Origin of the sequence: Isoptericola sp. BMS4 (assembly GCF_011634835.1) — a bacterium.
Taxonomy (GTDB): Bacteria; Actinomycetota; Actinomycetes; order Actinomycetales; family Cellulomonadaceae; genus Isoptericola.
This window is the reverse complement of sequence record NZ_SIRP01000001.1, coordinates 170118-227788: the sequence shown is the minus strand read 5'-3', so window position 1 is coordinate 227788 and position 57671 is coordinate 170118. Positions and strand designations below refer to the sequence as shown.

Below are 57671 nucleotides of genomic sequence, written 5' to 3'. Positions count from 1 at the left end.
GGTGTGCGCCGCGTCGTCGTCGCCCTTCACGTGGTCGCGGGCCGGGTCGACGGCGGGGGAGAGCGCCATGGGCAGGTCGGCGCTGTCCTCGCCGAAGCGCACCCGTGCCACGGTGAACACCACCCAGCCCACCAGCGACGCGATCACCATGGCCAGCAGCACCCCGACCGTCGCGGCCTGGGCGACGGCCGGGTCGTCGAAGGCGAGGTCCACGACGAGCAGCGACACCGTGAACCCGATCCCGGAAAGCGCGGCGCCGCCCAGGACGCTGCCCGGTCCCACGCCGTCGGGCAGGGTGCCGAGCCGGGCGCGCACCGCCGCCCACGTGCCGAGCCCGATGCCGACGAGCTTGCCCACCACCAGGCCGGCGACGACGCCCCACGTCACGACCGACCCGAGCGCGTCCCCCAGCGCGCCGCCCCGCAGGTCGACGCCGGCGTTGGCGAGCGCGAACACCGGCACGACGACGAGCGACACCGGGCCGCGCAGCGCCTCGTGCAGGCGGTGGTTCACCGAGATGGACCGGGCGAGGCCCGCGCTCGCGTTGCGGGCGACGCTGGCGCTCGGCGACTGCCAGTAGTCCCGGAACAGGCTCTTCGCCTGCAGCACGTCGGCGCGCTCGGTCGCCAGGGCCGGCACGAGCAGCCCGGCCAGCATCCCCGCGATCGACGGGTGCACGCCCGCCTGCACCGTCGCGCCCCACAGCACCACGACCACGACGACGTACGGGGCGCTGCGCCACTCGCGCATCCGGCCCAGCAGCCACAGCACACCGAGGCACGCGACCGCCAGCAGCAGCGCTCCGAGGCGCACGTCCTCGGAGTAGACGACGCCGATGATCCCCACGGCGAGGAAGTCGTCGACGACGGACAGGGTGAGCAGCAGCACGCGCAGCTGGCTCGACATCGCCGGCCCGACGAGCGCGAGCACGCCCAGCAGGAACGCCGTGTCGGTGCCGACGACGACGCCCCAGCCGCCCGGCGCCGCGTGGCCGGCGACCGCGAGGAACACGAGGGCGGGCACGAGCACCCCCGTCGTCCCGGCGACGAGCGGCACGAGTCGCTGGCTGCGCTGCCGCAGCGACCCGATCGCGAGCTCCTGTCGCACCTCGAGCCCGACGACGAAGAAGAACAGCACCATGAGGCCGTCGTTGACCCAGTGGTGCAGGTCCATGTCGAAGCGGAGGTCGCCGACGTCCACGTGGATCGGCAGCTCCCACAGGTGCTCGTACGCGCCGGAGAAGGGCGAGTTGGCCCAGACCAGGGCCGCCACCGTGACGCCGAGCAGCAGCAGAGCCGCGCCGGACTCGGTGCGCAGCCGTTCGCGCAGGGACACCACCGACATCAGGCCCTCCCGTCCTCGCCGCCGGACAGAGCCTATGACGCGCACGCCTCCGGGCGGCCCGCCTACGACGCGGCCCCGGGCATCTCCCGCCCGGGGATGAGCACCGCCTCGGGGAAGCAGTACCCCCAGTGCTCGCCGGGTTCGATCGAGCGCATGACGGGGTGGGCGCTCGTGCGGAAGTGCGCGGTCGCGTGCCTCGCCGGCGACGAGTCGCAGCACCCCACGTGCCCGCAGCCCAGGCACGCGCGCAGGTGCACCCACGTGCCTCCGGTCGCGACGCACTCCGGGCACTCACCGGTGGTCTCGGGCGCGACGGGAGAGATCCCGTCCAGGTGCGTGCAGCTCGTCATCCGGCGCTCCTCGGTCGTCGCTCGTCGGGCCCGACCAGCGTGGCCCCTCGGCGCGGGCAGGGCAACAGTCCGAGGGCAGCTCCCCGCGCGGAGGCGCCGCGACCTACGCTGGCCGCATGGCCGACCGCCCTGTGATCCTGCTCGTGGCCGACGCGCACGCACAGCGCGTGGAGGACGAGTTCCGCGCCCGCTACGACCGCGACTATCAGGTCGAGCTCGTCCGCTCGGGAGCCGCCGCGCTCGACCGGCTGCGCGACCTGGTGCGCGCGAGCAGCCTCGTGGCCATGGTCGCCGCGGAGAACCGGCTGCCCGACGGCGGCGCGATCGAGCTGCTGCACCAGGTGCCCGCCGTCTCCGCGACGGCCCGACGGGTCGCCCTGCTGCCGACGGAGGAGTACGCGGGGGCGCTGGACGAGATGCGCGCCGCCGCGCTGCGCCGCGACATGGACACCTTCGTCGGCATCCCGCGCGGCGCCCGCGACGAGGAGTTCCACGTCGCCCTCGTGGAGCTGCTGTCCGAGTGGGGGTGGTCGGTGGCCCGCCCGACCGTCACGGCGACCGACGTCGTCGCGCACCCCGGGGACCGCACCGCCGCCGCCGTGCACGACCTCCTCGAGCGGCTCGGCGTGCCCCACCGCACCCTCGCGCCCGGCGACGACGCCGCACGCGACGTCCTGGAGTCCGCCGGGGCCGGCGCCGGGCTCCCGGTGGTCCGGTCGTACGACGGGCGCATCCTCACCTCCGCCACGGCCGCGGCCGTGGCGGAGGCGATGTACGGGGGCCACGACGGCATCCCGCCGGGGGAGATCGCCGACGTGGCCGTCGTGGGCGCCGGCCCGGCCGGTCTCGCCGCCGCCGTGTACGCGGCGTCCGAGGGTCTGTCGACGGTCGTGCTGGAGCGGGACGCCATCGGCGGCCAGGCGGGGTCGAGCTCGATGATCCGCAACTACCTCGGCTTCCCGCGCGGGATCTCGGGGATGCGGCTCGCGCAGCGCTCCCGCGTCCAGGCCGGGCGTTTCGGGGCACGCTTCTACACGGGCCGCCCCGCCGTGCGGGTCGAGCCCGGTCCGGCCGGCGAGCCCGAGCACCACCACGTGCACGTCGACGGCGCGCAGCTGTGCGCCCGGACCGTCGTCCTGGCCACCGGCGTCGCCTACCGACGCCTGGGCGTGCCCGGCGTCGACGACCTGGTCGGGGCGGGCGTCTACTACGGCGCGGCCAGCTCGATGGCGCGGGAGATGGCCGACCGGACCGTCTACGTGGTCGGGGGCGGCAACTCCGCCGGCCAGGCCGCGATCCACCTCGCGAAGTTCGCCGGGACGGTGACGATCCTCGTCCGGCGCGGCGGGCTGTCCGAGACCATGTCCGACTACCTGGTGCGCGAGATCGAGGCGACGCCGACCATCGCCGTCCGGCCCCGCGCCGCCGTCGTCGACGGGGGCGGCGACGGCCACCTGCAGCACCTGGTGATCGAGGACCTGGACACCGGGGAACGGTCGTGGGCGCTCGCGGACGGGCTGTTCTGCCTCATCGGGGCGCGGCCCGACTGCGGCTGGCTGCCCGACGGTCTTGCCCGTGACGACCACGGGTTCGTGCTCACGGGGCGCGACGTGCCGACCGGGTCGTGGGTCGACGGGCGCCCGCCCGCCAGCCTGGAAACGACGCTGCGTGGCGTCTTCGCGGTCGGCGACGTGCGGGCCGGGTCGATGAAGCGCGTCGCGTCGGCGAGCGGCGAGGGCGCGTCCGTCCTGCCGCTGGTGCACGCCCACCTCGCGTGGCTGCGGGAGCAGGAGTACGGCAGCACGGACTGACCCGCGGCGTGTGGACGGCGACGCCGTCGTCGCGCGCGCCCGCGGGATCGCGGGTGGAATGGCGACATGGCATCTGCGCAGGACGTCGTCGCCGCACCGCGGCCCTGGGCGCTTGCGCCCGAGGAGGTGCTCGCCGCCCAGGGCGTCGGCCGGGACGGGCTGGACGGCGCCGAGGCGGCGGCGCGCCTCGGGCGGTTCGGTCCGAACCGGCTCGCTCCGCCGGAGCGCGACCCGCTGTGGAAGCGGGTCGCCGTGCACTTCGACGACGTGCTGATCTACATCCTGCTCGTCTCCGCGGTGCTCAAGGCGATCCTCGGCGACTGGGTCGACTTCACCGTCATCCTCGCGGTCGCGGTGATCAACGCGGCGATCGGGTTCGTCCAGGAGGGACGCGCGGAGAGCGCGCTCGACGCGATCCGCACCATGCTGTCCCCGCACGCGGAGGTCCGGCGCGACGGCGCGTGGACGCAGGTCGACGCCGAGGACGTGGTCCCCGGGGACGTCGTCCGCGTGCGCTCGGGGGACCGGGTCCCGGCGGACGTGCGGCTGCTGCGGGCCACCAACCTGCGCGTCGAGGAGTCGGCGCTCACCGGGGAGTCGGTCGCGGCGAGCAAGCGGGTCGACGCCGTCGACGCCGAGTCCGGCGTCGGGGACCGCACGAGCATGCTGTTCTCCAGCACCCTCGTCGCGGCGGGGCAGGGGGTCGGCGTCGTCACCGCGACGGGCGAGGCCACCGAGATCGGCCGCATCCAGACGATGATCTCCCAGGTCGGGGACCTCGAGACCCCTCTGACCCGCCAGCTCGACCGTTTCGGCAAGGGGCTGGCCGTGCTCATCCTGGGCATGGCCGTGGTGATGGTCCTCGTGGGGCGTCTGGTGCACGACTTCGACGTGCCCGAGCTGGTCTCGGCGTCGATCGGGTTCGCCGTCGCGGCCGTGCCGGAGGGGCTGCCGGCCCTGGTGACGATCACGCTCGCCCTCGGCGTGCAGCAGATGGCGCGGCGCCGCGCGATCACGCGCAGGCTGCCCGCCGTCGAGACGCTCGGGTCGGTGACGACCATCTGCTCGGACAAGACCGGCACGCTGACCAAGAACGAGATGACCGCCCGGTCGGTGCGCACCGCGGCCGGCGAGTTCGACGTGGACGGCGCCGGGTACGCGCCCGACGGCGGGGTGACCGCCGACGGGCGCGCCGCCGAGCTCGACGGCCACCCGGACCTCGCCGCCGTCGCGACCGTGATGATGCTCTGCAACGACGCCCGCGTGGTGCCGGCCGACGACGCCGCCGAGGGCTGGCGGCTGGTGGGCGAGCCGACCGAGGGAGCGCTGCGCACCCTCGGGATGAAGGCGGGCGTCGACCACCGCGGCTGGGAACGCATCGACCTCGTCCCGTTCGAGTCGGAGAACAAGTTCATGGCCACGCTCGACCGCGGCCCGGACGGCGAGGTCCAGGTGCACGTCAAGGGCGCCCCCGACCGCGTCCTGGACCGCTGCACCACCCAGACCGCCGCGGACGGCGGCCCCGAGCCGCTGGACCGCGCCTTCTGGGAGGGGCGCATCGACGCGCTGGGCGGGCAGGGCCTGCGCGTGCTGGCCGCCGCCCGCCGCCGCGCCGACCCTGGCGCCACGACGCTCGACGTGGCGGACCTGGACGGCCCGGACGGCCTGGAGCTGTGCGGCCTGGTCGGCATCGTCGACCCGCCGCGGCCCGAGGCGATCGACGCGATCGCGCGCTGCCGGGCCGCCGGCATCCGGGTCACGATGATCACCGGCGACCACGCCGGCACCGCCGTCGCGATCGGCCGCGAGATGGGGATCGTCGACGGCGCGCCGGACGACGACGCCCCGGCGGTGCTCACGGGGCCCGAGCTGGAGCGGATGACCACCGAGCAGCTGCGCGCCGTCGTGCGCGACGTGGGCGTGTACGCCCGCACCAGCCCGGAGCACAAGATCCGCATCGTCTCCGCGCTGCAGGCGCACGGCGAGGTCGTCGCGATGACGGGCGACGGCGTCAACGACGCCCCGGCGCTCACGCAGGCCGACGTCGGCGTGGCGATGGGCATCAAGGGCACGGAGGCCACCAAGGAGGCTGCCGAGGTGGTGCTCGCCGACGACAACTTCGCCACGATCGAGGGGGCGGTGGAGGAGGGGCGGCGGATCTACGACAACATCCGCAAGTCCGTGCTCTTCCTGCTGCCGACCAACGGCGCCCAGTCGCTCGTCATCCTCGTGGCCGTGCTGTTCGGCCTGACGCTGCCGCTCGCCCCCGTGCAGGTGCTGTGGATCAACATGATCACGGCCGTCACCCTGTCGCTCGGGCTCGCGTACGAGAAGGCGGAGGCCGACGTCATGGACCGGCCGCCGCGCGATCCCGGGGCGTCGATCCTGGACGCCGTCTTCGCCCGCCGGGTCCTCGTCGTCTCCCTGCTCATCGGCGGCGCCACGATGTTCGCCTTCTACGCCGAGCGGGCGCAGGGAGCACCGCTCGACGAGGCGCAGACGACGGCGGTGACGATGCTGGCCCTGGGTCAGCTCGCCTACCTGTTCAGCTGCCGGTTCCTGGACTCGTCGAGCCTCACCCTCGACGTGCTGCGCGGCAACCGCGTCGTCTGGGTCAGCGCGGCGGCCCTGGTCGCCCTGCAGTGCGTGTTCGTCTACGCGCCGTTCATGCACGCCTGGTTCGACTCGGCGCCGATCGGGCTCGTCGAGTGGGGCAAGACGCTCGGGCTGGCCGTCCTCGTCTTCCTCCTCGTCGAGGTCGTGAAGTGGCTGGGTGCGCGCCGCCGCACGCCTGGTGCCGGCGCGTCGCGAGTCGTGAGGGCCGCCGAACGGGCGTAGGTTCACGGCACCACACCCGGAGCATCGACCAGGGAGGCCGGACCATGACCATCAGCGGCATCTTCACCGCGATCATCATCGGCGCCGTCATCGGGGCGCTGGGCCGCCTCGTGCTGCGCGGCCGGCAGAACATCTCGATCATCGCGACGATCCTCGTGGGCATCGTCGCCGCGCTCATCGGAACCTGGGTCGCGAGCCTGATCGGCGTGAGCGACACCGGCGGCATCGACTGGATCGAGCTCGCGCTGCAGGTCGCGCTGGCCGCCGTCGGGGTCTCGATCGTCGCGGGGGCGTCGGGACGCAAGCCCGCGGCCTGACGCCGCCCGCCCGGGGCTTCGCCGCGCGCCGGCCCGCGCACCGTGCCAGCATCGTGGTGGTGGCCGCCCCCGCAGGCGGCCACCACCACCGACCCGGGCCGGCCGACGAGAGGTTCGCGCCCATGACCACCACGCCCGCGGCACCGGCTGCCACCCACGGCGTCCACTCCGAGGTCGGCCGCCTGCGCAAGGTGCTGGTGTGCGCGCCCGGCCTCGCGCACGAGCGTCTCACCCCCACGAACTCCGACGAGCTGCTCTTCGACGACGTCATGTGGGTGGAGGCCGCGCAGCGCGACCACGCCGACTTCGTCGACCAGCTGAGTGCCCGCGGGGTGGAGGTCGTCGAGCTGCACGACTTGCTCGCGGAGACGATGGCGGACCTGCGGGCGCGCGCGTGGCTGCTGGACCGCAAGGTCGTCCCGAACCGGGTGGGGCTGGGGCTCGTCGAGCCCGCACGGGCCTACCTCGACGGCCTGGCGCCGGCGGAGCTGACCCGCTACCTGCTCGGCGGGCTGTCCACCGCCGACCTGCCGGACGACTACCGCACGGGCTACGTCTCCCTGGCCCACGAGTCGCCGGACGCCCGCGAGTACCTCCTCCCGCCGCTGCCCAACACCCTCTACACGCGGGACACCACGTGCTGGATCTACGGCGGGCTCACGCTCAACCCGCTGTACTGGCCGGCGCGCAAGGAGGAGACCCTGCTGATGAAGGCGGTCTACGCCTTCCATCCCGGCTACCGTGACGCGACGGTGTGGTGGGGGGACCCTGAGGTCGACTGGGCCCAGGCCTCCCTGGAGGGCGGCGACGTCATGCCCGTCGGCGACGGTGTCGTGCTCGTGGGGATGAGCGAGCGCACGTCGCGGCAGGCGATCAGCCAGCTCGCCAAGGCGCTGTTCGACGCCGGCGCGGCGCGCCAGGTGGTGGTCGCCGGCATGCCGCGACTCCGTGCCGCCATGCACCTGGACACCGTGTTCACCTTCGCCGACCGCGACCTGGTGACCGTGCACCCACGGATCGTCGACGGCATCCGCCCCTACGTGCTGTACCCGAGCGACCGCTCGCCCGGCGTCGAGGTGGTCGACGCCCGGGGCAAGCCCTTCGTCGACGTGGTCGCGGAGGCGATGGGCCTGCCGCGGCTGCGGGTCGTCGAGACCGCCGGCGACGTGTACGCCTCCGAGCGGCAGCAGTGGGACTCCGGCAACAACGCCGTCGCCGTCGAGCCGGGTGTCGTGTTCACCTACGACCGCAACACCCAGACGAACGCGGCGCTGCGGAACGCCGGGGTCCAGGTCGTCGAGATCGTCGGGGCGGAGCTCGGGCGAGGGCGTGGCGGAGGGCGCTGCATGACGTGCCCGATCGTGCGCGACCCCCTCGACTGAGCGCCCGGCGCTCGCGTGCAGCGACGGCGTGCGGACCGCGTGGTCGTCGGGTGAACGTCGGCGTGGCGGGAATAGACGAGCCCTCTGAGCAGGTTCGACTGTTCGCCGGGTCTCGACCTCCGGCCGCTCGCGCGGCCGAGGAGAGCGGCCCGTGCGCCCCTCCGACCCGACCGAAGGACCGATCACGCCTATCGCCCGCACCCCCGAGCCCACCACGACGCACGACCGCGAGGAGACTCCCTTGGCCATCGCGAGCCCCCGTGACCTCAGCCCGCTGGCTGCCGCGCCCACCGTCCACCTCGTGCTCTCGGGTGCGGAACGGGCAGCGAAGAGCTGGGTGGTGCAGCTCGGCACGGACCTGTACGTGCGGACGGTTCCCGGCGCGGTCTCGGCGTGGTCGGGAGGAGGTCCGGCGCACCTGCGGCTCGACGGCGCGGAGCACCCCGTCGTGCTGTCCGAGGTGGCGCCCGAGGTGCACGGCCCGCTCGACGACGCGTACCGCGCGAAGTACGGCCGGTGCGCGCCCGAGAAGGTCGACGCCGTGACGTCCGACGCCGTCGTCGCGTCGACGTTCCGCGTGCGGCCCCGGCGGCTGCCGTGGTGGACGAGGGTCGCCGCCCGCGCGCAGTCCGCTCGCCGCGGCCGCGAGGCGCTCCCGCGGGTGTCGCACGCGGGGCGCCGGGACGTCGCCTGCCCGACCTGCTGACCTGATCCGTCGTCCCGCCGGGCACCGTGCGGGAATCGGATGGCGCCCTGCCCCGGTCCCCGGGCAGGATGCGGTGCCATGACGATCCGCTACCCCCGTGCCCTGCGCCCCGGCGACACCGTCGGCGTCACGGCGCCGTCGCTCGGCGTGAACACCCGGCTGCGGGCGCGCCTGGACCACGCCGCCGACGTCGTCCGCGCGAAGGGCTACGACGTCCGCGTCGGGGCGACCACGACGGGGGAGGGGATCGTCAGCGCTCCCGCCGACGTCCGCGCCGCCGAGCTCGCCGGGATGCTCACCGACCCGGCCGTGCGCGCCGTCGTCCCGCCGTGGGGCGGCTCGCTCGCCACCGACCTGCTCGGCCGCCTCGACTGGGACGCGCTGGCCGCCGACCCGACGTGGCTCGTCGGCTACTCCGACATGTCGACCGTGCTGCTGCCGCTCACGCTGCGCACCGGTGTCGCGACCCTCCACGGGCAGAACCTCATGGACACCCCGTACGACGTGCCCGAGGGGCTCCTGGGCTGGTGGGAGGTCGCCGCCGCCGAGCCGGGCGCGACGCTCGCGCAGCGCAGCCCGCGCCGGTACCGCTCCGGCGGCTGGGACGACTACGAGACGCACCCCGAGGCCTCCACCTGGACGCTGGACGCCGCCGGGTCCTGGCTGCGGCTGGACGACGGCGCGGACCCCGGCGAGCCCGTGGAGGTCGCCGGGCGGCTGATCGGCGGGTGCGTGGAGAAGGTCGCGCTGCTCGCCGGCACACCGTTCGGGGACGTGCCGGCCTTCGCGGCCGAGCACGCCCCCGAAGGGCTGGTCGTCTACCTCGACGTCGCCGGGTGGGACGCGGACGACGTCGGTTCCGCCCTGTGGGCGATGCGGCACGCGGGCTGGTTCGACGCCGCGAACGCGGTGCTCGTCAGCCGCACCCACAGCGCCGCCGTCGGCGAGTTCACCGCGCACGACGCCGTCCGCGACGCGCTCGGCGATCTCGGCGTCCCCGTGCTCGGCGACGTCGAGTGCGGGCACGTGCCGCCCTACCTCGCACTGGTCAACGGCGCGCTCGCCCGCGTGCGGCACGACGCGGAGGGTTCGGTGATCACCCAGACGCTGGCCTGAGCGCCGCGTCCCGGACGTCCCGCACCGCCGCCGAGCGCTCGAGGAAGCCGCTGTCACCGGCCAGCAGCCCGCGGGCCGCGGAGACCAGGGCGTCGAGGGCGGTCCAGGCGAGCGCGCCGCCGACGGAGAGCCGTGCGGCACCCGCGTCGGCGAGCTCTGCCGGTGTCGGGCCGCCGGCGACGAGCAGCACGTTGACCGGGCGGTCCAGCTCCCGGCAGACGGTCGCCACGTCGGCCACCGTGCGCAGCCCCGGCGCGAACAGGACGTCCGCCCCGGCCTCCTGGTAGGCCTGCAGCCGGGCGATCGTGTCGGCGAGGTCGTCGTGGCCGTGCAGGTGGTTCTCGCAGCGGGCGGTGAGGACGAGGTCCCCGGACGTCTCGGCCGCGGCGGCGACGCGCTCGACGGCGAGGCCCAGGTCGTAGATCGGTCTCGCGGCGTCGCCGGTGAAGTCCTCGACCGAGCAGCCCGCGAGGCCGGCGTCGCGGACGGCGGCGACCGTGCGCGCGACGTCGTCGGGAGCGTCCGCGAACCCGTTCTCCAGGTCGGCGCTCACGGGCACGCCGACCGCGACGGCCATGGCGGCGGCGTGGTCGAGCGCCTCGTCGCGGGTGACGGCGCCGTCCGGGCGGCCAAGGGTCGCCGCGAACCCGCTGCTCGTCGTCGCGACGGCCGCGAACCCGAGGGTCTCCAGGACCCGGGCCGAGCCGAGGTCCCACGCGTTCGGCAGCAGCAGGGGGTCGCCCGGGCGGTGCAGGGCGAGGAAGTCGGGCGCCGGGGACGTGGGTTCCGTGGACATGCCCGCGACGATAGCGACGAGCCCCGACACCGCCGCCCGGGACGGGTCGGCCGGGCCGATGGCGGCCGCGGACCCCGAGACCCCGGGGCCGCCGTGCCAGGATGGCGCCCGGAGACCCACGCGACGAAGGAGACACGATGCAGCGCGCAGCCCGGCCCGCCCCCTCGGTGGAGGTCCCGTGAGCCGGGAGCGCTTCCCCCGCTGGGTGTACGAGCGGGGGAGCGAGCCCGACCCCCGGTTCTCGCTCGCGAACGAGCGCACGATCCTCGCGTGGATCCGGACGTCGCTCGGGCTCATCGCCGGAGGGACGGCGCTCGAGGCGCTCGACCTGCCGATGGAGCCGGGCCTGCGCCTGGCGTCGGCGATCGTCCTGCTCGTCGCCGGCGCGGTCGTCCCCGTGGTCGCGGCGGTCGAGTGGGCCCGCACCGAGCGCGCGATGCGGGAGGACGGGCCGCTGCCGGGCGCGATCACCGGGGTCGTGCTCGTGGTGACCGTCTCCGTGGTCGGCGTCCTCGTGCTGCTCGCGCTGCTCCTGCGATGAGGCCGCGCCGATGAGCCCGCCGCACAAGCCCGTCGTCGGGCCGGAGCGCGACCCGGGCCTGCAGCCCGAGCGCACGGCGTTGGCATGGCGCCGCACCCTGCTGTCCTTCACCGCGGCGTGCCTGATCGCGATCCAGGTGCTGCCCACCGTCGAGGGGTCGCGCGCCCTCGTGTACGCGGCCGCCGTCGCGCTGGTGCTCACCCCGCCGCTGTGGTGGTTCGCGCGCCACCACGCGCGGCACACGCACCACCACCTGAACCACGACCGCCCCCGGCTGCGGCACGGCCGTCGCATCGCCGTCATCTGCGCCGGCACGAGCCTGCTGGGGCTCGCCGGCCTGGTCCTGATCCTGATCTTCTGACGTCGCCCCCCGATGCCGAGCATGTGGTTCCTCGCGGTGTGCGGCGCCCTACCGCGAGGAACCACATGCTCGGCGGGGGTCAGGGGGTGACGATGGCGAAGTTCTTGTCACCGGGGTCGAGGACGGCGGTGAGCCGGCCGAGGGCCGAGGCATCACCGGTGACCTGGATGCCCGCGGCGGTGAGCGCGGCGGGATCTCCCGCGGCGAGGGCGGGCAGCGACGCGCGCGTGGCCGTGATCGTCGCGTCGGCGTCGCCCTGCTGCGGGGCGGCGCTGTAGGAGAGCACGCCGTTGGCGAGCCACACCCGGTAGCGCTGGTCGGTGTCGGAGACCACGACGTCGATGGCCAGTCGCTCGTCCCACGCCTTCGGGCCGTTCACCTGGATGGCGACGGCGTCGAACAGCATCTCGGGGGAGAGGTTCGCGATGACGTCCGGCGCGTTCGTCTCCGTCGGGGTGCCGAACTGCCCGTCACGCAGCTCGGTGGCGCCCGAGAGGTAGAAGTCGCGCCAGGTGCCGTTCTCGGAGCCGTAGCCGAGCTGTTCGTACGTGTCGGCCAGGAGCTCCCGCGCGGCGGCGTGGTCGGGCTCAGCGAAGACGGCGTGGTTCGCGGCCTCCGCGGCCCAGCGGAAGTCGCCGGCGTCGAACGCCTCGCGAGCGTTCGCGACCAGGGCGTCGACGCCACCCGCCAGCTTGGCGTAGCGCTTCGCCCGCTCCACCGGGGTGTGCTCCCACAGGTGCGCGGGGTTGCCGTCGAACCAGCCGAGATAGCGCTGGTAGATCGCCTTGACGTTGTGGCTGATCGACCCGTAGTAGCCGCGCGCGTTCCACGCGTTCTCCAGCGCCGGCGGGAGCTGGATCTCCTCGGCGATCTCGGGACCCGTGAGGCCCTTGTTCAGCAGGCGCAGGGTCTGGTCGTGCAGGTAGGCGTAGATGTCGCGCTGGTTCTGCAGGTACGCGACCACGCGCTCCTTGCCCCACGTGGGCCAGTGGTGCGACGCGAAGACGACCTCGATGTCGCCCCCGAAGAGGTCGATCGTCTCGGTGAGGTAGTGCGCCCACGCGTGCGGGTCGCGGACGACGGCGCCGCGCAGCGTCAGCAGGTTGTGCAGCGTGTGCGTGGCGTCCTCCGCCGCGCACAGCGCGTGGAAGTCGGGCAGGTGGATGAGCATCTCGGACGGCGCTTCCGTGCCGGGCGCCATCTGGAAGACCATCCGCACACCGTCGACGACCTCCTCGTGCCCGGTCGTCGAGATCGTGTCCGTCGGCGGGATGAACGAGACGACGCCGGTCGAGATGGTCTGGCCGAGACCGGCGCCCACCTGCCCCTGCGGGCCGCGGGCGAGCGCCGCGCCGTACATGTAGGCCGCGCGGCGGTTCATCGCGACGCCCGCGTAGACGTTCTCCGACACGGCGTGCTCGACGAAGCCCTCCGGCGCGAACACCTTCACGCGCCCGGAGTCCACGTCCTCGGCGGAGACGAAGCCCTTCGTGCCGCCGAAGTGGTCGGCGTGCGAGTGGGTGTAGACGATCGCCTTGACGGGGCGGTCGCCCCGGTGCTCGCGGTACAGGGCGAGGGCGGCGGCGCCGGTCTCGTTGGACAGGAGCGTGTCGATGACGACCACGCCCTCGTCGCCCTCGACGAACGTCGTGTTCGACAGGTCCATGCCGCGCACCTGGTAGATGCCGGGAACCACCTCGAAGAGGCCCTGGATCGCGCTGAGCTGCGACTGCCGCCACAGGCTCGGGTTCACCGTGTCCGGGGCATCACCGTCGAGGAAGGCGTACGTGTCGTTGTCCCAGACGACCTCCCCGGCGTCGTTCGTGACGGCGTTCGGGGTGCGGCGGGCGACGAGTCCGCGGGTGGCGTCGTCGAAGTCCTGGGTGTCGGAGAAGGGCAGGCTCTCGCGCAGCGCCTGCTGCTGGGCGGTGATGGTCGGGGTGACCGGCTTCGGTGTCGACATAGCGCCACGATGGCACCGCTCCCGCGCAGGCGCGCGGCGAGCGAGGAAGCCCTCTCCGGTCGGCGCGGCGCTGCCCGTCGCGCCGTCGAAACCACGGCGCGGTTCGGCGTCAGAGGCTGTTCGCAGCGCGGACCTTCGCGATGAACGCCGGCATGTGCTGTGTGGCGGTGACCCAGAACGTGTCCTCGTCCATCGTCGCGTATCCCACGTGCGCCGCGATGTTCCGGGTGTGGGCGATGCCGCGCCGCTCCACCTCCGTCGCCGATTCCAGCAGAGGCGCGAAGGTCTTCTCGTCCTCGAACAGGGCGGCCAGCCGGAGGACTGCCACCGTGGCACGGTCGAAGGACTCCGATCCCTCGGCGAAGGAGTCCCGCCCGCGCATCTCGACGTGCTGCAGCCGTCGCTCGATCTTGTCGAGTTCCGCGGCGAGCTGCTCGCGGGCGGAGGGTCGGGCGGGTCCCGTCGCCCCGTCGCTGCGAGGCCGGGGCGTGAACGGGCCCGGACGTGCGGGTCGCCGCCCCGTGGAGTCGCCGGTCACAGCGGGACGGCCTCGTCGTGGATACGGTCCGGTATACCCGGCCGGTCCACCACCACGTCGACGTCGAAGCCCAGCAGCTCCTCGGCGTACGACCGGAACGCGCCGACCGCGAACGGCTCCTGCTCGTCGGTCAGGTCGACGAGCAGGTCGACGTCGGACGTGTGGTGGTCCGTACCGCGAGCCACCGATCCGAACACCCGGATGTTGACGACGCCCAGCCGAGCACCGAGGGCGATGAGCTCGTCCCGGAAGAGCGCCACCGGCAGCGAAGGACGGTAGTCGACGGCCGCGAGGATGTCGTCGAGGGTCCGCTGAGACACGGATCGGGTTCCGGACTCGATCGCCGCGACGTTCGGCTGGCGGATCCCGACGGCCTTGGCCAGAGCGCGTTGGGTCAGGCCGGCGTCCTTTCGTGCGGCCTTGAGGATTCGTGGAGCGTGCTCCGTGCGCGTGGTCACGAGGCTGATGATATCAGCGTTGATATCCGTGTCGCGTGATCGATCCGCCTCACGTTCGTGCGCCCGCGGACTCCCCGGCCGACGCACCGTCCCGCTTGCCCAGCTCCGCCGCGACGAGCAGCAGGACGGCGGTGAGCAGCAGCGACGCGACCATGACCGTCACGAGCACCTCGGGGGTGTCCACGAAGCTGGTGCCGGCGATGAGCAGCGCGGCGGACAGGTTGCGCTGCGCGGTGCCGAGCGACGTCACCGCGCGCTGGGCGCGCCCCGACCCGCCGAGCAACCAGCCCACGGCGAGCAGCACGACGGTGAGCAGCACGGTGGCCAGCAGGACGCCCGTGCCGACCTGGTCCCAGATCGCCGGGAGGCCCACCAGCACGGCGGCGCCGATGCCCAGCGCGAGCGCCGTCGTCGACACGCGGTTGAGGATCGGGGCGAGGCTCGCCGACCCGGGGTAGCGGGCCCGCACGGCCAGCGCGACGGCGAGCGGCAGCAGCATGAGCAGCAGCAGCGGGCGGGCGATGTCCCACGCGCTCACGGTGACGCCGTCGACCAGCAGCGGCAGCACGAGCGGCACGTAGGCGACGGTGACGACCATGAGCAGCACCATGAGGCCCACCGCGTAGGCGACCTCGCCGTGCGCGAGCTGCGCCAGCTTCGGCAGGAACGGCGCGCCGGCGGCGACGCCGAGCAGCAGCAGCCCCAGCGTCTGCGCGTCGCTCAGCCCGAACAGGGCGGCGATCCCCCAGGCCGCGGCGGGCGCGACGACGAAGCTGTGGACCAGGCCGAGCAGCACGAGCCGCACGTCCCTCAGCGGGGCGAGGACCTGCCCGACGGTCAGCGACAGACCGAGGCCGACCATCGAGGTGAGCACGAAGGTGAGGATCGCGACCTGCGCGATCCCGGTGAGGACGTCGGTCATGGCGTCTCCTGGCCGCGGGGGCCGGGATCGTCGTCAGGGGGGTCAGGGGGGTCAGGGGGTCGCGACGGCGACGGGCGGGACGCGGACCGCGCGGTGCGGCGCCGTTCGGCAAGGTCGTACGCCCGGCGCACGGACGCGACGACGCCGTCGGCGTCCCCGATCACCGAGTCGGCCAGGCGGCCGCTGACGCCGCCGGTCTCGAAGCGGCGCCGCAGGTCGTCCGGCACCCCGCAGACCACCACCTCCACCCCGTGGTCGTGCCACCGGTCCAGCAGGCGGTCGAGCGACTTGAGGAACGTCGTCGACGGGATGCCGGCCGTGCCGCGCAGCGAGATCACCAGCCCGGCGTCGTGGGTGCGGGCGGTGTGCGGCCACTCCTCCTCGAGCCGGTTGACCTCCGCGAAGAACCCCGTTCCCACGTAGTGCAGCACGGTGGTGCGCCCGCTCGGCAGGTCGGCAGGAGCGTCGGCGACGCGCAGGTCGCCGTCGTCGGTGGGCACGAGCTCGACGAGGCGGCCGCGCCGCGCCGCCTGCACCGCGAAGAGCACGATCGACAGGCCCGCGCCGAGGAAGATCGCCTGCTGCAGCGGGAGCTGGGTCGTCGCCGCGAACGTCACGACCATCGCCGCGGCGGACAGCCACGACGTGCGCACCACCAGCACGATGTCCGACCAGCGCCCGACGACGAGCTCGCCGCCGATCACGAGCAGCAGGCCCCCGATCACCGGCATGGGGATGGCGCCGGCCAGCGGGCCCAGGGCGAGCACGAGGACGATCAGCCACGCGCCCGCGAAGATGCCCGCCCAGCGGGTCTGCGCGCCGCCGCTCGTCGCGACGCCCGTGCGCGAGAGGGACCCGCCGGTGGGCAGGGCGCCGAAGAACCCGCCGGCGACGTTCGCGAGGCCCTGGGCGGTGAAGTCCTTCGACACGTTCGTCCGGGAGCCGTCGGGGTTCGGCACCGCCGCGCCGATGCCGGCCGCCTGCGCCAGCGCGATGAGCGCGATCGCCAGGCCGCCCGAGGTGAGCTCGGGCAGCGCGCCGACGTCGGGCAGCGTGACCGGCGGCAGGGAGCGCGGGATGGCGGCGATGTCGCTCACCCGCTCGACGTCGACGCCGAAGGCCGCGACGATCGCGGTGACGACGACGAGGGCGGTGAGCGTCGCCGTCTTGCGCAGGCGCGGCACGACGCTCAGCGCCGCCCAGGCGGCGACCGTGGCACCGGCGACGGCCACGGTGGGGGCGTCCCAGGCGCCGACGTGCGCCACCGCCTCGACGAGCTTGCCGACGGTGTTGCCCGACTCCGGCTCGTACCCGGTCGCGTCCTTCACGACGCCCGCGACGATCTGCACGGCGATGCCCGCCGTGAACCCCGTCATGACCGCCGTCGAGACGAACGACATCACCGAGCCGAGCCGCAGGACGCCGAGCAGCACCATCCACAGGCCCACCATCACGGTGAGCGCCGCGACCGAGCCCAGGTCGCCAGGGTCCAGGCCGGCGTCCGTGAGGACGCTCTTCGCGGACAGCGCGATGGCGCTGGTGAGCGTCGTGACCATGAGGACCGTGCGGGAGAAGAACGACCCGATGATCGTCGGCACCGCACCCGACCACAGGCCCAGCGGGGCCGCGAAGCCGCCGACGGTCGCGTACGCCATGCCCTCCGGGATGGAGAAGAGGCCGGTGACGAAGCCCGAGACGACGTCACGCGGCGTCGGTCGCGGCAGGCGCCGGTGGGGTGCGGGCTCCTCGTCGCCCGACCGGGCGTCGGCCGTCGTCACGTCGCTCACTCGTGCGGTCCCTTCGTCGTCGCGGCCGGGCACCACGCACACTGCCGCACCGGGAGTCGCCCCGCGACCGGTCCGTCCGACTCGTGACGATCGCCGCCTCGGCGCGCCAAGTACGGAGATGTCTGGCACGTTCGGAGGGGATGTCCGCGCGCGACGGGGCGCGCAGATCGTCGCACTGACGTGGGGGAGGGGCACTGATGGTGGAAGGTCGCAGGTCAGCGCGCCGGGGCACCCGAGGGGGCGGCCGGCACCGCGGGCCGGGACGCTTCCGGCGGGCGTGGTCGGTGCTGGGCGCGGCCGCGCTCGCGCTGCCGATGGTCATGGTGCCGGCGACGACGGCCTCGGCGGCCGACTGGCAGATCCAGAAGGCGGAGATCAGCTCCGGCCCCTACCAGCCGGGTCAGAACGTGCAGTGGGTCGTCACGGTCTCCTGCTCGGACCCGAACGCCGACCCGTGCGCGCCCGTGACGATGACGGACCCCCTCCCCGACGAGCTCGAGCTCGTCAGCGCCGTGATCCAGAGCACCGGCGCCGGGACGCAGAACCCCGCCGTGGACGCGAACACGGACACCGACACCGTCACGTTCACCGCGGACAACCTGAACAACGGGCAGCAGGCGCAGGTCCTCATCACCGCCCAGGTGCCCGAGGACGCCCCGTACAGCGACGACGGCACCACCTACACCAACACCGCGACCGTCGTCTCGGACAACGCCGCCGAGGCGTCGACGTCGGACGACATCGACATCGTCGTCCCGCTGGTCCTCGACTCGCAGACGACCAAGACCATCGACCCCGAGGGTGCGATCGCGAGCCCGGGCACGCCCGCGACGATGACGATCGGCAGCACCAACACGTCCAACGACCCCGTGGACACCATGGTGATCACCGAGCCCACCGAGGGCACGGACCCGAACCCGTTCACCTATCTCGGCTTCACGGGCTGGGGCGACGTGTCGTGGCCGGCCGGCGCCACCCAGGCGGACGTGACGTTCACCTGCGCGGACGGCTCGACGCCGACGATCACCTCGACCGACGCCGACACGCTGCCCGGGCCGCCAGGCGGCTGCGAGGTCGAGGGCTTCACGGTCGAGTTCAGCGGCGCCATCGAGAGCGGCGCGTCGGCCTCGATCCCCGTCGAGGTCGAGCAGACCGACGCGGTCACGGAGCTCACCGAGGTGACCACGGTGGCCAACGAGACCTCGTCGTACGTCACTCACGCGGACGCCGACCCGTCCGACCCGACCACGGCCGACGACACCTACGTCATCACGCCGCCGAACAACGCGGTGACGGCCAGCAAGTCGTTCGACCCGGACATGGTGAGCGCGGGATCCCCGACGACGGTCACCATCGGTGCCACCAACGACGGCGACCCGACCACCAGCCTGTCGATCACGGAGCCGTCGCCGGGCACGGACAGCCCGTTCGAGGGCGACGACCCCTTGACGTTCACCGGCTGGGGCACCGCCGGCGACCCCGGCGTGGTCCAGTGGCCGGCGGGCGCCGATGCCGCGAGCGTCACGTACACCTGCGCGGACGGCTCGACGCCCGAGGTCGCCGCCGAGGCGCCGGACACCCTGCCCGACCCGCCGGGCGGGTGCGACGTCGTCGGGTTCACCGTCACGTTCACCGGCGACATCGCCACCGGTGCCGAGGCGTCGCTGCCGTTCCAGGCGGGCACCGACCCCGACCAGGACGAGGACGACGTCCTGCACCCGAACGAGATCACGGCGGACATCCCGAACGCGTCGGGTACCGCGGAGGACACGCTCGAGACGCTCACCGACCGGCTCGCGACGGACACCACCAAGTCGATCTCGCCGTCGGAGATCCCGGCGCTCCCGGGCCAGACCGTCGTCGTCGGCCTCCCGACGGAGCTGCTGCCGTTCGGCGAGGAGGGGTCCACCACCAACGCGGACCAGCTCGTGGTCCAGGACCCGACGGACCCGAGCGACCCGGGGGCGTTCTGGGACAGCTTCACCGCCTCGTCGGTGCGGTCCACCGAGGTGCCGGCGGGCACCGCGCTGACGATCAACTACTGGGACGGCTCGGAGTGGGTGGAGGCTCCCGACTGCGGCAGCCCAGTCCAGGGCGCGGCGACGGTCAACTGCTCGCTGCCGGACGGCGCCGAGGGGGTCCAGTTCGTCTACGACGACACGTCGGGCAGCGGGATCCCGCCGGGCACGAGCGTGTCCCCGAACTTCGTCGCCGCGTACACCGGCCCGGAGGACGCCGACGACCCGATCGAGAACTGCGGCGCGTCGAGCGCGTCGAGCGGGTCGGTCGCCCCGACCGACCCGGCCGAGGGGTGCGCCACCGTCGACCCGTTCCCCGTGCCGACGAACCCGGGCGACCTCAACTTCATCGCCAAGGAGTTCCTCGCGCCCGACGGCCAGTCCGGCACCCCGTACACCGTGCGTGCCCGCACGCAGGACGAGATCACCGCGCAGATCACCTGGTCCACCAATGGTTTCGAGAACGTGGACCCGATGGTGATCAGCGACGTCGCGGACCCCGTCGCCGCCGACGACCCGGCGATCGCGGACTCGTACTACGACGCGTTCGACCTCGTCGAGGTCGCGGTCGACGACCCGCTGCTGCAGTACGACCAGATCGAGAGCGTCGAGCTGTACATCGACGGCGCCTGGGTCGAGGCCTCGGGCGATCCCTGCCCTTGCGACGGGGCGTTCCCCGGGTACACGCTGACGGCCGACGAGCAGGAGGGCGCGACGTCGGTGCGCCTGACCTACACCGAGTCGCCGTCGCGCGCCGAGTTCCCGGCCGATCCGACCGAGCCCGCCGCGGGCGAGGGCGTGGCCCGGTCCACGCAGTCGGCCGGACGGCACGTCGACCTGACGTTCCGGCTCCGCGACGACCGCCGCAGCGGCGGCCCGGCGCTCGGCCGCGAGCAGGGCGAGATGTACAACACGGGCGACCCCGGCCTGGTGAACGACACCGCCCGCGGCACGGCCACGTTCACCCCGCCGGACGGCAGCGAGCCGGTCATCCGCACCGACACCGCCGACGACGACGTGCTCATCATCGACGAGCCCATCAACGTCGGGATCACGAAGGAGTGGACCGGGGGACCGCTGTCGGTGCCGCCGGAGGGGACGCCGGACTCCGCGTACCCGTCGACGCACGCCGTCATCACTGCCACCAACAACTCCGTGGCCCGCGTGGACCAGCTGCGGATCACCGAGCCGTCGTCACCGGGCGACATCGACCCGGTGCTGGACCCGGGGACGTCGCCGTTCGACGTGTTCGACGTGACCCACATCGACATCACGCCGCCCGAGGGTGCGACCGGGACGGTCGTGATCGTCCACGAGGCGGACGGGAACCTCTTCCCCACGAGCGAGGCGGGGGTCGAGAGTCTCACGGCTGCCGAGCTCGCGGACGTGGTCGGCGTGGACGTGCAGTTCAACGGCCGGGTCGTCTCACAGGGCGAGGGTGTGCTCGACCTCACGCTGCGGCTCCGGGAGCTCGACAGGTACACCGGGGAGCGGATCACGGTCGACCCGTACTCACCCGTGCCCAACAGCGCCGGCGCCCAGGTCTCCGACCCCGGCGGGACGACGGAGAGCACGCCCGAGGCGTGGGACGGCGCGGACATGGAGCTCCAGGACGCGGCGATCTCCATGAACCAGACCAAGTCGTTCGACCCGGCGACCATCGTCGAACCCGGTTCCGACGCCGAGGCGAACCCCACGTCGACGCTGACCATCACCGGTCAGCCCACCGGCCCGTCGCGGGCCGTCGAGATGACGCTCACCGACGTCGACGGCAGCTTCTGGAACCAGTACGACCTGCTCGGCCTCGACGCCTCCACGCTGACGGCGCCGATCGACCGGGTGCAGGTGGACGCCTGCACCGGCGGCACCTACGAGGAGGCGAGCGACACGTTCGCCGGCTGCACCTGGACCGACGGCACGCCGTCCACCACGTTCGCGCTGCCCGACGGCGTGGACCCCGCCGCCGTCGTCGGCCTGCGATTCACCTTCACCCGTGCCGACGGGGCGATCTGGGAGAACCCGGCCAACCCGACCCAGGCGGTGAACCTCGAGGTGCGGGTGCGCGACACGCTGCGCTCCGACCCCGGGACCCCGGTGGCGAGCGACCTCGCGCAGAACGACCCCGCGCCCGGCGAGGACGCCCCGGGGGTGGCGACGAACGACGTGACCTCGACGGTCACCGGTGCCGACCTCGTCTTCAACCCGGACGACCCGGAGAATCCGACGCCTGTGACGAGCGACGCCGCCGCGTCGGGGACGATCGTCTACCAGCACACCGAGAACGGCGTGGAGGTCGTCAAGGACTTCGCCGGCGTCCCGTCCGGGGGCACGCAGGAGCCGAGCGCCGCGTTCCCCATGAGCATCGCCGTGACGAACACCGGGAACCGGCCGATCTACGACCTCGACGTCATCGACGACCCGATGCCCACGGACGACGACGGGCCGCAGCTGCGGCTCGCCCCGGACGCCGACCCGCAGTTCTCCTACGCGCTGTCCGGCGCCGCCCCGGACCCGGCGAACGGTGACCCGTTGCCGACCACGGATGCCGGCACCGAGGGCGACGTGGTCGTCGACCGGTCCGGCGACCTCGCGGGCCTGGAGTTCACGTTCCCCGAGGGCAGCGTGCTCGAGGTGGGCCAGACGTACACGATCACCGTCATGGTGCAGTTCCGCGTGGGGCTGCCGGCCAACACCCTCGTCGAGAACACGGTGGGAGTGACCGGTGACCGTCCGTGGGACGACTGCGCGCAGCGCCTGGACGACGAGACCGGGCAGTGCCAGGCCGACGCCGACGTCACCCCCATCCCCGCGGCGACGCTCGCCCAGTCCAAGTTCGTCAAGGCGACCGACGACGACCAGCTGGAGGTCTTCCCTGCCCCGGAGGCTGGTGTGGACCCGGACACGGAGTGCACCCCGAACGCGGCCGGGTTCTACGCCTACCCGTGCACGCCGGTGATCGAGCCCGGCCACGACGAGACGTGGCGGATCCGGGTGGACAACGTCGGCAACCTGCCGATCACCAAGGTGGTCGTCTACGACCGGCTGCCTACGCCAGGGGACACGGCGTCCGACCCGCGGTCGTCGTCGGAGCGCGGGTCGCAGTGGACGCCGATCCCGGACCCCGCGAACCCGCCGGAGCTTGTCAACGCGCCCCCGAGCGCACGGACGACGTTCTACTACACGTTGGTCGACGACTTCTGCGCGGACGACCTCGCCGACCCGCTCGGTGAGCCGGTGTGCTCCGACGACCCGGAGACGGGGGGCTGGGCGGAGCTCACCACCGACCTCGACGACGCGACCTTCGCGCGGATCACCGCCATCAAGGCCGTCGTCGACATGAGCATCGAGACCCCGTTCCGGCCGGGGCAGTTCATCGCCCTGGACGGCACGACGACCACCCCGCCGGAGGCGCCCGACGCGGGCGACCGTTCCATCGCCTGGAACTCAGCCGCCGTCAACGGGGTCGGCGTCGCGCCGAACGGCCAGACGTTCAACATGGTGTCCACCGAGGGCACCAAGGTCGGAGTGGCGGCGGCGACGGGCCCGCTGGAGGTCGACAAGCTCGTCACGGGCGACGGTGCCGAGCAGTACGCGCCCGACTCGTTCGAGGTCCAGGTGCAGTGCACCTCCGCGGTGGGCACGTGGGTGGAGACCGAGCTCGACCCCATCACCGTGACGGTGACGCCCGGCGAGCCGACCGTCGTACCCAACCTGCCGTACGGCGCGGAGTGCACCCTCACCGAGGACGCGTCCGTGAACGGTCAGACGAGCTTCACGGTGACACCGGAGACCGTCGTCGTCCCCGACGACGAGACGGACCCCGCGCAGATCGAGATCACCAACGAGTACGACCTCGGCAGCCTGGAGCTGGCCAAGACCGTCGAGAGCAACGCCGTCGACCAGGACGGGAACCCGGTCACCTACGGCCCGTTCGAGGCCACCGTGGAGTGCACGTTCCTCGGTGAGGAGGTGTTCGCCGACGGCTACGACGCCGGGAACCCGATGGTCGTGGAGCTCGCCGCCGACGGCACGCCGGTGACCCTGACGGGGCTGCCGGTGAACGCCGAGTGCGCCGTCACCGAGACGGGCACCGGGGGAGCGGCGTCGACCACCGTCACGGTGACGCAGCCCGGCGAGGACCCCGTCACCACGGACGGCACGTCCGCCGACGTCGTGGTCGTGCCCGACGAGGACGGCACGGCGGCGACCGAGATCGGGCTGACCAACGTCTTCGACGTCGGCGCGATCCACCTGCTCAAGGAGATCGCCGGAGACGGCGGCGAGGCCTTCGGCGACGGGCCGTTCGAGTTCGCGATCCAGTGCACGCTGGACGACGACGGCGACGGGCCGGGCGAGCCGCGGACCGTGTACGACGGCACGGTGACGCTCACGGACGACGCCCTCGAGGCGACCGTCGAGAACCTCCCGGCGGGCGCCGTCTGCGACATCACCGAGACGGACACCTCCGGGGCCCAGAGCACGGTGATCGACCCCAACCCGGTGACCGTGGGCGCCGACGAGACGGCCGAGGTCACCGCGACCAACACGTACGACCTCGGCTCCGTCGTGGTCGACAAGGTGGTCACCGGCGACGCCGCGGACTTCGGCACCGGACCGTTCGAGGTCACCCTGGAGTGCACCTATGAGGACGAGCCGGTCGACATCCCCGGCGGCGCGGTGCGCGAGCTCACCCCGGGAGAGCCGGTCACGTACGACGGGCTGCCGGTCGGCGCGGACTGCGTCGTCACGGAGACGGGCGACGGAGGCGCCACCTCGACGACGGTCTCCACGACCGTCGACGGAGGTGAGCCCGGCCAGGTGGTCGTCGGTGAGGACCCCGGCGAGGTCACCGTGACGAACACGTTCGACGCCGGGTCGATCACCGTGGACAAGGCCGTGGACGGCGCCGGCGCCGCGTTCGCGCAGGGGCCGTACGAGGTCACTCTCGCGTGCACGTTCGACGGCGACGACATCGAGATCCCCGGCGGCGCGACGCGCGAGATCACCGACGGCGGGAGCGTCACCTACGACGGCCTGCCGATCGGCGCCGAGTGCGCCGTCACCGAGAGCGACCCGAACCAGGCGACGTCGGTGTCGATCGAGCCCGAGAGCGTGACGGTCGGGGGCGACGACGGCATCGAGACGACCGTCGAGGTGGACGTCACCAACACCTACGACGTCGGCGGGTTCACCGTCGAGAAGGTCGTCGAGGGCGACGGGGCCGGCTTCGGCACCGGGCCGTTCGAGGTCTCCGCGGCATGCACCTTCGAGGGTGCCGACGTCGAGATCCCCGGCGGGGCGACCCGCACGATCGAACCGGGCGCCAGCGTCATCTACGTCGGGCTGCCCGTCGGGGCCGACTGCGTGGTCACCGAGACCGACGACTTCGGCGCCACCGACGTGGAGGTCTCCACGGCGGTCGACGGCGGCGAGCCGGGCGAGGTGATCGTGCCCGCCACGGGCACCGGCCCGGTCACGGTCACAGTGACGAACACCTACGACGTCGGCTCCATCGAAGTCGACAAGGAGCTCGAGGGCCTCGGGTCGGTCGTCTACCGGCCGGGGCCGTTCGAGGCCACCGTGGAGTGCACGTTCCCCGGCGGTCCCGACGGTGAGCCGATCGAGATCCCCGGCGGGGCGACGCGGCAGTTCATGCCGGACGACCCGGCGGTCTACGACGGTCTGCCGGTCGGCGCCGAGTGCACCGTCACGGAGACGGACGACTTCGGGGCGACGGAGACCACGATGACGGTCGAGGGCGGCGAGCCCGTCGAGGGCACGTCCGCGGAGGTCGTCGTCCCGCCGAATGACGGCGGTGACCCGGCGACCGTGACCGTCACGGCGACCAACACGTTCCGGACCAGCCCGCTGCTGGTCCGCAAGACGGTCGACGGCGACGGTGCGGGCTTCGCGCCCGACATGCCGGAGCCGCCGTACACGGTCGACTCGCTCGACGAGATCCCGTACGAGGTCACCCTCGAGTGCACCTTCGACGGCCAGGAGATCCCGATCCCCGGTGGGGCGACCCGCAAGTTCGGGCCTGGCTTCCCCGCGGCGTACTTCGCGCTGCCGGACGGCGCGGAGTGCGTCGTGACGGAGACCGACGACGGCGGCGCCACGTCGCTGACGGTCGAGCCCGGGACGGTCACGATCGCCGAGGACGAGCAGGCCGTCGTGGACGTCACCAACACCTACGACCTGGGCGGGTTCACCGTCGAGAAGGTCGTCGACGGTGAGGGTGCCCAGTACGGCACCGGACCGTACGAGGTGTCCGCGGAGTGCATCTTCCAGGGCGAGCCGATCGACATGGAGGCCGAGGGCATCGGCGGGGCGACCCGCACGGTGGCGCCGGGCGAGCCCGCCGTGTACGAGGGCCTGCCGGTCGGTGCGGACTGCGTCGTCACCGAGACCGACGCGGGCGGCGCGACGTCGTCCACGATCTCGACGACGGTGGACGGCGGCGAACCGGGGCAGGTCGTGGTGCCGACGGCCGACGCGGATCCCGCGACCGTGACGGTCACCAACACGTTCGACGTCGGCGCCGTCGTGGTCGACAAGGAGGTCGTGTTCGAGGGTGTCGCGTACGAGACGGGCCCGTTCGAGGTGACCCTGGCGTGCACGTTCTCCGGCGAGCCGATCGACGTGCCGGGCGGCGCGACCCGCGAGATTGCCGCGGGCGGCACGGTCACCTACGACGGGCTGCCGGTCGGCGCGGAGTGCGTGGTCGCCGAGACTGACGACGGCGGCGCCGTCGCCTCGACCGTCTCGACGGCGGTGGACGGCGGCGAGCCGGGTGAGGTGGTCGTGCCGGCGGCGGGCGCCGACGCGGTGACCGTCACGGTGACGAACACGTTCCCGACGGAGCCGCCCGCCCCGCCGGCGCCTCCGGCGCCGGGTCCTGACGACGGCGGCTTCCTGCCGACGACGGGTGCCGGGCTGATCGGCCTGCTCGTGGTCGTGGCGGCCGTGCTGCTCATCGGGGGAGGGCTGCTGTACCGCTTCGGCACGCGCCGTTCGCGCTGACCGACCCTGGGCTGTGGGTACGACGATGGCGTGAGATCCGACGGATCTCACGCCATCGTCGTACCCACAGCAGCGGGTGGCGGTGGGATCAGGCGGCCGTGCCGAAGTCGCGCCGGCGGCGCGAGCAGCGCACGACCGTGCCCTCGGGCACGATCTGGTCGGGCAGGACGACCGCGTCCGGCTCGACGCGGATGTCGCCGCCCAGCCGGGCGTTGTGCCCGATCCGGGCGCGGTCGCCGACGACGCCGCGCACGCCGAGGTGCACGTCGCGGTCGACCTTCGCCTCGGCGCCCACCACGGCGTCCTCGTCGATCCAGCTGAACCGGCCGACGCGGGCACGCGCCTCGACGCGGGCTCCGGCCTCGACGTAGGCGCCGGCCTCGACGGTGGCGTCGGGGTGGACGTGCGCGTAGGGGGAGACGTAGCCCTCACCGTTGTCGTGCCGGACGTACCGCGTGACGTTGCCCGCGTTGTCCTCGATCTCGACCTTCCGGGGGATGCGTCGCACTGTGCTCCTTGCTCCTTCGGTGCAGGATTCCAATGACATAACGTATCGGCCCGGGCTGAGATTCCCGGGACCTGCTCGCGAAGCGGACAGCGCCGTCCCGAAGCGCGGCTGGCCTCGCGCGCCCACGATCCGGGAAGATCGGTGGGTGAGCGACGAGAGGGCGGGACGCCGCCGGCTGTGGTGGGGTCTCGGGATCGGCGCCGGGGCGTTCGTGCTGGTGCTGGCGCTGCTGGCCGCCCTGGTGCTCACCGGGGTGCTGTGGCCGAACCGACTGTCGGCGTCCCGGTTCGACGTACGCGGCGTCGACGTCTCCGCGTACCAGGGCGAGATCGACTGGCCGACGCTCGCGTCCCAGGACCTCGACTTCGCCTTCGTCAAGGCGACCGAGGGATCGAGCCACGTGGACGAGCGCTTCGAGGCCAACTGGTCCGGGGCGCGCGACACCCACCTGCTCGTCGGCGCGTACCACTTCCTCAGCTTCGAGAGCCCGGGGGAGCGGCAGGCGGCGCACGTCGCCGACACCGTCCCCGCCGCGGCGGGGACCCTGCCGCCCGTCGTCGACCTGGAGCTCTACGGCGGGTTCCTGGACGCGCCGCCCGACCGGGACGACGTCCGCGCCATCCTCGACCCGCTGCTGGCCGACCTCGAGGAGCACTACGGGGCGCCGCCGATCATCTACACGACGCAGCAGATGCGCGACGACTACCTCGGCGGCGACTACGACGCGTACCCGCTGTGGATCCGCTCCGTGGCGAGCAGCCCCGACCTGCCCCGCCGCGCGTGGGACTTCTGGCAGTACTCCGACCGCGACCACCTGGACGGGTACGACGGCGAGGAGGAGCACATCGACATGAACGTCTTCGACGGCACGCTCGACGACCTGCGGGCGGTGACTCTGCGCTGACCGGCACCGGCAACACCCATGCTCATATGTGATAGGTGGGACGCTCAGGTGTTACGGTGGTGCGGACGTCGACCCACCGAGCGAGGACGCACCCATGACCGCACTCAACGCCGAGACCGTGGCCTCCCTGGCCCGCGACGACCTGGCCGTGCCCACGTACGACCGCTCGCGCCTGCGGGCGGGGATCGTGCACGTCGGGGTGGGCGGCTTCCACCGCGCCCACCAGGCGATGTACCTGGACCGGCTCATGAACGAGGGCGAGGCGCTGGACTGGGCGATCTGCGGCGTCGGGGTGCTGCCGCAGGACGCGCGGATGCGCGACGCGCTGCTCTCCCAGGACGGCATGTACACGCTGGTGCTCAAGCACCCGGACGGCACCCTCGAGGGGCGGGTGATCGGGTCGGTCGTGGACTACCTGCTGGCTCCCGACGACCCCGAGGCCGTCGTCGAGCGGATGGCCGCGCCGGAGACGCGCATCGTCTCGCTCACGGTCACGGAGGGCGGTTATCACGTCAACCCGGTGACGGGGGAGTTCGACGACGCCGACCCCGCCGTCCGCGCGGACCTCGCGGACGGCGCCGTGCCGGCCACCACGTTCGGGCTGGTCACCGAGGCGCTGCGCCGGCGCCGCGACCGCGGGGTCACGCCGTTCACCGTCGCGAGCTGCGACAACATCCAGGGCAACGGCGACGTGGCGCAGCGCATGTTCACCGCGTTCGCGCGGCTCAAGGACCCGGAGCTGGCCGCCTGGATCACCGAGCACGTGCCCTTCCCGAACTCGATGGTCGACCGCATCACGCCCGTGACCACCGACGAGGACCGGGCGATGGTCGCCGAGCGCTTCGGAGTCGACGACGCGTGGCCCGTCGTCGCCGAGCCGTTCACGCAGTGGGTGATCGAGGACCGCTTCGCCGACGGTCGCCCGCCCTACGAGGACGCCGGGGCGCAGCTGGTCGACGACGTCGAGCCCTACGAGCTGATGAAGCTCCGCCTGCTCAACGCGAGCCACCAGGCGCTGTGCTACCTCGGCTACCTCGCCGGCTACCGGTACGCGCACGAGGTGTGCTCCGACCCGACGTTCGTGCGGTTCCTGCGTGACTACATGGCCCGCGAGGGGGCCCCGACGCTGCTGCCCGTGCCGGGCGTGGACCTCGAGGAGTACCAGACGACCCTGATCGAGCGGTTCGCCAACCCGCACGTGCGGGACACCCTCGCCCGGCTGTGCGCCGAGTCGTCCGACCGCATCCCGAAGTGGCTCGTCCCGGTGATCCGGGCGAACCTCGCCGCGGGCGGCGACATCGAGCGGTCGGCCGCCGTCGTCGCCGCCTGGGCGCGCTACGCCGAGGGCGTCGACGAGCAGGGGGAACCGATCACCGTCGTGGACCGGCTCGCGGACCGGGTGCGGGCGGCCGCCGCGCGCCAGTCCGACGACCCGCTCGCGTTCCTGCGCGACGAGGAGCTGTTCGGCGACCTGGCCGGCCAGCCGCGGTTCGTCGAGGCGTACACCGCCGCGCTCGACTCCCTGCACGCGCGCGGCGCGCGTGCCACGGTGGAGGGGCTCGTCGCCGGCTGACGCGGGCCCGGGCACAAAACGGTCGCTCGGGGTGTTGCGGGCGGTATGACGGACTGGAACCAGAAGATCATCGACGAGTTCCGCGACAACGGCGGCTCGGTCGCCACCATGGGCTTCGGCCGGGGGCTGGTGCTCCTGCGCCACCGCGGCGCGAGGACGGGGACCGTCCGGGTGTCCCCGGTCGTGGCCATCCGTGAGACGGACGACGCCTGGCTCGTCGCCGCGTCCGCGGCGGGCTCCGACAAGAACCCGGACTGGTACCACAACCTGCTCGCGCACCCCGACGTCGCCATCGAGACCCCCGACGACGGCGAGGTGGAGGTCCGCGCGCAGGACCTGCCGCGCCCGGAGCGCGACGCCGCCTGGGAGCGGTTCAAGGCCATGTCGGACGGGTTCGCCGGCTACGAGCGCAAGACGTCGCGGGTGATCCCGGTGGTGCGGCTGACGCGCCGCTGAGCAGCGCCGAGCCGGCGCTGCTCAGGCCGGGTCGTCGTCCGGGAGCAGCCGCTCCAGCTCGTCGGCCGCCGCCTCGTCGCACACGACGGTCGTGGCGATCCCGCCGGCCACCGCGGCGCGCAGGCCGGGCGCCGCGTCCCGGCCGTACCCCGTCGTGATCACCTCCGGGGTGCGAACGAGCTGGTCGAAGGTCACGCCGACGACGCGGGCGTCGAGCGGGGTGACGACGCGCTTCCCGTCGGCGTCGAACAGCCGCCCGGAGCACTCCGCGACCGCGCCGGCGTCGTCGGCCGCACGCCTCTCGTCGCCCGTGACCTGCGGGAACACCGTGGAGCCGCTCGCGGTCCACGCGCCGACGGCGACCACGGCGACGTCCAGGCCGTCCGCCCGGTCGAGCGCGGCGGCGATCTCCGGCTGCCGGCGCATCCCCGCGGCCGTGCCGGGGTCGGCGACCAGCAGCGGCGACCACACCGGCCAGGTGCGGACCCCCGGCATCCGGCGGAAGGCCTGCACGATGTCGAGCGAGTCGCCGGCGCCGTCCACGGGCAGCGCGCCGACGAGCTGCACCACCTCGCACGGCGGGAGCGGGTCGAGGTGCCGCACCGCCAGCTCGATCGTGCGTGACCACGAGACGCCGAGCGTCGCGCCCTCCCGGGCGTGCGCGGCGATGACGGCGGCGAGCCTGCGGGCCAGCGCGTCGCGGGTCGCCGCCACGTCGGGCCCGGAGCCGGCGACGACGACCTCGCGCGCGCCGAGCCGCGCGGCGAGCCGGGCCGCCCGATCGGTGTCGAGGTGCGGCGGCGGGGCGATCTCGATGCGCACGACCCCGCTCTCCCGCGCCTCGGCGAGGAGCCGCGCCACCTGGAACCGCGAGATGCCGTGACGGTCGGCGATGTCCACCTTGGAGCGGTTGTCGAGGTAGTAGTCGCGGCTCACCTCGACCAGGATCCTGGCGTGCTCGACGTCGGTCACGGGTGCCTCGATTCGCTGGTGGTCACGACGCCCAGGGTGTCGATCTGAGCGCCGGGGGTTGCTCACCTGAGCATATCGGACTACTCTCCAGACAGATGAGCGCAGTGCCGCCTCTCAGATGTGCGCGGCGCTCGCGGTGACCACCAGCGACGACGCGATCGTCCCGACGTGAGGACAGAGATGTTCCGACCACGCGGCGCACCACCCGGGCCCGCCGGCCCGGCACCGGCACGCTCCTCCCGGCGGCCCGCCCGCACCCGCCTCGTCGCCGCGGCGACCGCGGCGGGGCTCGGGCTCGGCCTCACGGCCTGCGCGGGAGCGGGCGCCGTCGGAGGAGGCGACGGCGAGCAGATCGTCGTCGCCATCGTCTCCAACCCGCAGATGCAGGACGCCATCTCGCTGCAGGACGAGTTCCGCGCCGAGCACCCCGGCGTGGACGTGCAGTTCGTGTCGCTGCCCGAGAACGAGGCGCGGGCCAAGATCACCGCGTCCGTCGCCACCGGGGGCGGCGAGTTCGACGTCGTGATGATCTCCAACTACGAGACCCCGATGTGGGCGGAGAACGGCTGGATCGAGAACCTGCAGCCGTACGCCGACGCCACCGAGGGGTACGACCCGGAGGACTTCGTGCCGTCGGTGCGGGACGCGCTGTCCGTGGACGGCGACCTGTACTCCGTGCCGTTCTACGGCGAGTCGTCGTTCCTCGCCTACCGCGAGGACGTCTTCGCCGAGGCGGGGCTCGAGATGCCCGAGCGGCCCACGTGGGACGACGTCCGTGAGCTCGCCGCCGAGCTGGACGACCCCGCCCGCGACTTCTCCGGCATCTGCCTGCGCGGGCTCGCCGGCTGGGGCGAGGTCATGGCACCGATGTCGACCGTGATGAACACCTTCGGCGGCCAGTGGTTCGACGAGGACTGGAACGCCCGCCTCGACTCGCCCGAGGTGCGCGACGCCGTCGAGACCTACGTCGACACCGTGCAGCGGTACGGGCAGCCCGGCGCCGCGACGTCCGGCTTCGGCGACTGCCTCACCCGCTTCGCCCAGGGCAACGCGGCCATGTGGTACGACGCGACGTCGATGGTCTCCTCGATCGAGGACCCGGCGTCGTCCACCGTCGCCGGCGACGTCGGGTACGCGCCCGCGCCCGTGAGCGAGACCGACGCCGCGGGCTGGCTGTACTCCTGGTCGCTCGCCATCCCGTCCACCAGCGAGCACAAGGACGCCGCCTGGGACTTCGTCTCCTGGATGACGGACAAGGACTACATCCGCCTGGTCGGCGAAGAGCTGTCGTGGGAGCGGGTGCCGCCCGGCAGCCGCCTGTCCACCTACGAGATCCCCGAGTACGCGGAGGTGTCCGAGGCGTACGCCGACGAGACCCTCGCGGCGATGAATGCGGCGACGCAGGAGAACACGATGGTCTCGCCGGTGCCGTACCCGGGCATCCAGTTCGTCGGGATCCCGGAGTTCCAGGACCTCGGCACCCGCGTCGGGCAGCAGATGTCCGCCGCGATCGCCGGCCAGCAGAGCGTCGCCGACGCGCTCGAGCAGTCGCAGCGCTACGCGCAGACCGTGGCCGACACCTACCAGGCCGACCAGGACGCCGACGCCGCGCAGGACGCACAGGCCGGAGGGACGCCATGACCACCGTGACCGCGCAGGCCGGGAACATCCGGCGCGCGCAGGCCCAGCGCGCCGCCCGCGGGGAGAAGCACGAGCTGCCCCGCGCCGAGCGCTGGCGCCGGCGGGCCCCGCTGCTCCCCGCGCTGATCTTCACGATCGTCGTCACGCAGATCCCGTTCCTCGTGACGATCTGGTACTCGCTGCACTCGTGGAACCTGCTCAACCCCGGCAGCGAGCAGTTCGTCGGCCTGTCGAACTTCGCCGACATCGCCCGCGACTCGGTGTTCCGCCAGGCGGCGTGGAACTCCGTGGTCATCACCCTGGGGTGCGTCATCGTCGCGATGGCCCTGGGGATCGTCCTCGCGCTGCTGCTCGACCGGCCCTTCCGGGGCCGCGGGCTGGCGCGGACCCTGCTCATCACGCCGTTCCTGCTCATGCCGGTCGCGACGTCGGTGCTGTGGTCCATGGCGATGCTGAACCCGACGTTCGGGCTGTTCAACTGGACCATCGGGCTGGTCGGCATCGACCCGGTCGACTGGACGTCGACCTACCCCGTGGTCTCCATCCTGTTCGCGCTCGTGTGGCAGTGGACGCCGTTCATGATGCTGCTCGTCCTCGCCGGGCTACAGGCCCAGCCGAAGGACGTGCTGGAGGCCGCCCAGATGGACGGCGCCGGGTGGTGGCGCACGTTCGCGTCGATCACGCTGCCGCAGCTGCGCCGGTACATCGAGCTCGGCCTGCTGCTGGGGATCATCTACGTGGTCAACACGTTCGACCAGATCTACCTCATGACGGCGGGCGGGCCCGGGACCGAGAGCGCCAACCTGCCCTTCTACATCTACCAGCGCGCCTTCCTCGGCTTCGACGTCGGGCAGGCCGCCGCGATGGGCGTGGTCGTCGTGATCGCCACGATCATCGTCGCCTCCGCCGCGCTGCGCCTCATCTTCCGCAGCTTCGACGTCAAGGATTGAGGAGCACGGAATGTCCACGACCGCAGTCCCGACGCCCGTCACGGCGCGCCCCGCGCCGCGCCGTGAGGGCCCGCGGCGCCGGCGTGCCGCCGGCACCCTGCTGACCACCCTCACCTGGATCCTCGCCCTCGGGTTCTTCTTCCCCGTGGCCTGGCTGGCGATGACGGCGTTCAAGCAGGAGGCCGAGGCGCAGTCCGACCCGCCGACGTTCTTCTTCACCCCGACCCTCGACCAGTTCCGTGCCGTCATGGACGGCGCCGGCGTCTACGTGCTCAACTCCGTCATCGCCACGGGCGTGTCGACGGTGCTCGTGCTGGCGCTCGGCATCCCGGCGGCCTACGCGCTGTCGATCCGGCCGGTGGAGAAGGTCAGCGACGTGCTGTTCTTCTTCATCTCGACCAAGATGCTGCCGGTCGTGGCCGTCATCGTGCCGATCTACGTGATCGCGGGCCGCATCCACGCGCTCGACAACATCTGGACCCTCGTCGTGCTCTACACGGCGATGAACCTGCCGCTCGCGGTGTGGATGATGCGTTCGTTCTTCCAGGAGATCCCCGCCGAGGTGCTGGAGGCCGCGGCGATGGACGGCGCCGGGCTGATGAAGACGCTGCGCTCCGTGCTGATCCCCATGGTGGCCCCCGGCATCGCCGCCACGGCGCTCATCTGCGTGATCTTCGCGTGGAACGAGTTCTTCTTCGCGCTCAACCTCACGGCGGCGCAGGCCGCCACGGTGCCGATCTTCATCGTGTCGACCATGACGAGCGAGGGCCTCTTCCTCGCCCGTCTGTGCGCCGCCGCCCTGCTCGCCTCCCTGCCGGTGATCCTCGCCGGGTGGATCGCGCAGAAGCAGCTCGTGCGCGGCCTGTCGATGGGCGCGATCAAGTAGCAGGACCGTCCGGACCGCCGGGGCCGTCCGGCTCGGGCGGTCCGGGCCGCTCCGGCGGCCCGGTGTGGAGCAGCTCGCGCGCCTGCTCCGCCGCGCGGGCGATGCTCTCGCCCACGAAGTCGACGAAGCGCGCCATGTTCTCGAGCCGCGCGCCGGCCTGGGTGTCGCGGCCCAGGAGGCCGACCCCCTGGCGCGCGACCTCCGCCATCTGGGCGTTGGAGCGGGCGGCGGCGATCATCGACTGGTACCAGGCGTCGCCGTCCGCGACGTAGCGCTCGCGGCGTCCCTCCTCCCGCTCGCGGCGGACCAGGCCGAGGTTCTCCAGGAGGGCGACCGCCTTGGACACCGACGCGGGGCTGACCCGCAGCGCCCCCACGAGCTCGGCGGCCGTGAGGCTGCCCGACTCGGCGACGTACAGGCGCGTGAGCACGGCCGCCGCCATGCGGGGGAGCCCCGACTCCATGAGCAGGGTCGTGAAGGACTCCTCGTACTCGCGCAGGGCCGCGTCGTCCTGCCCGGCCGGCGCCGGCGCCCCGGCGCCGCGGCGGGCGGACGGGCGTCGGCGGTGGGCCCGCTGCTGCGTGGCATGTTGCGCCAGGTCGGCGCGGTAACCCGTGGGGCCGCCGTTGCGCATCACCTCGCGCGTGACCGTCGACGTCGGCCTGTCGAGCCGGCGGGCGATCTCCGCGTAAGCGAGGTCGTCGGCCAGGCCGAGCGCGATCTGCTGGCGCTCTGCGGCGGTGAGCCGACCTCCCGGCATGGGTGTCCTCCTCGGTCGTGAGGAGGACACCGTACGTTCACGTCGCATCGGATGCAACGGACCGGGGACGGACACTTGCGTTGATATCCCATCCTCACGCAACGATATATGTCTGTGACCTGCAAAAACGTCCCTTAGATGCAACATTGATCTTGCCGAACATGCGAACGCAACATAGCGTTTCTCATGTCAGAAACACATCGCACCGACCGCAGGAGCTGAGCACGATGCAGACCTTCGACACCCCCGCTCCCGTGTCCGCCGTCGTCGACGTCCCGGCCGGGCACCTCACCTTCGTCGCCGCGGACCGCACCGACACCACGGTCGACGTCCGGCCCGCCGACGCCTCCAGGGGCCGCGACGTCAAGGCCGCCGAGCAGACCGCGGTCGAGTACGCTGACGGCGTCCTGCGTGTGACCGGTCCCGACGGGCGCCGCACCTTCGGCCCCTCCGGCTCGGTGGAGGTCACGGTCCAGCTGCCCGCCGGGTCGGGCGTCGAGGTCACGGCCGCGAGCGCCCCGCTGCGCGGCGTCGGGCGCCTCGGCGACGTCGTCGTCGAGACCGCGCACGGCGACATCAAGCTCGACGAGGCCGCGAGCGCGCGCCTCGCCACGCAGGCCGGCGACGTCGCCGTCGGGCGCCTCACGGGCGACGGCGTGCTGAGCACCGCGAAGGGTGACCTCCGCGTGGACGAGGCCGTGCGCGGCACGCTGGACCTGCGCACCCAGGCGGGCGACGTGACGGTCGGCGTCGCGTCCGGCGTCACGGCGTCCCTCGACGCCGGCACGACGCTGGGCCGCGTCCGCGACGAGATCACCAACAGCGGTCGCGACGTCCAGGTGGCGATCCGCGCGACCACCACGCTGGGTGACGTCTCGGCGCACAGCCGCTGAGCCCGGCCCGCGAGCACCGGGCCCGCCGGGGCGACGAGTTCCGTCGCCCCGGCGGGTCTGCCTCGTCATGGATGACACCGGACAGCTCGACGCACGCTTCAGCGAGGCCTCCGACCCCACGCCGTGGACGGTGGTCGACGCCGCGCTCACGGCCGCGCCCCTCTACCGGATCACGACCGTCCGGCGGGACGGCCGCCCGCACGTCACGCCCCTCGTCGGGCTGTGGACGGACGGTGGCTTCGTGTTCTGCACCGGCCCGGCGGAGCAGAAGAGCCGCAACCTGGAGCGGAACGACCGGGTCGCGGTCACGGTCGGCTCGGAGGCCTGGGACGCGGGGCTCGACGTCGTGGTGGAGGGCGCCGCCGTCCGCGTCACCGGCGGCGCGGAGCTCCGCCGCCTCGCCGACGCGTACCGCGCCAAGTACGGCGACGCGTGGGACTTCGAGAACGACGACGAGGTCTTCGACCCGCACGGCCAGCGGGCGCCCGTCTACCGGGTGGCGGTGGACAAGGTGATCGCCTTCGCCAAGTCGCCCCACGGGCAGACGACGTTCCGGCCCTGACGGGATCCTGGCAGGAGAACCGGGTGGGATCCGGGCACGAGACCCGACAGGCGGCACCGACCGGTCCGTCGACCGCCCGGCGCCGTCGTCACGGGACGCGCCGGGCGGCCGCGATCGGCGGGATGACGCCGGAGCACTCGGCGAGCACGGTCCCGCCGTCGCCCAGGAGCTGCGTGGTCGCCGTCCAGCCGGTGACGTCCTCGGAGGTCGCGGTCCGCGCGGTGGCCAGCACCGTGCCGGGCATCGACGACGCCGGGCCCGGCGCGGCGCCGTCGTCCGGCAGCGCGCGCGGCACGGTGCCGCCGGGGGAGCGCACGAGGACGACGGCGTGCAGGCCGTCGGGGAGATCGCCCGGCTCGCCGTCGGTGTCGGTGGTGCCGGGGGCCTCGTCGCTCCAGCCGGCGTCGAGGTGCCAGGTGTTCTGGACGGCGCGGGAAATGCCGAGCCGCGTCTCCCAGGACGTCGTGCGCGACGCGGTGATCATCGCGGTCAGCGGCACCGGTTCCGTCACCATGCAGAGGGTCTCGTCCGCGCTCCCCGTCTCCGACGCGCTGCCGGGGACGAGGCTCATCGCCGCCGCCCCGGCGCACAGCACCAGCGCGGCCGCCCCGGTGGCGCGGCGGGGCCAGCGCAGCCCGGGGGCGGACCGGTCGCGCAGCCGCCGTGCGCGCGCGACCCACGGGTGCGGCTCGGGCGTCGTCGTGTGGACGGCGACCGTGCCGAGCAAGGAGTCCGCGAAGGTCCGGCCCTCCGGGTGCCAGGCGGCCCGCAGGTAGCCGACGAGCAGGATCGAGTCGAGCACGTGCGCGAGCCAGCGCAGCACGGTGCCGAGGAGGCCGATCGGGCGCCCGGAGCCGGCATCGACCACCGAGACGCCGACCACCCGCTTGCCCGGCGTCATCCCGGTGTACCCCTGCAGCGCCCCGAGAGCGAGCAGCGTCGCGGCGGCCCAGCCGGTGCCGCCGGCCTCCGCCGGGTCGCCGAGGCCTGGCAGCGCGGCGAGGGACGGCGGGTCGCCGGTGGCGAGGAACGCGACGCCGGCGACGACGGCCGAGTCGAGCAGGACGGCCAGGGCGCGCAGGCCCCACGGGGCCTTCGGTCGCTCCGGCGTGAACGGGCCGAGGGGCCCCGGGCCGACCTCGGCGTGGGACGTCGGGGAGCTCGTCGTCGCCATGGTTCGGATCGTCCCACGTCAGGGTGCCGGGACGCGTGTCAGACGCCGGTGGCTGTGGGTGCGGAGACGGTCGGTGTTCCACGACGATTCCCGTGCAGCTGCGTACCCACAGCGAGTCCGGGGCGAGAGCGCCTCGCCGCCGTCCTCGATCCGTCCGGTTACGACGCGGCGCGCGTGTGCAGTGCCGCGGCGAGCGGGGCGATCTCCGGGATCTCCTCGGCCCGGGCGAGGGCGTCGGCGAGCGTGCGGTCGTGGGTGGGCCGGGCGGCGTCGAGGAGCGCGCGGCCGTCCGGGGTGAGCTCGGTGTAGATGCCGCGGCGGTCGTCGGCGCACAGGACGCGCGTGAGCAGCCCGCGGTCCTCCAGGCGCGAGACGAGGCGCGTGGTCGCGCTGCTCGACAGGGCGGCGGCGCGGGCGAGCTGGGCCATGCGCATGTGCCAGCCGTCCTGGCGGCTGAGCGCGTCCAGCACGGTGAACTCCACCACGGAGAGCCGGTGCTCCTTCTGCAGCGCCCGCTCCAGGTCGGTCTCGATCAGGCCGTGCAGCGCCGCGAGGGTGCGCCATCCCCGTGCGCGGACCTCGACGGCGTCGTCGGCGATACCCATGTCTGTCGGCCTCCTCGTGTCCCGGTCACCAGGATACGACCTTGCGCGCTTAGGCGGCGCGTGCAACTATCGAGAACATTGCGTGTGCAACTACTGCACACGCAGGTAGTTGCGTCCGGTGAATGTCCTGGACGTGTCCGTACCTCGTCCACTGGAGGCTCGATGCCTGCCGCGCTCTACGCCCTCGCCCTCGGAGGCTTCGGGATCGGCCTGACCGAGTTCGTCATCATGGGGCTGCTGCCCGACGTGTCCGCCGACTTCGGTGTCACCGAGACGGTCGCCGGCTACCTCATCTCCGGCTACGCCCTGTCCGTCGCGGTCGGTGCCATCGCGATGACCGCCGCCCTGTCCCGCGTCCCCCGCAAGCGGGCCCTGCTGCTGCTCATGGTCCTGTTCATCGCCGGCAACCTGCTGTGCGCGCTCGCCCCCACCTACGCGATGACGATGGTCGGCCGGGTCGTCGCGGCCCTCTGCCACGGCGCGTTCTTCGGCATCGGCGCGGTGGTCGCGGCCGACCTGGTCCCCGCGCACCGCCGGGCCGGCGCCATCTCGATCATGTTCGCGGGGCTCACCGTGGCCAACGTGCTCGGGGTCCCGCTCGGCACCTTCCTCGGCCAGGCGGCCGGCTGGCGCTCCACCTTCGGAGCGATCACGGTCGTCGGCGCCCTCGGGCTCGTCGGTATCGCGCTGCTCGTCCCCGCCACCGCGCACCGCTCCACCGGCTCCGTGCTGTCGGAGTTCCGGATCTTCCGCGAGCGCCAGGTCTGGCTCTCGATGGCGGTCACCGTGCTCGGCTACGGCGGCATGTTCGGCGCGTTCAGCTACATCGCGTTCACCCTGACCGAGGTCAGCGGCTTCGACAGCGCCGCCGTCCCGTGGCTCCTCGTCGTCTTCGGGCTCGGCATGGTCGCGGGGAACGCGGTCGGCGGCCGCGCCGCCGACCGCGACCTGGTCAGGTCCCTGACCGCCGTGCTCGGCGTCCTCACCGCCGTCCTCGCGCTCTTCGCGCTGACGGCGTCCAGCCCCGTCGCGACCGTCGTGGCACTGGTCCTCATGGGCGGCTTCGGCTTCGCGACCGTCCCGGCGCTGCAGACCCGGATCATGCGCTACGCCGACGCCGCCCCCACCCTCGGGTCGGGCGCGAACATCGCCGCCTTCAACGTCGGCAACGCGTTCGGCGCGTGGGCGGCGGGGCTCGCCCTGGCGGCGGGCGCCGGGTACACGTCTCCGCTGTGGGTGGGTGCCGCGATCACCCTCGCCGGCCTCGGCGTCCTCGTCGTCGCCACCCGCGTCCGCGGCGGCGAACGGGTCCGCGTGCCCGCACTGGTGCGGGCCTGACACCCCGCCTCGCTGTGGGTACGAGAATGGTCCCGGGCCGGTCGCGATCCGGGACCGTTCTCGTACCCACAGCGCAGAGGAGCACCGATGTCCACAGCACGCGTCGCCGTCGTCACCGGAGCCAGCGGCGGGATCGGCGCGGCGAGCGCCCGTGCCCTGGCGGCGGCGGGGTTCACCGTCGTCCTCGGCGCGCGCCGCATGGACCGCCTCGAGCGGGTGGCGGCCGAGACGGGCGGCGTCGCCGTCCCGCTCGACGTCACCGACGACGCCTCCGTCGAGGCGTTCGCGCGGGCGGTCGACGAGCGGTTCGGGCGTTGCGACCTGCTCGTCAACAACGCCGGCGGCGCGCTGGGGGCGGACCCGGTGGCGGAGGCCGACCTGGCCGACTGGCAGCGCATGTACGACATCAACGTGCTCGGCACGGTGCGCGTCACCAAGGCGCTGCTGCCGAGGCTGGTCGCGTCCGGCGACGGCCAGGTCATCACCATCGGGTCCATCGCTGGCCGCGAGCCCTACAAGGGCGGCGCCGGCTACAACGCCGCCAAGCACGCCGAGGCGGCGCTCACCCGTGTGCTGCGCCTGGAGCTGCTCGGCCAGCCGGTGCGCGTCAGCGAGATCGACCCGGGCATGGTGCACACCGACTTCTCCCTGGTGCGCTTCAAGGGCGACCAGGAGCGGGCGGACGCCGTCTATGCCGGGGCCGAGCCGCTCACGGCCGAGGACGTCGCCGAGACCGTGGCGTGGGTCGCCACCCGCCCGGCGCACGTGAACGTCGACCAGATCCTGCTCATGCCCCGCGACCAGGTCGCGGCGCAGGTCGTGCACCGGCGCTGACCGCGGGCTCCTCGTCCGGGCCGTCGTGCCCGTCGTCGTGCCCCGCGTCGTCGTGGCCGACCAGCTTGAGGCCGACGGCGCACCCGACGATGCCGGCGAGGAACAGGACCTTGAGCGCGCTGACCGTCTCGGTGCCGGTGGTCATCGACCACGCGACGGTGAGGGCCGCGCCGATGCCGGTCCAGATCGCGTAGGCCGTGCCGATCGGGATGTGCTTGGCCGCATAGCCGAGGCCCAGCATGCTCAGGGTCAGCGCGACCAGGAACACGACCGTGTCGGCGAGCACGGTGAACCCGTGGCTCGCGTCCAGCGCGGTCGCCCAGACGGCCTCCAGCACCGCGCTGGCCAGCAGGACGCCCCAGGCGAGCCCGTTGCTCCGCGTGCTCATCTCAACCCACCACCTTGAGCCCGACGACGCACCCGACGAGCCCCAGCAGGAGCAGGAGCCGGGCGGTGGAAAGCTTCTCCTCGCCCCGGAGGATCGACACGACCACGGTGAGCACCGCGCCGATCCCGACCCACACCGCGTAGGCGGTGCCGACCGGGATGGTGAGCATGGCGTGCGCCAGCCCCCACATGCTCAGCGCGAGCGTGACGACGAAGATCACCGTCGGCCAGAGTCTCTTGAAGCCGCGGGAGGCGCTGAGGGCGGTCGCCCATCCGGCCTCCATGACGCCGGCCGCGATCAGGATCACCCAGTCCACGGCGCACGCTCCTCTCGAGTCTTATTCGCACGATCGTGCGAATATAGTTCTAGCACACTTCGCACGACTGTGCGAACATGGGCTCGTGCCGCAACGACTCGACCGTGACGAACGCCGGCGCCAGGTGTCGGAGGCGGCGTGGCGGGTGCTCGTCCGCGACGGTCTCGGTGCCCTGTCCGTGCGCAACGTGGCCGCCGAGGCCGGCCTGCCGCAGAGCTCGCTGCGCTACACGTTCCCCACCGTGGCGAGCGTGCGCGAGCGGGCCGTCGCCCTCGTCCTCGAGCGGCTGCGCGAGCGCGTCGACGCCGTCCCCGGCACGGGGGAGGAGTGGGCGCGGGGCGTGCTCGCCGAGCTGCTCCCGCTCGACGCCGAGCGCCGCACCGAGATGGAGGTCTACCTCGCCCTCGGCACCGCCGCGATGACCGACCCCACGCTGCGCCAGGCGCACCGCGCCGCGCAGGACGCCGTGCGCGACGTCTGCGCTCGCGCCCTCGCCGCGCTCACCGGCGCGCCGTCCGACCCCGCCACCGTCAGCGAGGTGCACGCCCTCGTCGACGGCCTCGCGCTGCACGTCGTGCGGCAGGACCCCGACGCCGACGCGTCCTGGGCGCGCGAGGTGCTGGACGCTCACCTCGGCAGACGCTCCGACCGCCAGTCCTGACCGGCACGGCGTGCCCGGTCAGCGCCGCGCCCCGCCGACGAGGGCATCGCCCACCTCCGAGCGCAGGTACAGCACCGAGCGCCCGGCGCGGGCGGACGTGAGCAGCCCGGCGTCCCGCAGCACCCGCAGGTGCTGGTTCACCGCGCTGGTGCTCACGCCGAGGCGGCCGGCCAGCTCGGTGGACGACGCCGGGTGCTCCAGCGCCGTGAGCAGCCCGGCCCGCACGCGGCCCAGGACCGCCGCGACGGCGCCGCCGGCCGCGTCCTGGAGCGCCTGCCGGTCCGGCTGCCAGAGCGTCCCGGTGCCGCGGCTGCCGTACATGATCATCGGCGGTTCGTGGGGCGAGATGGGGCATGACGCGGCCCGCGTGAACAGGGTGGGCACCAGCGTGAGCCCTACCCCCGACGTGGCGCGGTGCAGGTCGAGCCGGTGGGTCGTCAGCCGCACGCTCACCACCCCGTCGGCGAAGGACACCCGCTCCGCCAGGGAGCCGAACATCGCCCCCGCGCCGCCCGCGGACAGGACGGTCCCGCGGTGCACGACGTCGGCCTGCAGCACGGCGCGCATCCTGGGCCAGGACGGTGCGAAACAGGCGTCCCAGTAGTCCGCGAGCGCCGTCATGATCCGCCGGCGGACCTGGGGGACGGGGCCGCGCAGCGGTGCCGGGAGGCCCTGCGGGTGGACGGTGGCGAGGCCGGCCGCGACCACGTCGTCCGGGACCGCCTCGACCAGGGCCAGCTCGTCGTCCAGCCGGGTCAGCGGGCCGCGCGGGCGCTGGCTGAGGAAGTCGGGCGTCCACATGAGGTCGTTCGTCAGGGCTGTGAGGACCTCGACGTCGAGCCGGTCGCGCGCCTCCTGCGTACGGCGCAGCCACGGCAGGTGCACCGGGAAGCGGCCCGGGTCTCGCCACGTGCGCAGCGAGAGCGTGAGCTCGTTCAGCGGCGACACCGCGAAGCGCACGTCGGCCAGGTCCATGCCCGCGAGCTCGTAGTGCATCCACCCCACCCGATGAAGGATATTCCTTCATCAGTTCGCCTCCGCGGGCAGCCGGGGCGTACTGGTGCCCGTGATCGACACCCTGCTCCCGCGCGACCCCGTGGCCCGGGCCCTGACCTTCTCGACGATGGCGCTCGCGGCGTCGAACGGCATCTTCTACGCCGTGTCCGCGCTGTACTTCACGCGCGTCGTGGGACTCTCCGCGGGCACGGTCGGCCTGGGGCTGGGGATCGCCGGCGGGGCGGGCGTCGTCGGGGCGTTCCTCGCCGGCCGCTGGTCGGACCGGTGGGGCGCGCACCGCGTGCAGGTGTGGGGCGTGGCCGTCCAGGCGCTCGCGCTCGCCGCCTACACCTTCACCGACCAGGCGCCGGCGTTCACCCTCGTCGCCGTCGTCGCGGTGGGCGCCCGCGGCGTGCACTCCACGGCCCGCCAGGCGCTGCTGGCCCGCTGGTTCACCGGACCCGAGCGGGTCGCGGTGCGGGCCCGGCTGCGCGTCGTGATGAACGTGTTCATCGGGCTGGGCACGCTGGCCGCGGCGCTCGCGCTCGTGCTCGGCACGGCGGCCGCCTACCGCACGGCGATGGTCGTGACGGCGGTGCTGCTGCTCGGCGCGGTCGTGCCGCTGGTCCGGCTGCCGCGCCGGGTGCCGGACCTCGCCGCCCGGCTGCTCGCCGACGCGCCCCGCGGCGCGACGACGGGGGAGCGCACCGACGAGCCGCGACGTCCCGTGTGGCGCGACGGCACCTACGTGGCGTCGGTGGTGCTCAACGCGGTCGTCGCGATGCAGTTCGGCGTCATGACGGTCGGCGTGCCGCTGTGGGTCGCCACCACCGACGCGCCTACCGCCGTCGTCTCCGGCCTGCTCGTCGTCAACACGGTGATGGTCGCGCTGCTGCAGGTCCGGGCGTCGCGGGGGACGGACGACGTCGCGCGCGCCGGGCGGGCGGTCCGTCGCGGGGCCCTCCTGCTCGCGGTGGCGTGCGTGCTGTACGCGGCGGCGGGCCACGGGAGCCTCGTGGCGGCGACCGTCCTCCTCGTCCTCGCCGCCGCCGCGCACTCCCTCGGCGAGGTGCTGTCCGAGGCCGGCGGGTGGGGCATGGCCTTCGAGCTCGCCGACACCCGGCGCGCCGGGTCCTACCAGGGGCTCTCGCAGACGGGGTACGCCCTCGCGGCCATGGCGGCGCCGATCGTCGTCACGGCGCTGCCGATCCGGTTCGGCACCCCCGGCTGGCTGGCGCTGGGCGCGATCTTCGTCGCCGCGGGCGCCGGGGCGGCGGCGCTGGCCCGGTGGGCGGCCGGCCGGCGGGTGTCGGAGCCTGGTCGCGTCACGTCGACGGCGTGAGCACCCCGGCCGGTTCGTCGTCCACGACGGCGCGGGCGGCGAGGGCCGCGCCGGCGGCCCCGGCCCAGGGGCCGAGCTCGGCCGTGACGACGGGCGGCACGTGGTGGAACGTCGCCCGTCGGCGCACGGCGTCGCGGGCGGGCGCCACGATGACGTCCTCCGCCTGCGCGAGCCCGCCGCCGATCACGATCAGGCCGGGGTCGAGCGTCGCGACCACGCCGAGCAGGACGGCGGCGAGGGCGTCGACGGCGGTCGCGGCGACGTCCCGGGCCGCGGCGTCGCCCTGCCGCGCGGCGTCGACGACGGCCTGCGCGCCGGGGTCCGGGTCCGTCCCGGCGGCGACCGCGTCCCGGGCCCGGCCCTGGCCCGCCTGGTGCCACCGCCGCACCAGGTGCGGCCCGCCGATGAACGTCTCGAGGCAGCCGCGCTGCCCGCACGAGCACGGCGCCCCGTGCGGGTCGAGGCTGAGGTGGCCGATCTCCCCGGCCGCGAGGTGCGCGCCGCGCTGCACGGTGCCGCCGACGACGTGCTTGCCGGCGATCCCGGTGCCGAGCGCGACGACGTAGACGTCGTCGTGGCCGCGGCCGGCGCCCCGCAGGGCCTCGGCGCCGGCGGAGGCCTCGCCGTCGTTCAGGGTGCGCACCGGGGCGCCGATGACGCCCGCGAGCCGCGCGCCCAGGTCGTGGCCCTCGATCCACGGCAGGTTGACGCAGGCCAGCACGGTGCCGTCCGGGTCGACGAGGCCCGGCACCGTCAGGCCCGCGCCCGCGACGGCCCGCCCGCCGAGGAAGCCCACCACTGCGGCGACCAGGTCGTCCGCCAGCGCCGGGCCCCGGGGCGTCGCGACCTGGGCGCGGTCGACCGTGGTGCCGTCGTCCGTCTCCAGCAGCAGCTTGGTCGAGGTGCCGCCGAGGTCGATCCCGAGCAGGAGTCGTGGCTCGGTCACGCGGTGGCCTCGTCCCGCGTCCGCCGCGGCGCCCCGTCGTGGGGCGCGATCACGCGGGCGGTGAGGTCCGGGTCGGTGTCGAACGCGTCGTAGGGGAACATCGGCCGCTGGATGCGGCGGTGGCCGAGGCGCACCAGGTCCTGGTCGACCGGCCCCGGCGTGAGCGCGAGCGTCCAGCCGCGGGCGGCGTCGTAGAGGGTGGGCTCGAGGTAGCCGATCTTCGTCACGACGACGTCGGCGTCGGCGACGGGCAGCCCGATCGCGGCGAAGTCCGCCACGTCGTGGAACGCCTTGCGGTGCTCGGTGACGATCACCCGCAGGCCGCCGACGGCGATCACGGCGATGCGGCCGGCGTCCGGGTCGCCGTCGGTGAGGCTCACGAGCGTGCCGGTGATCCGCACGGGCCCGGACACCCGGTCGTCCACGCGGGCTCCGGCGGTCACGTCGACGGCGTCGCCGGGCGCGTGCGCGGCGAGCGCCTCGACCGCGGCGGCGTCGAAGATCGACGCGACGTACGTCAGCGGGGCGCCCGGCCCGGTGAGCTCGGGCATGGCCAGCAGGCGCGTCAGCGTCCAGGTGACGTCGCCGGTGCCGCCCGCGCCCGGGTTGTCCCCGGAGTCGCTGATGAAGTACGGACGCTCGGTGCTCGCCAGCGCCTCGCGGACGCCGTCGTCGAGGCTGCCGGGCGGGCCGACGAACGCGAAGTCGTCGCGCACGTCCCACATGCGGCGGGCGAGGGCCTCCGCCTCGGCGGCGACGACGTCGGGCGCGGACCCGGTGACGACGACGCTCGCGTGGCAGCGCGGCTCGTCGGCCCAGGCGTACCCGATCCACAGGGAGGCGTCGAGCACGCCGTCGCGGGCCTCCACGTCCGCGATCGACGCGTACAGGCTGCGCGCGGGCTCCACGCGCGTGGACGTCTTCTCGCCGGGCAGCAGGATGGGCACCGGCACCCACGCGCGCACGGGCCGCGTGCCCGTGCGCCACTGGTCCACGAGGTTGCGGGCGGCGCGCTCGCGGGTCTCCCACGCGTCCTCGTGCGGGGCGAGCCGGTAGCAGGTGGGCAGCTCCACCTGCTCGAAGAACCGGGGCGAGACGTTGCCGTGCAGGTCCATGGTGGCGCCGATCAGCGGCTCGGGGCCGACGACGTCGCGGATCGCGGCGACGAGGTCCCCCTCGGCGTCGTCCATGCCCACCACCGACATCGCGCCGTGCAGGTCGAGGTAGACGGCGTCCAGCGGCGCGTCCTCGTGCAGCGCCCGCAGCCCGGAGACGATGCGGTCGCGGAACTCGGCGTACACCTCGGGCAGCACGGCGCCGCCCGGGATGGAGCGGGCGTCGAACACGGGCAGCCACTCGGCGGCCTCGCGCAGCGGCTCGCCGGGTGCGAGGAACGGGTAGCGCGCCAGCAGGTCGTCCCCGGACAGGGTGCGGAAGTCGCGGTGCCCGGCGCGGTGCGCGGCGTACGCGGAGGACTCGATCGCCGTGCCGGCGATCGCGATGCGGGGTCGGGTGCTCACGGGAGCTCCTGGGTCTCGGTGCTGGTGGGGCGGGGAGCGGGGGTCAGGACGCGGCGAGCCGCAGCTCGCGGCGGCGGCGCTGCTCGGCCGGGTCGGGGGAGGGGACGGCGGTCACGAGGCGGCGGGCGTACTCGTGCCGCGGCGAGACGAGCACCTGCGTGGCGGGGCCCTGCTCGACGATCTCGCCGGAGCGCATCACCGCCACCCGGTCGGCGATGGCGTGCACGACGGCCAGGTCGTGGCTGATGAACAGGCACCCGAACCCGAACTCGGCGTGCACGTCGCGCAGCACGTCGAGCACCTGCTGCTGCACGGACACGTCGAGCGCGGAGGTGGGCTCGTCGGCGATGAGCAGGCCGGGGCGCAGCGTGAGCGCCCGGGCGAGCGCGACCCGCTGCCGCTGCCCGCCGGACAGCTCGTGGGGAAACCGGTCGATCGTGCCGGCGGGCAGCCGGACGGCGTCGAGCAGCTCGGCGACGCGCCGCCGCCGCTCCGCCGGGCCGGGGCGGCCCGCGACGGCGGGGTGCATGCGGAAGGGCTCGGCCACCGACTGCCCGACGGTCATGCGGGGGTCCAGGGACCCGGCGGGGTCCTGGAACACGATGCCGACCCGGGCCCGCAGCGCCCGCACCCGGCGGCCGTGCCCGCGCAGGTGCTCGCCGAGCACCACGGCCTCGCCCTCGCTGAGGGGCATGAGGCCGACGGCGGCGCGGGCCAGCGTGGACTTGCCGGAGCCGGACTCGCCGACGACGCCGACGATCTCCCGCGGCCCGACGGTGAGGTCGACGCCGTGCACGGCGCGGAAGCGGCGCACGCCCCGGCCGTAGTCGACGCACGCGCCGCGCAGCCGCAGGGCGTCGGGGGCCGCGTCCTCCCCGGGCGCGGCGGCCTCGACGACCTCGTCCGCCTCCGTCACCGCGTCGAGCGCGGGCTCCGGCAGCACGGGCACCGCGGCGAGCAGCCGCCGCGTGTACGGGTGCTCGGGCTCGGCGAGCACCCGGGCGATCGGCCCGTGCTCCACCACGAGACCGTGGTGCATCACGCACACCTCGTCCGCGATGTCGGCGACGACGCCCATGTTGTGCGTGATGAGCAACAGCGCGGCACCGCGGCCGACGACGAGGCGGCGCAGCAGGTCGAGGATCTCGGCCTGCACCGTGACGTCGAGGGCGGTGGTCGGCTCGTCGGCGATGATGAGCTCCGGCTCGCACGCGATCGCGATCGCGATGACGACCCGCTGGCGCTGCCCGCCGGAGAACTCGTGCGGGTACCGGCGGGACCGCGCCCGCGCGTCCGGGATGCCGACCTCCTCCAGCAGCTCCACGGCGCGCTCGTCGGCCGCGGCGGCGGCGACGCCGTGGTTGCGCAGAGCCTCGGCCACCTGCGCGCCGACCGGCATGCTCGGGTTGAGCGCCGTCATCGGCTCCTGGAAGACCATGCCCACGCGCCCGCCGCGCAGCGTCCGCAGGCCCGCCGCGTCCAGGGCGAGAGGATCCTGGTCGCCGACGCCGATCGTGCCGGTGGTGCGCGCGGTGCGCGGCAGCAGCCGCAGCACCGACATCGCGGTGACGCTCTTGCCGGAGCCGGACTCGCCGACGAGCGCGAGCACCCGCCCGGGGGCGACGTCCAGCGTCACGCCGCGGACGGCCTCGACGGTGCCGCCCTCCGAGGCGAAGTCGACCCGCAGGTCGCGGATGCGCAGGGTGGCCGGAGAGTTCGGGGGTGCGGTGGTCACGAGCGTCGTCCCTTCACGTCGAGCATGTCGCGCAGGCCGTCGCCGATGAAGTTGAAGGCGCACACGACGGCGACGATGGCGAGGCCGGCGGGCAGGATCAGCCACCACGCCCCGGAGTAGACCAGCGAGATGCCGGAGCTGAGCATGGCGCCCCAGTCGGTCGACGGCGGCTGCACGCCCATGCCGAGGTAGCTCAGGTACGCCACGAGCAGGATGGCGTCGGCCACCTGGAACGTCGCGTTGACCACCACCGTGCCCACGGTGTTGGGCACGATGTGGCGCAGGACGGCGCGCCCGTGGGTGCCGCCGCCGGCCCGCACCGCGAGCACGTACTCGCGGGTCTTGAGGGAGACGGCCTCGGCGCGCACCAGCCGGGCCGGGACCAGCCACGAGACCAGGCCGATGACGACGACGAGCAGCGGCACCGAGGGGCGGGTGATCGCGGAGACCACCAGCAGCAGGAAGATCGCCGGGATCGCGATGCCGGCGTCGACCACGCGCATCATCGCGGCGTCCACCCAGCCGCCGACGTACCCGGCGACGGCGCCCCACAGGGTGCCGACGAGGGTGGCGAGGATGCCGGCGGCGAGGCCCACGACGAGCGACACCCGCCCGGCGATCATCAGCCGGCCGAGCACGTCGTAGCCGACGGCGTCGGTGCCGAGCGGATGCCCGGCGCCCGGCGGGAGGTTCGCGTTCGCCAGGTCGGTGTGCACCTGGTCGGTCGGGTACACCAGCGGGCCGAGGACGCTGAACAGCACCAGCAGCACCAGGATCGCCAGGCCGACGACCGCCATCCGGTTGGCGAGGAAACGGCGCAGCCCGCGGCCGCGCGGCGCGGCGGTGGGCGGTCCGGGCACGATGTCGGTCGTGCCGGTGGTCGCGGGGGTGGTCGTCATCGCAGCCCTCCTCGGGTGCGCGGGTCGACGGCGGCCTGGGTGAGGTCCGCCAGGAGCGAGCCGGCCACGGTCGCGACCGCGATGACCAGCACGCAGCCCAGCAGCACCGGGAAGTCGCTGGCCTGCGCGGAGCTCCAGAAGAGCAGCCCCATGCCGGGGTAGTTGAAGAGCTGCTCGACGACGAGCGCGCCGCCGAACACGACCGGGACCTGGTAGCCGAGCATCGCGATGACCGGGGTCAGGGAGTTGCGCACCACGTGGCGGCGCAGCACGGCGCGCTCGCTCGTGCCCTTGGCCCGTGCCGTGCGCACGTAGTCCTCGGCGAGGTTGTCGATCGTCGACGAGCGCGCGTACCGGCTGAACGTCGCCACCGCGACGAGCGAGCCGGTGAGCACCGGCAGCACCAGGGCCTTCGGCTCGGCCAGCACCTCGGCGACCGTCTGCCCCTGCGGCGCGAGCGCCGGCAGAACGCCGAGCCACTGCGAGAACACGATGACGAGCAGCAGCCCGAGGAAGAAGCTCGGGGTGGAGTAGAGGACGACGGCGAGCGTCGTCGTCGAGTAGTCGAACGCCGAGTTGCGCCGGGCCGCCTGCCGCACCCCGAGCGGCAGGGCGACCGCGACGGCCACGACGAGGGACAGCACCGTGAGCAGCAGCGTCTTCGGCAGGCGCTCGCCGATGGCGTCGGCCACCGGCATGTTCATCACGTAGGACGTGCCGAGGTCGCCGTGCAGCAGCCGGTCGAGGAACGCCAGGTACTGCTGAGGCAGGGGGTCGTCGAAGCCGTTCGCGGCGTTGAACGCCGCGATCTGCTCGGGCGTCGCCGTCTGCCCGAGGACCCCGCGCGCGGGGCCCCCGGGCAGCGCCTGCAGGAGGAGGAAGACCACCACGGTCACGAGCAGGACGACGAGCAGGGCCTGGCCGGTGCGGCGCAGGACGTAGTGGAGCAGGGGCGAGCGCGCCCATCCGCGCGTGGTCGTGGTCATCGGGTCTGTCTCCTCAGTCCGCCCAGGCCCAGCGCTGGGGGTAGAAGTTCGCCCCCGGGTCCTGGGTGGTGCCGGTCAGCCCGTCGGCGATCACGGACACCTGGTACACGGGGTTCGGCAGCCACATGACGGGCAGGTCCTTCGCGAGCAGCGCCGAGTAGTCCGCCATCGTGCCGGTCTCGTTGGACAGCACGGCGTCCTCCAGGAGCCGGTCGGCCTCCGGGTTGGAGTAGCTGCCGAAGTTCGCGGTGCCGCCGGTGCCGAAGATGCGCTCGCCGGTCGGGTAGGCGCCGAAGTACCAGCTGCCGGCCGTGCCGAAGAAGCTGAGCTGCCACGAGCACTCGTCGTCGCCCGGCTCGCAGGGCACCGTGCGCGACAGCACCTGGTTGAGCGGTGCCTTGTCGAGCCGGACCTGCACCCCGACCTGCTCGAGGGCGGACTGGATCTCGGCGAACTGGTTGTCGGTCTCCTGCGAGCCGCTCTGGACGAGGAACGACACCTCCATGCGGGTGCCCTCGTCGACGCCCTCGCCGCACCGGTCGTCGCCGGTGCCGGGGGAGGTGCAGGTGAGCACGCCGTCGTCGCCGGGCGTCCAGCCGTGCTCGGCGAACAGCGTCTTCGCGGCGTCCAGGTCGAACGGGTAGGGGTTGTCCGCCTGCACGTCGGACAGGTAGTCCGTGGCGGGGTTCTGCGGCACGGGCCCGTAGCCGGGCTCGGCACCGCCGCGCCAGACGGCCTCGGAGATGCTCTCCTGGTCGACGGCGTGCTGCAGCGCCTGGCGCACGTACAGCTGCGAGAACACGGCGCCCATGTCGGGGTTGTGGAAGTTGTACGGCATGTACGTCACGGACCAGCCGTTCCACGGCACGACCTCATAGCCGAGCGACGTGTACTGGTCCTTCTCGGCCAGCGCCGACGTCGGGATGTAGCCGTAGTCCACCGAGCCGGCGCGCACGGCGTTCACCTCGGCGTCGCCGCTGGTGAACGGCAGCAGGTTGACCTGCTCGGACTGCGCCGCGTCGTCGCCGTCGTAGGCGTCGTTGCGGGTGAGCTCGACCTCGCCGTTGGTGGCGAACCCGGACAGCTCGAACGGGCCGGAGACGACCTGCCACAGCGGGTTCGACGCGTAGGAGGACACGTCCTCGGCGGCGCCGGTGAGGTACTCGAAGATCTTCCGGGCCTCCTTCGGGTCCCGGTCGCCGTCGCCGGGCTCGGCGTCGTCGGAGGTCTTCGCCCACGCGTGCTGCGGCAGCGGGGTGATGAGCGTGAGCTGCGTGGAGGTGAACCAGTCCTGGTTGTAGGCCTGGTCGAGGGTGAGGACGACGGTCTTCTCGTCCGGAGTCTCCACGGCGGTGACGTCGTCCGGCATCCGGCCCTCGGAGTACGACGCCCACTGGTCCTTGTTGGCCTTGACCAGGTTGAACCAGAACTCCACGTCGCGGGACGTGACGGGCTCGCCGTCGTTCCAGTGCATGTCCTTGAGGGTGACCGTCACCTGCGTGCCGTCGTCGGAGTACTCGATCGACTCGGCCACGGACGCCTGCTCGTCGAGCGTGACGTCGTCGCCGCGGCTGCCGTTGAACTCGACGAGCCGCGGCCAGAGCGTGTTCTGGATGGAGACGTTGTGGGTCGCGAGCGTGCCCGGGGTGCCGATCGGCAGGATCCAGTTGGGCGTGGCGTTCGGCGGCAGCGCGTAGTTGACGACCGACTCGCCGCCGGTCGAGGAGGTGGTGTCGCCGGTGGAGCCGCCACCGCAGGCGGCCAGGGAGAGCGCCACCGTGGTGGCGGCGGTCGCGCACACCGTGCGTCGGACCGCGGAGGAGAAACGGGACATGCCTAGCTCCAATGCTGACGGACGTTTCGACGGCATTGAACACTAGACTCTGGTTGTAGTGCAAAGTATCGGTGGGGTTACCTGGCTGTTGCGGCGGAACCGGAGCGCATATGCTCACCACCACTTCGTTCGCGTACGAAAGAAGGGCCGAGTGTCAGCGGAGATCATCGAGCTGGTGGCGACAGGGCAGGCCGCGACCCGCGCCGACCTCGCGCGGCTCCTGGGGTGGGCCCCCTCGACCGTGTCCCTGCGGGTGGGGCAGCTCGTCGAGGCGGGCGTGCTGCTCGAGGGCGAGCTCGCCCCCTCGCGGGGCGGGCGCCCGGGACGCGCGCTGCGGGTGCGCGACGACGGCGAGTGCGTCGCCGTCGCCGACGTCGGCGGCCACCACGCGCGCACCGCCCTGCTGGACCTGTCCGGCGACCTCGTCGACGTCGTCGAGATCGAGGTCGACGTCGCGCAGGGCCCGGTCGAGACGCTCGCGCGCATCCGGGAGCAGTGGGCCGTGATGGCGCGGGGACGCTCGATCGCCGGGGTGGGGCTCGCCCTGCCCGGCCCGGTCGACCACCACCGGCGCTCCATCGTGCAGGCGTCCCGCATGCCCGGCTGGAACGACGTGCCCGTGGGCGACCTGCTGGAGCAGGAGGCCGGCGTGCCCGCCGTCGTCGAGAACGACGCCAACGCCATCGCCCTCGGCGAGCACTACGCCCGGGCCGAGCACGACTTCGACTCCGTCACGATCAAGGCCGGCACCGCGATCGGCAGCGGCCTCGTGGTCGGCGGGCACGTCTACCACGGGTGGTCGGCGGGCGCGGGGAACATCACCCACACCCGCGTCGACGCCGCCGACGCCACGCCCTGCTCCTGCGGCAACCGCGGCTGCCTGGAGACCGTCGCCTCCGGCGCCGGGATCGTGCGCCTCCTGCAGGCCCGGGGCTCGGACGTGACCACCACCGCCGAGGTCGTCGACCTGGCGAACGACGGCGACCCCGAGGTCACCACCCTCGTCCGCGCCGCCGGCGGCTACCTCGGCGCCGTGCTGTGCACCATCGTCAACTTCGTCAACCCCGGCGCCGTCTACCTCGGCGGCGCGCTGTCCGCCGTGGAGCCGTTCATCGCCGCCGTCCGCAGCCGCGTCTACGACGGCTCGCACCCCATCGCCACCGGCCGCCTCACCATCGAGGCCGCCGTCAACGGCGCCGACGCCGGCGTCGTCGGGGTCGGCCGCCTCGCCGTCGCCGAGGCGCACCGCTCCCGCGCCGGCCGGTCGTGAGGTCGTACCGCAGGTCGTCCGGTCGTACGCGCGGAGTACGACCGGACGACCGGCGGTACGACCTCGGCGGTTCCGGCCGGAGCGTGGCGACGGATCAGCGACCCGGCCGGGCGAGATCGAGCGTGTAGGTGCCCTCGTCGTAGCGGTACCTCGCGCGGCCGTCCTCGGTGCGGCCGTAGGCGAAGCCCGCGGCCGCGAGGGCGCGCTCCAGGTCGAGCAGGGTGCGCCCGACGGCGGCGGAAAGGTCGGCCCGGCGGACCCACAGGGCGTCGGCGTCCCCGGTCCAGATCTCGCACGACGCCAGCTCCGGGCCGGTCCCGCGAAGACGGACGCGGACGGCCACCGGATAGGTGCGGGGGTGGATCTCGTCGGCCAGGGCGCGGATCCGCGCCACGAGCGCTCCGGCGGTCGCACCGGTGCCGGTCATGCCGGCGCCCCGACCGGGTCCCGCAGCGCGCCGCGCACATGGAGCTCGAGCCCGTCACGCTCCCCGGACCAGTCGGTGAACCCGGGGGCGATCATCCGGTGGTCCAGCGGGACGTCGCAGCCGAGTGTCGTGGCGATCCGCTCGCCCTCGGACAGGTCGGCCGGCTGCAGGCAGATGCGTCCGCGCGTCAGAGTGACCTGCGCGATCCGCTCGGAGCCGACCGTCGTGAGCGTCTCGACGACGACGTCGAGCGCCCGGGCCAGCGGCTCGCAGTCCTTCTTCCTGAGTCTCATCGGGTTCTCCTCCTCGTGCGGCGGGCGCTCCGTGCGCGCCGTCACGCCGTGATCCGTCCACGCACCACTGTCCTGTTCGATCACTCCTGCGTGGAGGGCATTCAGAGAGCCGCGGCAGGGCAATCTGCGCCGGCATGGGCCGGTCCTCTCCTCGAAGGACCGCGGGTCCATGGTCGCGTGCCAGACTGGCGGCCATGGCTGCGCGAACGGTGATGCAGGATGCGCAGGTCCTCTGGGACTTCCATCAGATTCCGGACGACCGACGTCCTACCGACGTCGGGATCGCGCTCGGTGGCCACGACATCGGCGTGGCTGAGCATGCAGCAGAGCTGTATCGCCAGGAGCGTTTTCCGGTCGTGGTCTTCACTGGGGCGAACGCGCCCACGACGGTGGAACGATTCCCGCGCGGGGAGGCGGTTCACTTCTCCGAGCGTGCGCAGGAGCTCGGGGTCCCCACGGACGCGATGATCATCGAGCCGAGGGCGACGAACACCAGTGAGAACGTCACGTTGACGCAGGAGCGGCTTCTTCGCGACGGCGTCGAACCGGAGTCCGCGACGATCATCAGTCGCCCGTACCAGCAGCGACGGGCGTGGGCGACGGCGAGGAAGGTCTGGCCGGAGCTCGAACTCGTGTGCTCGGCCAGATGGCTGTCGCTGCACGACTACATCGAGCACATCGGGGATGAGCATCGGGTTCTGACGATGCTGGTCGGGGACACCCAGCGGCTGTGGGTATACGCCGAGAAGGGGTTCGCCGTTCCAGTGGAGGTTCCTGCCCTCGTCCGTGATGCGTACGACCGCCTGGTCGACGCCGGGTTCACGAGCCGGCTGGTCGCGTAGAGGCCTGCGTGCGTCAGGTCCTCAGCTCACCGGCACACCGAGAAGGTGCCCGAGCCGGGTGAGCGCGGCACCGGGCCGCCGCGGGGCGGTGGCGACCAATCGGTTCACGACGTCCTTCGTGATGCGGTGGTTGCGGACTTGCGACGGTGCGGTCGTCTCCGCCCGAACCAGCGTCGCGAGCGCGTCCTCGGGTTTCCCGACGGCCAGGCTGGCTCGGGCGACGTCCAGATGTAGCCGAACCTGGCGCTCGACCGGGAGATGACCGACGTCGAGCCCTCCTCCGACGGACAGAACCGTATCCATGTCGCCGAGCGCGGCGGCGACGTTCGCACAGTGGATGGCCACGTTGGTCGGTCCGAACGCGGTCCACAGGTCGTTGCGATCGGTCCCGACGGCATCGGCAGCATGTTGAGACTCGTCGAGGTAGGTCGCGGCGAGTCGCGGTTCGCCGTGGCCGGCTGCGAGAACGGCACCGGTCAGGAGGATGGTGCCGTAGACGGACGCGGATGCCGAGCTACGTGCCATCCCGGACCGGAAGGAGTCGATGGCGGCGGCGATGCTGGTGAGGGCGTCGCCATGGTGGCCCGCCACGGCCATTGCGAAGGCGGCGGTGCGCAGGAGCGAGAGTCGGAGACGGGCGTCGTCAGCGGCCTCGGCGGCCAGAATGCCGCGCTCGGCGGCGACCCAGGCGATGTCTGCGTGAGAGGCCTTGGTCAGCATGATCGCCGCGATCTGGTGTGCGAGCGCCCTGACATGCGGTTCCGATCCGGGGCTCAGGCCGTACATGGCTTCGGTCGCGTGCGCGACCGCCCGCTCGTAGTGCCCGTCCTGGAAGGCAGTGAAGGCCGCGGCGACGTGCTGTTTCTGTGCCGTGCCATCACCGGTGTCATACGGTCGGCGAGGGCCGGGAATTCCTGTCAACAGGGCTCGGCGCAGTGCGCCGATGGTGCCGTCTGGGCACTCGACCGCGGTCTCGGCCTGCTGGGGCGCCGAGGCCCAGGAGGCCGGGTCGGAGATGGGGGCCGAGGTGCGGCCACGGGGGGTCGGTCGGAATCCGAGTTCGGCGTCCGATCCGGCCCCGAGCACGGCTCGCAGTCCTTCGCATTAGGCCACCGGATCTGCCCGCGCTCATAGCGTGCGAGAGTGGCGGCGTCGAGGCAGGCCTGCTGACCGGTCGTGCGCCACAGGTACCGGTTGACGGCCTCGGCGAGCTCGGCGCGCGTCATCGGCCACCCGTTGCCCGACGGTGACGGGACGGCCTCCCGCCTCCGGCGCAGGTGCTCGTTCCGGTCGACCACGCGTTCCCCTCTCGTCGGCGGGTCGCTCCGTGCCTCCGCCGTCCAGGGTAGCGACGTCCGACATTCCGCTCGGAGACGAGCACCGGCGTGCACCGTGGCTCAGCTGAGGGAAGCCCTCACCCGGACGCGTTCGACCGCCCGGCGCGCGAGCGGCTCGACCTCCCGCATCGTGCGCGTCACGACATGGTCCGCGGGGTAACGGTCGTAGATGCCCGCGAACCGTTCGTCGACGGTCACCGGTTCGCCGGTGTGCGACGTCGTGAGGTCGCAGAACGACACGACGTCGAGCGCGGCGTCCAGGTCGGGGGTGGATGGGCGCGGGAACTCCGCCTCGAGCGCCCCGTCGAGGCCCTTGTTCCGTGCTTCCACCAGCGCGAACGTGTGATGCGCGACGAGTCGGCACAGGTCGACCTCGTATCCGAGCCCACGCAGGTAGCGAGCGCCGTCGAGCTGGTGCATGCCGGTGTCGGTGGCCGCCGCCGCGTAGCCGACGTCGTGCAGGTACGCGGCGGCGACGACCAGGTCCGGGTGCGGGAACTGGTGAGCAGCGACGACGCCCTGCGCCCGGCGACCCACGGCGAGCGCATGAGCCAGCCGGTCCGAGCCCGGTGTGAGTATGTCGTGCAGCATGTCGACGGCCTCGTGGTGAAGAGGAACCGGTCCTGGCGCCATGCCCCCAAAGTAGCCCGTGAGGGTGCCACGGCGTCCACGCGGGTGCGCCGTCGCCTGCCAGGCTGGCGGCCATGGTCACGCGAACGGTGAGGCGGGATGCGCAGGTCCTCTGGGAATTCCATCAGGTCCCGGACGACGGACGTCCTACTGACGTCGGGGCCGCGCTCGGTGGCCACGACATCGGTGTCGCCGAGCATGCAGCGGCTGTGGGTGTACGCCGAGAAGGGGTTCGCCGTTCCTGTGGAGGTCCCTGCCGCCGTGCATGATGCGTACGACCGCCTCGTCGACGCCGGGTTCACGAGCCGGCTGGTGGCGTAGGAGGCGGCGTTCCCAGGTCCTCGGCTCGCCGGTGCACCGGCGAGCCGACCCGACGGCGGGCGGCGACGCGCCGAGCGCAGCGCGCCACCGCCTGTCGCACCGGGCTCAGGCCTGGCAGCCCGCCTCGGGCCGGGCGTCGCGCGCCGCGGCGACCTGCTCGGCGTCGAGCGCCTGGGCGTACAGGTCGAGCTCGGCGAGCCCGACCGGGCCCTGCAGCCGGGTGCGCGGCAGGGGAGCGGTGCTCTCCACCGAGCCGGCCTCGGCGCCGTCGACGAACAGGGTGACCGTGTGGCCGTCGCTCACCAGGGCCAGGTCCACCCAGGTGTCCCGCGGGACGTCGGCGGCGATGGTCCGGCTCGTGCCGCCGCCGGTGACGGCGGCTCCGTCGGGGCCTAGGGCGACCCGGGCCGAGCCGTCGAGGTTCGACAGGACCATGGGCGAGTCGGCCAGGCGCAACCGGGTGGTCAGGCTCCACGAGCCGGGCAGGTCCGGCGCGCCGAACCAGTAGCCGTCGGAGTCCACCTGCTTCGTCCAGCCTTCGCCGGGCACCTCGACGGTCGTCGTGTCGACGAACAGCGGCGTCATCCCGCTCAGCCCGCAC

General features: G+C 73.5%; 51 protein-coding genes (2 of these 51 cut by a window edge). 24 read left to right on the top strand and 27 right to left on the bottom strand.

All coding sequences use genetic code 11. From position 1 onward, the window contains the following. On the bottom strand, window positions 1-1344 hold the 5' portion of the coding sequence (gene nhaA / locus EYB28_RS01005) for a Na+/H+ antiporter NhaA (RefSeq protein ID WP_166844102.1). 480 nt of this gene lie to the left of the window's left edge; 1344 of the gene's 1824 nt are visible here — the first part of the coding sequence; its start codon is at window positions 1342-1344; its stop codon lies off the left edge, out of view. Between the two features lie 62 nt (window positions 1345-1406). Next, window positions 1407-1694, bottom strand: coding sequence for a UBP-type zinc finger domain-containing protein (locus EYB28_RS01000; protein WP_166844100.1), 288 nt, complete (start codon window positions 1692-1694; stop codon window positions 1407-1409). A 116-nt stretch (window positions 1695-1810) separates the two neighbouring features. On the opposite strand from EYB28_RS01000, the gene EYB28_RS00995 reads away from it, so the two are divergent. The 6 genes from EYB28_RS00995 (at window position 1811) to EYB28_RS00970 (ending at window position 9864) form a co-directional block, all read left to right on the top strand. Then, a complete protein-coding gene (locus EYB28_RS00995) occupies window positions 1811-3505 on the top strand; it encodes an FAD-dependent oxidoreductase (RefSeq protein WP_166844097.1) in 1695 nt (564 codons plus the stop codon). A gap of 66 nt (window positions 3506-3571) precedes the next feature. Continuing rightward, complete coding sequence (locus EYB28_RS00990; RefSeq protein WP_166844095.1) at window positions 3572-6343, top strand: HAD-IC family P-type ATPase; 2772 nt, start codon at window positions 3572-3574, stop codon at window positions 6341-6343. A 44-nt stretch (window positions 6344-6387) separates the two neighbouring features. Further along, complete coding sequence (locus tag EYB28_RS00985) at window positions 6388-6660, top strand: GlsB/YeaQ/YmgE family stress response membrane protein (RefSeq protein ID WP_166844093.1); 273 nt, start codon at window positions 6388-6390, stop codon at window positions 6658-6660. Between the two features lie 122 nt (window positions 6661-6782). Further along, the gene (locus EYB28_RS00980) at window positions 6783-8042 is read left to right on the top strand and encodes an arginine deiminase (protein ID WP_166844091.1); all 1260 of its coding nucleotides are present in this window, start codon (window positions 6783-6785) and stop codon (window positions 8040-8042) included. A 241-nt stretch (window positions 8043-8283) separates the two neighbouring features. Next, on the top strand, window positions 8284-8748 hold the full coding sequence (locus EYB28_RS00975) for a DUF2255 family protein (protein ID WP_166844089.1): 465 nt from the start codon (window positions 8284-8286) through the stop codon (window positions 8746-8748). 78 nt (window positions 8749-8826) lie between these two features. After that, on the top strand, window positions 8827-9864 hold the full coding sequence (locus EYB28_RS00970; protein ID WP_166844087.1) for a S66 peptidase family protein: 1038 nt from the start codon (window positions 8827-8829) through the stop codon (window positions 9862-9864). Here EYB28_RS00970 and EYB28_RS00965 read toward each other — a convergent pair. Then, window positions 9845-10660, bottom strand: a complete 816-nt coding sequence (locus EYB28_RS00965; protein WP_166844086.1) for an isocitrate lyase/phosphoenolpyruvate mutase family protein — start codon at window positions 10658-10660, stop codon at window positions 9845-9847. The two genes, EYB28_RS00970 and EYB28_RS00965, sit on opposite strands and share 20 nt — an antisense overlap. Before the next feature lie 178 nt (window positions 10661-10838). Between EYB28_RS00965 and EYB28_RS00960 the strand changes: the two genes are divergently transcribed. Further along, entirely contained in the window at window positions 10839-11201 is a 363-nt protein-coding gene (locus EYB28_RS00960; RefSeq protein ID WP_240930324.1) for a YidH family protein, read from the top strand. Window positions 11202-11211: 10 nt separating this feature from the next. After that, a complete protein-coding gene (locus tag EYB28_RS00955; RefSeq protein WP_166844084.1) occupies window positions 11212-11562 on the top strand; it encodes a DUF202 domain-containing protein in 351 nt (116 codons plus the stop codon). Window positions 11563-11641: 79 nt separating this feature from the next. Here the strand turns inward: EYB28_RS00955 and EYB28_RS00950 are convergent, their stop codons facing one another. From EYB28_RS00950 to EYB28_RS00930, 5 genes are all read right to left on the bottom strand, one after another. Further along, window positions 11642-13525 carry an alkyl/aryl-sulfatase gene (locus EYB28_RS00950; protein WP_166844082.1) on the bottom strand — a complete coding sequence of 628 codons (1884 nt, stop codon included), beginning with the start codon at window positions 13523-13525 and terminating at the stop codon, window positions 11642-11644. 109 nt (window positions 13526-13634) lie between these two features. Next, entirely contained in the window at window positions 13635-14063 is a 429-nt protein-coding gene (locus EYB28_RS00945) for an antitoxin (protein ID WP_166844080.1), read from the bottom strand. Then, window positions 14060-14521 carry a helix-turn-helix domain-containing protein gene (locus EYB28_RS20220; RefSeq protein ID WP_166844078.1) on the bottom strand — a complete coding sequence of 154 codons (462 nt, stop codon included), beginning with the start codon at window positions 14519-14521 and terminating at the stop codon, window positions 14060-14062. Before EYB28_RS20220 ends, EYB28_RS00945 begins: the two co-directional genes overlap by 4 nt. A gap of 49 nt (window positions 14522-14570) precedes the next feature. Then, entirely contained in the window at window positions 14571-15443 is an 873-nt protein-coding gene (locus EYB28_RS00935; RefSeq protein WP_166844076.1) for a bile acid:sodium symporter, read from the bottom strand. Continuing rightward, window positions 15440-17230 (bottom strand): SulP family inorganic anion transporter, encoded by a 1791-nt coding sequence (locus tag EYB28_RS00930; RefSeq protein WP_205710806.1) that lies wholly within the window; start codon window positions 17228-17230, stop codon window positions 15440-15442. Before EYB28_RS00930 ends, EYB28_RS00935 begins: the two co-directional genes overlap by 4 nt. Window positions 17231-17514: 284 nt before the next feature. Between EYB28_RS00930 and EYB28_RS00925 the strand changes: the two genes are divergently transcribed. Beyond that, window positions 17515-26271, top strand: a complete 8757-nt coding sequence (locus EYB28_RS00925; protein ID WP_166844074.1) for a DUF5979 domain-containing protein — start codon at window positions 17515-17517, stop codon at window positions 26269-26271. An 88-nt stretch (window positions 26272-26359) separates the two neighbouring features. Here the strand turns inward: EYB28_RS00925 and EYB28_RS00920 are convergent, their stop codons facing one another. Further along, the gene (locus EYB28_RS00920; protein WP_240930323.1) at window positions 26360-26779 is read right to left on the bottom strand and encodes a transferase; all 420 of its coding nucleotides are present in this window, start codon (window positions 26777-26779) and stop codon (window positions 26360-26362) included. A 145-nt stretch (window positions 26780-26924) separates the two neighbouring features. Here EYB28_RS00920 and EYB28_RS00915 point away from each other — a divergent pair, with 145 nt between their 5' ends. The 3 genes from EYB28_RS00915 to EYB28_RS00905 all read left to right on the top strand — a co-directional run bounded on the left by EYB28_RS00915 (window position 26925) and on the right by EYB28_RS00905 (window position 29712). After that, a complete protein-coding gene (locus tag EYB28_RS00915; protein ID WP_240930322.1) occupies window positions 26925-27683 on the top strand; it encodes a GH25 family lysozyme in 759 nt (252 codons plus the stop codon). 94 nt (window positions 27684-27777) lie between these two features. Next, window positions 27778-29256, top strand: coding sequence for a mannitol dehydrogenase family protein (locus tag EYB28_RS00910; protein ID WP_166844068.1), 1479 nt, complete (start codon window positions 27778-27780; stop codon window positions 29254-29256). Window positions 29257-29301: 45 nt separating this feature from the next. Then, on the top strand, window positions 29302-29712 hold the full coding sequence (locus EYB28_RS00905; protein ID WP_166844066.1) for a nitroreductase/quinone reductase family protein: 411 nt from the start codon (window positions 29302-29304) through the stop codon (window positions 29710-29712). A gap of 21 nt (window positions 29713-29733) precedes the next feature. Here EYB28_RS00905 and EYB28_RS00900 read toward each other — a convergent pair whose 3' ends face one another. After that, entirely contained in the window at window positions 29734-30684 is a 951-nt protein-coding gene (locus EYB28_RS00900) for a sugar-binding transcriptional regulator (RefSeq protein WP_166844064.1), read from the bottom strand. A gap of 180 nt (window positions 30685-30864) precedes the next feature. Between EYB28_RS00900 and EYB28_RS00895 the strand changes: the two genes are divergently transcribed. From EYB28_RS00895 to EYB28_RS00885, 3 genes are read left to right on the top strand one after another with little or no spacing between them, the layout of a single operon-like run. Beyond that, window positions 30865-32325, top strand: coding sequence for a sugar ABC transporter substrate-binding protein (locus EYB28_RS00895; RefSeq protein WP_166844062.1), 1461 nt, complete (start codon window positions 30865-30867; stop codon window positions 32323-32325). Then, complete coding sequence (locus EYB28_RS00890; protein ID WP_166844060.1) at window positions 32322-33275, top strand: carbohydrate ABC transporter permease; 954 nt, start codon at window positions 32322-32324, stop codon at window positions 33273-33275. Before EYB28_RS00895 ends, EYB28_RS00890 begins: the two co-directional genes overlap by 4 nt. A 10-nt stretch (window positions 33276-33285) precedes the next feature. Next, complete coding sequence (locus tag EYB28_RS00885; RefSeq protein WP_166844058.1) at window positions 33286-34161, top strand: carbohydrate ABC transporter permease; 876 nt, start codon at window positions 33286-33288, stop codon at window positions 34159-34161. Here EYB28_RS00885 and EYB28_RS00880 read toward each other — a convergent pair. Continuing rightward, on the bottom strand, window positions 34154-34921 hold the full coding sequence (locus EYB28_RS00880) for a MarR family transcriptional regulator (protein WP_166844056.1): 768 nt from the start codon (window positions 34919-34921) through the stop codon (window positions 34154-34156). The two genes, EYB28_RS00885 and EYB28_RS00880, sit on opposite strands and share 8 nt — an antisense overlap. 227 nt (window positions 34922-35148) lie before the next feature. Between EYB28_RS00880 and EYB28_RS00875 the strand changes: the two genes are divergently transcribed. Both EYB28_RS00875 and EYB28_RS00870 read left to right on the top strand, forming a co-directional pair. Beyond that, window positions 35149-35814: a DUF4097 family beta strand repeat-containing protein gene (locus EYB28_RS00875; RefSeq protein WP_166844054.1), complete on the top strand. Its 666-nt coding sequence runs from the start codon at window positions 35149-35151 to the stop codon at window positions 35812-35814. Window positions 35815-35881: 67 nt separating this feature from the next. After that, complete coding sequence (locus tag EYB28_RS00870; protein ID WP_166844052.1) at window positions 35882-36376, top strand: pyridoxamine 5'-phosphate oxidase family protein; 495 nt, start codon at window positions 35882-35884, stop codon at window positions 36374-36376. 88 nt (window positions 36377-36464) lie between these two features. Here the strand turns inward: EYB28_RS00870 and EYB28_RS00865 are convergent, their stop codons facing one another. Beyond that, window positions 36465-37550: an RDD family protein gene (locus tag EYB28_RS00865; protein ID WP_166844051.1), complete on the bottom strand. Its 1086-nt coding sequence runs from the start codon at window positions 37548-37550 to the stop codon at window positions 36465-36467. Between the two features lie 158 nt (window positions 37551-37708). Next, entirely contained in the window at window positions 37709-38155 is a 447-nt protein-coding gene (locus tag EYB28_RS00860; protein ID WP_166844049.1) for a MarR family winged helix-turn-helix transcriptional regulator, read from the bottom strand. Window positions 38156-38317: 162 nt separating this feature from the next. Here EYB28_RS00860 and EYB28_RS00855 point away from each other — a divergent pair, with 162 nt between their 5' ends. Both EYB28_RS00855 and EYB28_RS00850 read left to right on the top strand, forming a co-directional pair. Beyond that, complete coding sequence (locus EYB28_RS00855; protein WP_166844047.1) at window positions 38318-39493, top strand: MFS transporter; 1176 nt, start codon at window positions 38318-38320, stop codon at window positions 39491-39493. 87 nt (window positions 39494-39580) lie between these two features. After that, on the top strand, window positions 39581-40327 hold the full coding sequence (locus tag EYB28_RS00850) for an SDR family NAD(P)-dependent oxidoreductase (protein WP_166844045.1): 747 nt from the start codon (window positions 39581-39583) through the stop codon (window positions 40325-40327). Here the strand turns inward: EYB28_RS00850 and EYB28_RS00845 are convergent. Continuing rightward, a complete protein-coding gene (locus EYB28_RS00845; RefSeq protein ID WP_166844043.1) occupies window positions 40281-40715 on the bottom strand; it encodes a multidrug efflux SMR transporter in 435 nt (144 codons plus the stop codon). The two genes, EYB28_RS00850 and EYB28_RS00845, sit on opposite strands and share 47 nt — an antisense overlap. A gap of 1 nt (window position 40716) precedes the next feature. Next, the gene (locus EYB28_RS00840; protein ID WP_166844041.1) at window positions 40717-41031 is read right to left on the bottom strand and encodes a multidrug efflux SMR transporter; all 315 of its coding nucleotides are present in this window, start codon (window positions 41029-41031) and stop codon (window positions 40717-40719) included. A gap of 85 nt (window positions 41032-41116) precedes the next feature. Here EYB28_RS00840 and EYB28_RS00835 point away from each other — a divergent pair, with 85 nt between their 5' ends. Then, window positions 41117-41692, top strand: a complete 576-nt coding sequence (locus EYB28_RS00835; protein ID WP_166844039.1) for a TetR/AcrR family transcriptional regulator — start codon at window positions 41117-41119, stop codon at window positions 41690-41692. Between the two features lie 18 nt (window positions 41693-41710). Here the strand turns inward: EYB28_RS00835 and EYB28_RS00830 are convergent, their stop codons facing one another. Further along, on the bottom strand, window positions 41711-42688 hold the full coding sequence (locus EYB28_RS00830; protein WP_166851461.1) for a DUF5937 family protein: 978 nt from the start codon (window positions 42686-42688) through the stop codon (window positions 41711-41713). A gap of 70 nt (window positions 42689-42758) precedes the next feature. Between EYB28_RS00830 and EYB28_RS00825 the strand changes: the two genes are divergently transcribed. Then, entirely contained in the window at window positions 42759-44030 is a 1272-nt protein-coding gene (locus EYB28_RS00825) for an MFS transporter (protein WP_205710804.1), read from the top strand. Here the strand turns inward: EYB28_RS00825 and EYB28_RS00820 are convergent. The 6 genes from EYB28_RS00820 to EYB28_RS00795 are packed head-to-tail and all read right to left on the bottom strand — an operon-like array spanning window position 44014 to window position 51950. Beyond that, window positions 44014-44976: an ROK family protein gene (locus tag EYB28_RS00820; protein WP_166844037.1), complete on the bottom strand. Its 963-nt coding sequence runs from the start codon at window positions 44974-44976 to the stop codon at window positions 44014-44016. The two genes, EYB28_RS00825 and EYB28_RS00820, sit on opposite strands and share 17 nt — an antisense overlap. Beyond that, window positions 44973-46496: a M81 family metallopeptidase gene (locus tag EYB28_RS00815; RefSeq protein WP_166844035.1), complete on the bottom strand. Its 1524-nt coding sequence runs from the start codon at window positions 46494-46496 to the stop codon at window positions 44973-44975. The genes EYB28_RS00820 and EYB28_RS00815 overlap by 4 nt, the downstream gene beginning before the upstream one ends. A 43-nt stretch (window positions 46497-46539) precedes the next feature. Continuing rightward, entirely contained in the window at window positions 46540-48231 is a 1692-nt protein-coding gene (locus EYB28_RS00810) for an ABC transporter ATP-binding protein (RefSeq protein WP_166844033.1), read from the bottom strand. Continuing rightward, window positions 48228-49130, bottom strand: a complete 903-nt coding sequence (locus tag EYB28_RS00805) for an ABC transporter permease (RefSeq protein WP_166844031.1) — start codon at window positions 49128-49130, stop codon at window positions 48228-48230. Before EYB28_RS00805 ends, EYB28_RS00810 begins: the two co-directional genes overlap by 4 nt. Next, complete coding sequence (locus EYB28_RS00800; protein ID WP_166844029.1) at window positions 49127-50116, bottom strand: ABC transporter permease; 990 nt, start codon at window positions 50114-50116, stop codon at window positions 49127-49129. Before EYB28_RS00800 ends, EYB28_RS00805 begins: the two co-directional genes overlap by 4 nt. A 13-nt stretch (window positions 50117-50129) precedes the next feature. Next, window positions 50130-51950 carry a peptide ABC transporter substrate-binding protein gene (locus EYB28_RS00795; RefSeq protein ID WP_166844027.1) on the bottom strand — a complete coding sequence of 607 codons (1821 nt, stop codon included), beginning with the start codon at window positions 51948-51950 and terminating at the stop codon, window positions 50130-50132. Window positions 51951-52101: 151 nt separating this feature from the next. On the opposite strand from EYB28_RS00795, the gene EYB28_RS00790 reads away from it, so the two are divergent. Continuing rightward, entirely contained in the window at window positions 52102-53220 is a 1119-nt protein-coding gene (locus EYB28_RS00790; RefSeq protein WP_166844025.1) for an ROK family transcriptional regulator, read from the top strand. Window positions 53221-53314: 94 nt separating this feature from the next. Here EYB28_RS00790 and EYB28_RS00785 read toward each other — a convergent pair whose 3' ends face one another. Together EYB28_RS00785 and EYB28_RS00780 are read right to left on the bottom strand one after the other, a co-directional pair. Next, a complete protein-coding gene (locus EYB28_RS00785; RefSeq protein WP_166844023.1) occupies window positions 53315-53647 on the bottom strand; it encodes a hypothetical protein in 333 nt (110 codons plus the stop codon). After that, window positions 53644-53940 carry a hypothetical protein gene (locus tag EYB28_RS00780; protein ID WP_166844021.1) on the bottom strand — a complete coding sequence of 99 codons (297 nt, stop codon included), beginning with the start codon at window positions 53938-53940 and terminating at the stop codon, window positions 53644-53646. The genes EYB28_RS00785 and EYB28_RS00780 overlap by 4 nt, the downstream gene beginning before the upstream one ends. Before the next feature lie 194 nt (window positions 53941-54134). Here EYB28_RS00780 and EYB28_RS00775 point away from each other — a divergent pair, with 194 nt between their 5' ends. After that, entirely contained in the window at window positions 54135-54782 is a 648-nt protein-coding gene (locus tag EYB28_RS00775; protein ID WP_205710803.1) for a YdcF family protein, read from the top strand. A gap of 21 nt (window positions 54783-54803) precedes the next feature. Here EYB28_RS00775 and EYB28_RS00770 read toward each other — a convergent pair whose 3' ends face one another. Further along, a complete protein-coding gene (locus tag EYB28_RS00770; RefSeq protein WP_166844017.1) occupies window positions 54804-55868 on the bottom strand; it encodes an XRE family transcriptional regulator in 1065 nt (354 codons plus the stop codon). A gap of 311 nt (window positions 55869-56179) precedes the next feature. Then, the gene (locus tag EYB28_RS00765) at window positions 56180-56752 is read right to left on the bottom strand and encodes an HD domain-containing protein (protein ID WP_205710802.1); all 573 of its coding nucleotides are present in this window, start codon (window positions 56750-56752) and stop codon (window positions 56180-56182) included. A gap of 168 nt (window positions 56753-56920) precedes the next feature. Here EYB28_RS00765 and EYB28_RS00760 point away from each other — a divergent pair, with 168 nt between their 5' ends. Further along, entirely contained in the window at window positions 56921-57070 is a 150-nt protein-coding gene (locus tag EYB28_RS00760; RefSeq protein WP_166844015.1) for a hypothetical protein, read from the top strand. Window positions 57071-57175: 105 nt separating this feature from the next. On the opposite strand, the gene EYB28_RS00755 is transcribed toward EYB28_RS00760, so the two are convergent. Beyond that, window positions 57176-57671: the final stretch of a family 20 glycosylhydrolase gene (locus EYB28_RS00755; protein WP_166844013.1), read on the bottom strand. It continues 1781 nt past the right edge of the window; only the last 496 of its 2277 coding nucleotides appear in the window; its start codon lies off the right edge, out of view; its stop codon occupies window positions 57176-57178.

What these genes read in the sequence shown, in the direction of transcription:
- EYB28_RS00980 (WP_166844091.1), top strand. Translation starts at nt 6,783, where the DNA reads ATGACCACCACGCCCGCGGCACCGGCTGCCACCCACGGCGTCCACTCC.
- EYB28_RS00785 (WP_166844023.1), bottom strand. Translation starts at nt 53,647, where the DNA reads ATGACCGGCACCGGTGCGACCGCCGGAGCGCTCGTGGCGCGGATCCGC.
- EYB28_RS00860 (WP_166844049.1), bottom strand. Translation starts at nt 38,155, where the DNA reads ATGGGTATCGCCGACGACGCCGTCGAGGTCCGCGCACGGGGATGGCGC.
- EYB28_RS00765 (WP_205710802.1), bottom strand. Translation starts at nt 56,752, where the DNA reads ATGGCGCCAGGACCGGTTCCTCTTCACCACGAGGCCGTCGACATGCTG.
- EYB28_RS00800 (WP_166844029.1), bottom strand. Translation starts at nt 50,116, where the DNA reads ATGACCACGACCACGCGCGGATGGGCGCGCTCGCCCCTGCTCCACTAC.
- EYB28_RS00780 (WP_166844021.1), bottom strand. Translation starts at nt 53,940, where the DNA reads ATGAGACTCAGGAAGAAGGACTGCGAGCCGCTGGCCCGGGCGCTCGAC.
- EYB28_RS00950 (WP_166844082.1), bottom strand. Translation starts at nt 13,525, where the DNA reads ATGTCGACACCGAAGCCGGTCACCCCGACCATCACCGCCCAGCAGCAG.
- EYB28_RS00845 (WP_166844043.1), bottom strand. Translation starts at nt 40,715, where the DNA reads ATGAGCACGCGGAGCAACGGGCTCGCCTGGGGCGTCCTGCTGGCCAGC.
- EYB28_RS00990 (WP_166844095.1), top strand. Translation starts at nt 3,572, where the DNA reads ATGGCATCTGCGCAGGACGTCGTCGCCGCACCGCGGCCCTGGGCGCTT.
- EYB28_RS00890 (WP_166844060.1), top strand. Translation starts at nt 32,322, where the DNA reads ATGACCACCGTGACCGCGCAGGCCGGGAACATCCGGCGCGCGCAGGCC.
- EYB28_RS00995 (WP_166844097.1), top strand. Translation starts at nt 1,811, where the DNA reads ATGGCCGACCGCCCTGTGATCCTGCTCGTGGCCGACGCGCACGCACAG.
- EYB28_RS00855 (WP_166844047.1), top strand. Translation starts at nt 38,318, where the DNA reads ATGCCTGCCGCGCTCTACGCCCTCGCCCTCGGAGGCTTCGGGATCGGC.
- EYB28_RS00880 (WP_166844056.1), bottom strand. Translation starts at nt 34,921, where the DNA reads ATGCCGGGAGGTCGGCTCACCGCCGCAGAGCGCCAGCAGATCGCGCTC.
- EYB28_RS00905 (WP_166844066.1), top strand. Translation starts at nt 29,302, where the DNA reads ATGACGGACTGGAACCAGAAGATCATCGACGAGTTCCGCGACAACGGC.
- EYB28_RS00885 (WP_166844058.1), top strand. Translation starts at nt 33,286, where the DNA reads ATGTCCACGACCGCAGTCCCGACGCCCGTCACGGCGCGCCCCGCGCCG.
- EYB28_RS00875 (WP_166844054.1), top strand. Translation starts at nt 35,149, where the DNA reads ATGCAGACCTTCGACACCCCCGCTCCCGTGTCCGCCGTCGTCGACGTC.
- EYB28_RS00805 (WP_166844031.1), bottom strand. Translation starts at nt 49,130, where the DNA reads ATGACGACCACCCCCGCGACCACCGGCACGACCGACATCGTGCCCGGA.
- EYB28_RS00850 (WP_166844045.1), top strand. Translation starts at nt 39,581, where the DNA reads ATGTCCACAGCACGCGTCGCCGTCGTCACCGGAGCCAGCGGCGGGATC.
- EYB28_RS00985 (WP_166844093.1), top strand. Translation starts at nt 6,388, where the DNA reads ATGACCATCAGCGGCATCTTCACCGCGATCATCATCGGCGCCGTCATC.
- EYB28_RS00895 (WP_166844062.1), top strand. Translation starts at nt 30,865, where the DNA reads ATGTTCCGACCACGCGGCGCACCACCCGGGCCCGCCGGCCCGGCACCG.
- EYB28_RS00955 (WP_166844084.1), top strand. Translation starts at nt 11,212, where the DNA reads ATGAGCCCGCCGCACAAGCCCGTCGTCGGGCCGGAGCGCGACCCGGGC.
- EYB28_RS00830 (WP_166851461.1), bottom strand. Translation starts at nt 42,688, where the DNA reads ATGCACTACGAGCTCGCGGGCATGGACCTGGCCGACGTGCGCTTCGCG.
- EYB28_RS00775 (WP_205710803.1), top strand. Translation starts at nt 54,135, where the DNA reads ATGGCTGCGCGAACGGTGATGCAGGATGCGCAGGTCCTCTGGGACTTC.
- EYB28_RS00970 (WP_166844087.1), top strand. Translation starts at nt 8,827, where the DNA reads ATGACGATCCGCTACCCCCGTGCCCTGCGCCCCGGCGACACCGTCGGC.
- EYB28_RS01000 (WP_166844100.1), bottom strand. Translation starts at nt 1,694, where the DNA reads ATGACGAGCTGCACGCACCTGGACGGGATCTCTCCCGTCGCGCCCGAG.
- EYB28_RS00795 (WP_166844027.1), bottom strand. Translation starts at nt 51,950, where the DNA reads ATGTCCCGTTTCTCCTCCGCGGTCCGACGCACGGTGTGCGCGACCGCC.
- EYB28_RS00965 (WP_166844086.1), bottom strand. Translation starts at nt 10,660, where the DNA reads ATGTCCACGGAACCCACGTCCCCGGCGCCCGACTTCCTCGCCCTGCAC.
- EYB28_RS00910 (WP_166844068.1), top strand. Translation starts at nt 27,778, where the DNA reads ATGACCGCACTCAACGCCGAGACCGTGGCCTCCCTGGCCCGCGACGAC.
- EYB28_RS00865 (WP_166844051.1), bottom strand. Translation starts at nt 37,550, where the DNA reads ATGGCGACGACGAGCTCCCCGACGTCCCACGCCGAGGTCGGCCCGGGG.
- EYB28_RS00870 (WP_166844052.1), top strand. Translation starts at nt 35,882, where the DNA reads ATGGATGACACCGGACAGCTCGACGCACGCTTCAGCGAGGCCTCCGAC.
- EYB28_RS00935 (WP_166844076.1), bottom strand. Translation starts at nt 15,443, where the DNA reads ATGACCGACGTCCTCACCGGGATCGCGCAGGTCGCGATCCTCACCTTC.